This is a genomic window from Bacillus sp. sid0103 (assembly GCF_019219025.1).
The window spans coordinates 1-57,671 of sequence record NZ_JAHUWN010000028.1 but is presented as its reverse complement, the minus strand read 5'-3'; the positions used below and the strand labels follow the sequence as shown (position 1 = coordinate 57,671).

Below are 57,671 nucleotides of genomic sequence, written 5' to 3'. Positions count from 1 at the left end.
AATCGTCAGGCTGGAAAAAATCAATACTCCAAGAAGACGGACCATAACTAGAGTTGAAAAATGAGTGAGGTATAATCCCCACTCATTTTTTTACGCTCTGTTTAGTGTGCCTGTTGATTTCCGCTCCAATCAACATAAGGGCAAAATTATCAATGAGCTTTATCAAAACCTTCTTTTATGATGGAATTTTGTTTAAGAAAAAAATGGCGATTGTTCCTGCACCTGTATGGGATCCTATGGCTGATCCTATTGATGTAATCATAACTTCAATAGGATGGAATTCTTCTTCAATCATCGCTTTCATTTCTGCCGCAGTTTCATCACAATCCGCTTGGCTGATTCCAATTACTTGCTTTTCCATATCCGAGCCGCGTTCCTTCATGATATCGATGATTCGTCTCATCACTTTTTTCTTACCGCGTATTTTTTCAATGGGGACGAGTTTCCCATCTTCAACATTTAGGATGGGTTTGATATTCAATAACCCCCCAAGGAAGGCTGATGCTTTTGAAACACGGCCGCCCTTTGCTAAATAGTCTAAATCTTCAACCGTAAAGAGATGTTCCATATGTTGACTTCTAAACATTACGTCTTCTAAAATCTCTTCTTTGCCAGTATTTTTTAAAGCCAGAGCCGCTGCTTCTTTCACGATAAGCCCAGATCCTAACGATGCACATTTTGTATCAACAATTGTTAAATTAAAACTTGGATATTTTTCCTTCACTTGGTCAAGAATCATAACAGCAGTGGAATATGTACCAGATAATTCTGAAGAAAATGCTATGTATATCCCGTCTTCATCTTTTTCAGCCATTTCGGTAAAAACTTCTTCGAACAAGAGCGGGGAGACCTGAGATGTCTTTGGAACAATTCCGCTTCGGATTGTCTCATAAACGGAGTTTGAATCAATTGTTTTTACATCTTCATATTCTTTTCCATTGATTTCAACTTTTAATGGAAATAATGTGACTTGATGCTCTTCATAAAAACCTTTTGGTAAATCGCATGCGCTATCAGCCAGTATTCGTACCTGCATGTAGCTCACCTGCTTTCAAACAATTTATAGTTTCAGTTTATCGGTTTCACAATAAAAATACAATTATCTACCACAGAAAACATAATGAAGGATTCATATTCTCTTAAAAAAGGGGTAATAGAAATGATTTGGCTCCAGACAAAGAAATTAGGAGTGGTCGCAGCGGGTTCATTTTTAGGTGCGCTGGCTATGAATTTATTTTTGATTCCGGCCAATATTTATTCAAGTGGATTCACAGGAATAGCCCAACTACTATCAAAGGTGTTAAGTGACTATACTCCAATTCATGTTTCTCTAGGTTTTTTATTATTATTGCTGAATATACCTGTCGCTATTTTAGGCTGGAAAAAGGTGGGGAAATCCTTTACAGTTTACAGCTTTATAAGTGTTGCCCTGTCCTCGTTATTTTTAACATTAATACCAATTAAACAAGTTTCGAATGATATCCTTCTAAATGCTGTTTTTGGTGGTGTTATCCAAGCCGTTGGCGTCGGGATTACATTAAAATGGGGTGCTTCCACGGGCGGAGTGGATATCATTGCAATGGTTTTATCGAGAATGAAGGACAAACCTATTGGACCTTACATGTTGGTAATAAATGGAGTGATAATTTTAACGGCAGGATTTTTGTATGGCTGGGAAAAAGCCCTTTATACGCTTGTTACTTTATATACTTCGACCAGAGTGATTGACGCCATTCATACTAGGCATGCAAAACTCACTGCAATGATTATTACCAAAAAGGCTGATGTAATGAAAAAAGCCATACAAGAAAAGCTTGTAAGAGGAATCACGATTCTCCCTGCAAAAGGTGCATTCTCAAACGAAGCAAGAGAAATGTTGATGGTTGTTATTACCCGCTATGAACTCTTTGATTTAGAAAGAATCCTTAAGGAAGTGGACCCAAATGCCTTTACGAATATTATCCAAACTACCAATATCTATGGCTTTTTTAGAAAAGAGTAAACAAGAAAAGCGGAGCGCCCTTAAAGCGCTACCGCTTTTCTGTTAAGAAAGTTGATCAAGCTCTTGTTGCATTTGTTGGAGCTGCGCTTGCTCTGCAACAGTGGAATTTGCATAAGCAGAACTTAATGCATTTTTAGCTTTCGCTGTAGCAGAATCAAGTTCAGCAGGGTTGGCCGATTTCGCCATCTCGACAAATCTTCGTGCTTCTTGGAACAATTGGTTTCCCATTTTATATTCCTCCAAGCGAGGATTCTTGCACATTGGCCATCTTCTGAGCTTCAGCTTCAGCGTAGGTCATGTGATAGGGAATACGTTCGGCATGTTTACTGACCGTATCCACTCCTTGCTGGACAAAGCGTTTTGATTTGTTTCGTTTACCCATTCGAATCCCTCCAATATGCTCAAGGCTCATTTTGAAACAGCATTGCTGCCTCAGAACATAGTATGTACCAAAATGGGGTCGTTCATTTAGGTAAACAATGGCGAATAGGCGTTAAAATTTTATGTTTAACAAATCTGCCAAATATTGTCCCACTCCATCATCTTCGTTGCTTAAAGTAATGTCATTTGCAATAATTTTCACTTGATCAATAGCATTTCCCATGGCAATCCCATGACCTGCATATTCAAGCATTTCGAGGTCATTATCTTCGTCCCCAAATGCAATCACTCTTTCAGCAGGGATACCGTAATAATCAGATGCCTTTTTCAAACCAACAGCTTTATTTAAGCCAGCTTTTATAATCTCAATCACGTGCCAAGGTGCTGCCCAACTGCGATGATCAATAACTTCGGCATGGACCGCAGATAAATGATCCCGTATTATCTTTAATTGATCTTCCTCTGTATGTATTAACAAGCTTGTTGGTGATTCCTTTAAATATTTTGCTAAATCCCCCGTAGTGATTGTAGGATTTCCAAAATTAAAAATGTCTAAAAGCTTTTCATCATGATAGTGGAAATACACATCATCGATTACTTCTGCGATGATATTATGAAAATGAAAGCTTCTGCAGGCTTCTACAATATCTTTTGCCACCTTGATATCAAGTGGTTGGTGATAACCCCAGTCGGGCTTTCCAGGATAATGCGTAAACGCTCCATTGAAATTGACAATCGGTGTGTCTAAATTCAATTCATGATAATACATCTCACAGGAACGAAATGGTCTGCCCGTTGCAATCATTACGATATGACCTTGTTCCCTTACCTTTTTAATAATCTCTTTCGTTTTTATAGATATCGTTTTATCATCTTTCAATAAAGTTCCATCTAAATCTAATGCAATTAAGTGTCTCTCTGTCATAATAGCTCCTTCTCAAGAAAATTTCATCACTAATAATGATTGTTGCTTTAGGAAAAAATTAATATACATGTTACACTGCGAATATAAATAGTACATACTTGTAGGAACTTTATTATTTCTATATTCACTATGTTAACAATTTTATATCAAAACTGTAAAAAAATTCACACCCAAGAGTATAAAAAAACTATATACTTTTTTTAACCAAGTCTCAATCTAGAAAAGAAGGTAAAGATATTTGCTATAATAAATTGGCATAAAGATATTGAAGGAGTGGAACAAAAATGAATGAAGAACTAAAAGAAAATATATTAGGTGCTCTAGAGTTAGTTATTGACCCTGAATTAGGCGTTGATATCGTAAACTTAGGATTAGTATACGATACCGAAATGGATGAGGATGGCAACGTAACGATTACGATGACATTAACTTCAATGGGCTGCCCGCTTGCAGGTACGATTGTGGATCAAGTCAAACGAGCACTGGCTGATATTCCAGAAATTAAAGAGGTAGAAGTTAATATTGTTTTCAATCCCCCTTGGAATAAAGAAATGATGTCCCGCTATGCGAAAATTGCCTTAGGAATTCGCTAAAATTTATTTGGACTTATCAAAAAAACAGCAGATTTTTTCTGCTGTTTTTTTTGCTTCACAATTCGTACATAAATATACGACAGGAATGTGAGCTAGTTCACTTTTTTTAAATATAAACACCATTATAATACAGATTAATAAGGCTAGTTGAGTAAATGAGCCGCTATTAGGAGGCGTATCAATATGGCTATTAGCCGAGACTTTAATAAAGATCCATTTATTGTTATTTGGGAACTCACAAGAGCTTGCCAATTAAAATGCCTGCACTGCCGTGCGGATGCACAATATAAAAGGGACCCACGTGAACTATCGTTTGAAGAGGGAATAAATTTAATTGATCAAATATATGAAATGAACAATCCGATGCTTGTTTTTACTGGCGGAGACCCTCTAATGAGAGACGATGTTTTTGAAATTGCAAAATATGCAGTAAAAAAGGGTGTACGGGTGTCCATGACACCAAGCGCAACACCTAATGTAACAAAAGAAGCGATTGAAAAGGCAAAAGAAGTAGGTCTATCTCGTTGGGCATTTAGTATTGATGGTCCTAAAGCGGAAATTCATGATCATTTTAGGGGAACAGCTGGATCATTTGACCTTACGATGGAAAAAATAAAATATTTGCATGAAGTTGGATTACCTATTCAGATAAATACGGTTATTTCCCGTTACAATATTGACTATCTTGATGAAATGGCAAAAATGGTAGAGGATTTAGGCTGTGTGTTATGGAGTGTCTTTTTCCTAGTTCCAACAGGAAGAGGACAAGAATCAGATATGATTTCTCCTGTTCAACATGAAAAAGTATTCAGATGGTTATATGATTTAAGCAAGCGCGTTTCTTTTGATATCAAAACAACAGAAGCAATGCACTACCGACGTGTTGTGATTCAACAAAAAATGCGTGAAGCGAAGGAAACAACAGATGAAATCGAGTATTTAAGTGCATTAACAGAAAAAGGGTTAACAGGCTCTATTGACGGTCTGGGACGTGCTCCAAAAGGTGTTAATGATGGAAATGGGTTTGTGTTCATCTCCCATATTGGGGATGTATATCCAAGTGGGCTTTTACCAGTTAAAGCAGGTAATATCCGAGAAACGCCATTAGCAGAAATTTATCGTGAATCACCGATATTCAAATCTCTTCGTAATCCAGATCTTTTTAAAGGAAAATGTGGCGTCTGTGAATTCCGCCATGTTTGCGGGGGATCAAGGTCAAGAGCTTATGCAATGACTGGAGATTATCTAGAAAGTGAGCCATTCTGCGTGTATATTCCCAAATCATTAAGAGAGAAGCAAGTACAGGAGAAGTAAGAAAAATAGTACAAGGCTGTCCCATTTTCGTGAGACCGCCTTGTTTGTAGTGAAAATGGAAATAAAATAGGATGGCTTCCCATCCTATTCAATGCTGCAATAGACTGCAGAACAATTTTCACAATCGATTTCATTTTTTAAGTATTGTAAATCCAAAATAGTTATTTTCCCTTTTTTAACGGAAATGATGTTATCCTTTTTTAGTTCGCTTAGGATTCGGTTGGTACTTTCACGTGATGTACCGCAGAAATTAGCCAGTTCTTGGTTTGTTAACGGCAGATCAATTAGGATTTCATTATCTTTTTGAATGCCATAACTATTTGACATACGGATAAGAGTGGAAAATAGGGCACCGCGTTTCCCATTTAAGACCAGGTCGCGAAATTTTGTTTGCGTTTTACGGAAATGGTCACTCATCCATTTCATGAATTCAAATGCAAGCTTACTATTTTGAAATATCTCACTTTCAATGACATCTTTTTTTATGGCGACAACTTCTCCTTCCTCAAGAACCATCGCACTTAATAGATATCTTGGATTATCTGTAAAAAGGGTTAATTCCCCGCAAATATCATTTTCTCCACAAATTCTTAATGAAAGTTCACGGCCATCTGATGTGATTTTACTAATTTGAACTTTTCCGGAAATGATAATGTAAAGTTCCTCGGCAACCATTCCTTCTTGAAATAGAAAACTCCCTTTTTCACTTTTAAATTTCCGGTCTGCAAATCTAAGCAATTCTTTTATTTCAATTGAATGAGTTGGTTTCATTGTCATCGGATTCACCCTCTACGTGTCATCTTTACTACTATCTTCCTGATGAACATGAATTGTTTGTTAGTAATATTTTATCTCATCAATAGCCAATAAAAAGAAGTAAACAATGACAATATAGTGAAAACTTTCGGAGGAAAAAATACTATTTTATAATCGACAATTTGATTATTGTCAACTTGAAAATCTTTCTCCAAACAATTATTTATAGACTGGAGAACATCTGCTAAGATAAGACTTATAGTAATAAATATGGTAATAGTGAATAAAGTAACAGTCTATCTAATGAATAACTGATACACTTAAAAAAGGTTCCATAAAATAATGGAGTTGAGAAAATGGAAAAAACCATTATTAAAGATAAATTAAATAGACCGTTGCATGACTTGAGGATATCCGTAATTGACCGCTGCAATTTCCGCTGTCAGTACTGTATGCCAGCAGATCAATTTGGTCCGGATTTTGAATTTCTGCCAAAAAGCGCCTTGCTGTCATATGAAGAGATTGAGCGTCTGGCGAAAATATTTGTCAGTTTGGGTGTGGAGAAAATCCGCTTAACTGGGGGAGAACCTCTTCTTAGGAAAGATTTACCTATTCTTGTTCAGAAATTGTCTGTTATAGAGGGGGTACTTGATCTTGGGTTAACGACCAATGGTGTACTCCTGCCGAAATATGCAAAAAAGTTAAAGGAAGCTGGTCTCAAACGCGTTAACGTTAGTCTTGATACGTTAAACGATGAACTGTTTGGGGAAATTAACGGGCGCGGAGTAGGCACAGGTCCCGTATTAGAGGGCATTGAAGCAGCCAAACAAGCTGGGCTTGGGGTCAAAATTAATATGGTTGTAAAGAAAGGTCTAAACGATACAGAAATTATTCCAATGGCAGATTATTGCAAAGAAAAGGGATTAGAGTTGCGTTATATTGAATTTATGGATGTTGGCGCTACAAACGGCTGGAAAATGGATGATGTCGTTACAAAAAAACAGATTTATTATTTATTAAAGGAACAATTTGAACTCGAGCCAGTTGACCCTGCCTATTACGGGGAAGTGGCAAAACTGTACCGATATAAAGATAAAGATGTGAACGTGGGCTTTATTACATCTGTATCCGAATCGTTTTGCACAAGCTGTACCCGGTCACGGTTATCGGCGAATGGTCAGATATTTACTTGTTTATTTAATGGAAATGGGCATGATATTCGGAACTTTATGAGAAATGGCGCCACTGATGAAGAAATCCGTGAGCGGGTGAGTGGCATTTGGAATGGCCGAGATGATCGATATTCAGACGAAAGAACGGCAGAAACGTATAAAAATCGTAAAAAAATAGAAATGTCTTATATTGGCGGTTAACCTCTCTTCATAAGAAGAGAGGCTTTTTGCACAAAAAAACAGCCTTTGAGGCTGTTTTAATCATTATATATACCTTGGAAATAGGATATTGTTTTCAAGATGTACATGCATAAAGGTTAATCCTTCTAATGCCTCAAGACGAGCATACACTAAACGATACGTACCACAGGCATCGAGAGGAAGTGTAAAGTCATCTGTTACTGCACGGATTTTTCTTAAAATTTCTCCTGCATGATCATGCTCTTTTTCTAATTCAACAATCATCGCAATAGCTTCTTCACGGTTCTCGATGGTTCCATCAGCAAGTTGCTTAATTAATGGAAAAACAATCGCTTCTTCTTTTGCCATATGCTCCAGCAATTCTTTTTTGAATTCATAAAAGAGTTCGTTAACCTTTAATAATTCTGGGTGATGTTCTCCATGGACACGAGATACTTTTGTTACATAGGGACTAAGCTTTGTTAGTTCCTCATCAGATACACGGTGGTAGTTGGAGATGACATGATTAATAATCGTAGCTGAATCAGAGTTCGTCCAAACTTCCACATCTTTTTCGGCGTTTTCGTATGTTTCAAAGACTCCTTGTAATTCTTTTAATAAAGTATCGAGGTTAAGATTATTTTGAGCCACTGCTTCTGTTAATGAAATGTTTCCTCCACAACAAAAATCTATTCGGTTCTTTTTAAACACATCACTTGTTTTTGGTAATTCGTTAACAATATCTTTAACTAATGAATTAGCGTTAATAGTGAAACTCATCGTATAAATCCTCCTTAATAAAAATCAAGTTAGTAAATCTAACCTAATCATAATTTAAATAAGAAAAAAATTTGGTGACCTACATCACACGTTCAATATGATTTTCATTTTTATTGCTACATTCTTTTAATTTGTGATATTTGATATGTTAGTAAGTTTTTAATAAGCTTATAATGGAAATTAATCATTGATAAATCGTACCTATCAATAAATGAAAGATACTTGTTTTAAGGCAGGAGTTGATTACTTTGTTCGAAAGAAGAAGGCCGATACCAATTAGAGAAGCGGTCGAAAAAATTATGGCCTATCAATTACAGGGGGTTACCGAACATATTTCAATTAATGAAAGCTATGGTCGTTTTTTATCCGAGGATTTAATTGCAACCAGTGATGTTCCTCATTTTGATCGGGCACCTTACGACGGCTTTGCAGTCAGGTCGATTGATACACGGGATGCCTCGCCATCCAATATTGTTGAATTTGAAGTAGTCGATCATATTGGTGCTGGATTGGTTTCAAAAAAAGTAATTGGAGCTTTCCAGGCAGTTAGAATTATGACTGGTGCGATGATGCCTGAGGGAACAGATGCAGTTGTAATGTTCGAACTTGCGCAGGCTTATGAAAAGAACGGGATTCCCTTTATGTCAATTAAACGCAGCTTTAACAAAGGGGATAATGTTTCGTTTAGAGGCGAGGATACTAAGGAAGGCAAAGTTTTGGTGAAGAAAGGGACGTTAATAAATCCTGGGATACAAGCCATGCTTGCGACGTTTGGATATGAACGGGTGGCTGTGGCGAAAAAACCACTTGTGGGTTTGTTTGCTACAGGGACGGAACTATTGGAAGTAAACGAGGCCCTTGTTCCAGGGAAAATCCGCAACAGTAATTCTCATATGATTGCAGCTCAAATAGAAAGAGCTGGGGGAATTGTACTCTATTTAGGAAAGCTTCCGGATGAGTTCGACACTTGCTTTGAAGCAGTGAAAAACGCGTTAAACAAGGTTGATTTGTTAATTACGACCGGCGGGGTTTCTGTTGGAGATTTTGATTACCTGCCCGCAATTTATAAAAAGCTAGGTGCGGAGGTTTTCTTTAATAAAGTTGCCATGCGACCGGGAAGTGTAACGACAGTGGCCCAGTATAATAGAAAACTTCTGTTTGGGCTTTCGGGAAATCCATCGGCATGTTATGTCGGGTTTGAATTGTTTGCCCGCCCAATTATTCGAAGAATGCTTTTTTCCGAAAAACCGCATCTTCGGAAAGAAAAAGCCCTTTTAGAAGTAGATTTTCCTAAAGCTAATCCGTTTACAAGGTTTGTTCGAAGTTCTACGTTTTTTGATGCAGGAAGATTAAAGGCAACACCGAGTGGACTTGATAAGTCTAACATTATTATGAGCCTTTCTGGGGCTAATTCGTTGATGATACTCCCAGGTGGAACGAGGGGCTATTTAGCTGGCAGTGAGGTTGATGTCCTACTCCTTGAAGATCAAGTCGGTAGTGAGTGGCCTTGGTAACGCCTGTTATCTTTCAGGTGGTTGGTTATCAAAATAGCGGAAAGACAACCATTACTTCAAATTTGATTAAAACGTTGGCAGCAAAAGGAGTAAAAACCGTTACCATCAAACATCACGGTCATGGCGGCAGGCCAGAAAAACCACCACTGAAAGATACAGACAAACATTTACATGCTGGGGCACTTGCTTCAATTATTGAAGGAAATGGAAGTATACTTCTCCAGGCAGAGAACCATTATTATTCACTTGACGACCAGATTGAACTGATGAAATTTTTTCAGCCCGATGTGATTATAATCGAAGGTTACAAGTTCGAGTCTTTTCCAAAGTTGCTAATAGTAAGAAGTGAAGACGACCTCCCTTTATTAAATAAAGTTTCTAATATAGCTGCTATTGTTTACTGGAAAGACAAACTGTATTTGAAAATCACATCTGAAACAAATGTTCCATGCTTTCACATTGATGATAAAATGGGAATCAGCTGGACTTTGGAGTTCCTTCTTAAGCTTGTTTATAAAAATGATCCGAAACGATAAAAACTCGTCACAAAAGAAGGCATTTGACCTTCTTTTTTCATAGGAATATGTGATATGTTTCACTTACTTTTCAACTTTGCGGGCTTATATTTAAGCTAGTCAAGGAAAAGGAGTGAAAAGGATGAAGTTATTTTTACCAAAACAACATGGTGCATGGGCAATGCTAATCATCCCTTATTGGCTGGGTGTCATTGATGGGGGATTTATGTGGAAGCATATCCCTTTTTTCATTGGCTGGCTCTTATTGTACTTGGGAACCTATCCGCTCCTCCTATTATTTAAACGAAAAAAAATCCGTTATTATACAAAATGGACGCTATTCTATATGATTCCGGCACTAATGCTATTTCTGATTCCACTGATGGAAAGACCGTCAATTATTTACTTTGGACTGCTGATGCTCCCGTTTTTTATGATTAATGCATATTATACTTCAAAGAATCAAGATCGGGCGTTTATGAATGATCTAAGTGCTGTTTTTGCCTTTTCAATGGCCGGATTAGCAAGTAGTTATTTAACACATGGTCTGATCGACATTCAGACATTTGTTTTCATATTTTTAACTTCAGTCCTATTTTTTGTAGGCTGTACATTTTATGTCAAAACAATGATAAGGGAAAAAAAGAACAAGCAATTTAAGTGGATTTCATGGTGCTACCATATCGTGTTAGTATTGTTTTGCTTTGGAGCTGGGGTTTGGATTGTTGCATTAGCATTTATTCCTAGTTTACTTAGAGCAATTATATTATATGGAAAACCCTTATCACCAAAACAAATTGGTATTTACGAAATCATCAATTCTGCCCTATTCTTTACGATAGCAGCTTATCAAATCGTCTTATTAACATAAAAAATCGGTCTAATGACCGATTTTTTTCTTTATTGTTAGGCTGTGTTAAACTTGCCTGTTGATTTCCCGCTCCAGGCGCTTTGCTTTCCGTGGGCGGTCCTGGGAGCCTCCTCGTCGCTGCGCTCCTGCGGGGTCTCCCCTGCCCCGTCCTCCCGCAGGAGTCTTCGCGCCTGGACGTAGATCAGCAGGGTGCCAAACTTAACAATAAGCTTTAACACAGCCTATTGTTAAGTTATTCTCTAGGCTATTTAATCCACTTTACAAATTTCCACAGGACAGTCCTCACAATCGATTTCTTTCTTTAAATAGTCTAAATCATGGATCGTAATCATGCCCTTATCAATAGATAGAACTCCACACTTACGTAAATCGCTTAACAAGCGATTGACAACTTCTCGTGAAGTACCGCAAAAATTAGCTAACTCTTGATTAGTTAGTGGTAACTCGATTAATATTCCATTATTTGTTTTAATTCCGTAACTATTGGAAAATCGAATTAGTGTGGAGTACAAAGCACCTTTTTTACCGTGAAGTACCAAATCACGAAACTTAGTTTGAGTTTTTCGGTATTGTTGGCTCATCCATTGTATGAATTCGAATGAAAGCGACAAATTTTGCGAAAGTTTTTCCTCAAGCGTTTCTTTCATAATGACGCCTACTTCACCACTCTCAATTACACGGGCACTTAATAAATATCTAGAAGAAGGGGAGAATAAGTTTAATTCACCGACAAAATCACCATGTGAACACATTCTAAGTGTAAGCTCTCTTCCATCAGGAATAATCTTGCTGATTTGCAAAATTCCGCTTTGAACAATGTACATTTCATCAGCAATAGATCCTTCCTGGAATAAAAAAGTACCTTTTTCAACTTTTTTTATATGGTGAACGGTATCAAAAAGATGGGACATTGTTACTGGTATTTCTTTTACTGACTGCATACTCATAACCACCTTTAAAGGTACGAAAATTTGATTGAAAAAAATTGGACAGTCAAGGTTGGATTTACAAGATAATACTATAATTATATTGTTTACAAAGATTAATTAGCAATAAATGAACAATAAGTTCATACAATCGTCATAACTTCGATTTGAAAGTTGGTATATTTCTTAGGAAATAATGTCGATTAGTAAATGAATTTGTAAGAAATGCCAATAATGACAGAGCGTGAAAAGGAAATAATAACATTGTGAAGAAAAGGAGGGAAAAGAATGGGACAAAATCGTCAGTTTAAATCAGGGAGTAAAGCACCTAATAATGGTGTATATATTGAAGTAGGAGATACGGGAAGCAACGTGAATAATCCTAAAAAGATTAGGCTAAAGGCGGGGGATACGTTCCCCGAGACATCTAATGATGAACGAGTTTGGACATATCAACGAAAACCATAACCATATACAGAAAAGGTCATCCATTGGGTGGCTTTTTCTTTTGTATACCCTGTAACTTTAAAGACGGCCAGTGCATTGTGAAATTTCCTTTTTGAACAGGATTGTTTTATAATAAAGATAAAGGTCAAAATTGGTCAAAGAGGGTGTTTGAAAGATGGATATGAACCGAATGACAGAACGTTTACAGAAAGGATTGATGGATGCTCAATCATTAGCTGTAACAAAAAATCATCAAGAGATTGATGAAGCACATTTATTTATTTCGTTAATGGGACAAGAAGATAGCCTCATTTCAGCCATATTAGAAAGAACGGGTGTATCTTCTGAAAGAACAATAAGGGAACTACTGGAATCCCTGGCTAAAATACCCGTGGTCACCGGTAGTGGAGCGGAACAAGGAAAGCTATATATTACAGCTAAACTGCAAAAATTACTTGTTAAGGCAGAAGAGTATGCGAAGAAATTTTCGGATGAGTATTTATCAGTCGAGCATATTCTATTAGCTGCAGTTTATTCTGATGACTCAGAAGTGAGAAAGATATTACGACTGGTTGAGAAACAACCAGAGGATGTTTTACAAGCTATTAAAGATATAAGGGGGAACCAAAGGGTGACATCACAAAATCCCGAAGCAGGCTACGATGCCCTAAAAAAATATGGACGGGATCTTGTAGCAGAGGTTAGAGCAGGAAAAATGGATCCTGTTATTGGACGTGATTCTGAAATTCGAAATGTCATTCGAATTTTATCAAGAAAAACAAAGAATAATCCCGTGTTAATCGGGGAACCGGGTGTGGGGAAAACAGCTATTGTTGAGGGGCTGGCACAAAGAATTGTTAGAAAAGATGTTCCAGAAGGTTTAAAAGATAAAACCATTTTTTCATTAGATATGAGTGCGTTAATTGCTGGTGCCAAATTTAGAGGTGAGTTTGAAGAACGACTAAAGGCAGTTTTAAATGAGGTTAAAAAGAGTGAAGGAAGGATTTTATTATTTATTGATGAAATTCATACAATAGTAGGCGCTGGGAAAACAGAAGGTGCGATGGATGCAGGGAATATGTTAAAACCAATGCTTGCACGAGGTGAACTTCATTGTATTGGTGCAACGACACTTGATGAACATCGAAAATATATCGAGAAAGATCCTGCACTTGAACGTAGATTTCAGCAAGTACTCGTCCGAGAACCAAATGTTGAAGATACCATTTCAATTTTAAGAGGCTTAAAAGAGAGATATGAAGTTCACCATGGTGTTAAAATTCATGATCATGCTTTAGTAGCGGCAGCAACATTATCTGATCGTTATATCACTGATCGATTCTTGCCAGATAAAGCAATTGATCTCGTCGACGAAGCATGTGCACTAATCCGTACTGAAATCGATTCTATGCCAACAGAATTAGATGAAGTAACACGCAGGGTTATGCAGCTAGAAATTGAGGAAGCTGCACTAAGTAAGGAGACGGATGAAGGAAGCAGGTTACGATTGGAAGCACTGCTAAAAGAGCTTGCTGAACTTAAAGAAACGGCCAATGAAATGAAAGCAAAATGGCTCCATGAGAAACATAGTATTCAAATCTTGCAGGAGAAAAGAGAGCAATTAGAGAAACTTCGCTGGGAACTTCAACAAGCAGAGGATAAATACGATTTAAACCGTGCTGCAGAACTTCGACATGGTCAAATTCCGTTAGCAGAAAAAGAGCTGAAAGAACTCGAAACAGCTACCGCTAAGGATGAAAGATTACTGCGCGAAGAAGTAACGGGGGAAGAAATATCCAACATCGTATCCAGGTGGACGGGTATACCGTTATCGAAACTAGTCGAAGGTGAACGCGAGAAGTTGCTAAAATTGGAATCGATCCTGCATGAAAGAGTAATCGGCCAGAATGAAGCTGTAAATCTAGTGGCAGATGCAGTTCTAAGGGCTCGCGCTGGAATTAAAGACCCTAACCGACCGATTGGATCGTTTTTATTTTTGGGGCCAACTGGTGTTGGGAAAACAGAGTTAGCAAAAGCATTGGCGGAATCTTTATTTGACAGTGAAGAACATATCATCCGTATTGATATGTCAGAATATATGGAAAAGCATGCTGTTTCCCGGTTAATTGGTGCCCCTCCTGGATATGTTGGCTATGAAGAGGGCGGACAATTAACCGAAGCAGTTAGGAGAAAACCATATTCGGTAATCTTAATGGACGAAATAGAAAAAGCACATCCTGAGGTCTTTAATATTCTTCTACAGGCCCTTGATGACGGAAGAATTACAGATTCACAAGGGCGCGTAGTCGACTTTAAAAATACGGTTATTATTATGACATCCAATATTGGTTCCCAATTTTTACTTGAACGAAGTGAGACAGAAATTGAAATCGCTGATACCGTTCGGGAAAAAGTGATGAGTCAATTAAGGGCTCATTTCCGTCCAGAATTTTTAAATCGAATAGACGAGACGATCCTCTTTAAGCCATTATCATTAGATGAGATAAAGAATATTGTTGCAAAAATGATGAGAGAATTGCAAAATCGTTTAAAACATCAACAAATAGATATTATCATCCATGAGGATGCAAAAGAATTTATTGCTGCAAATGGATTCGATCCTATTTATGGAGCTAGACCTTTAAAACGATTTATCCAAAGAAATATTGAGACCAAACTTGCCCGTGAAATTATTGCTGGCAAACTACACGATCAATCAAAAGTAGAGATAGGTATTAACAATGGGGAAATTTCTTTAGTTGTCAATTGATGAACCCAATAAAAAAGGTCATCCGCTAGGATGACCTTTTTTTAATGTTTTGAGACGGGCTCGTTTGGAATCAATGCAGTGATAACGTAAATCAAAATCGTTACCCCAACTGCAGCAATAGTACCAGTAACGAAATCATATTCAGCACCTGAAGTCATTGAGCTCACTACATATGTAAGCATTTGCACTAATAGAAATGACCAGAAAAGGGTCCAAAAAAATCGCATCATTCTTCACCTCTAACAACCTATTTTACATCTTTATTAATATTATCATATGATTCTGAAATGATAAAGTGAAACTTCGACCAATGGTAAGTTGTAGCATGGGGTTAATTAGTGGTTTTATTTTAATTGCAGACTTGTTTGATTTCCAATTGACCCATCCAAAAATAGGCAAAATCCCTTTCATCTTTGATATGGCGGCATACAATACTGTGAGGAAATATGGAAAAGGAGATTTATCGATGGAGAATCGCAATTTTCAGATGGATACCCAATGGAATATTATTCATTACCCAGAAAAGCCTACAGGATTTGGGATCTTAATCATTGGAGATGAAAGGCATTTTGTTGATGACTGTAAATGCTTTTGGACACAAAATGAAGGTAAATTAGCCATTATCAACAAATTGAAAGAAAAAGGGTACACCATTTTTTCCTCAAATCTTTATGGGCGAAACTGGGGGAGCGACAATGCTGTTGAACTTGCTCAGCGGTTATATCAGCATGTAATACGAAGCGAAATTCTTAATAACAAAATTCATATTTTGGCTGAAGGTATGGGGGCACTGGTGGCATTAAAATTAATGGACAAAATGAAAGACAGGGTTAGATCGGTCATTTTGCTAAATCCGATTCTATCCTTAAAAAATCATCTTGAACAAGAAAAGGAACATAAATTTTTTTATAAAAAGTTACTGAGAGAATTAGCATTAGCGCATCAAATGGATCAGAAGGTACTGGAAAATACAATTATTAGTATGGAAGAATCGATAAATCATCCATTTGATTGTTCCGTTAAAATAATCCATGTTCTATCCGGAGGAAAATCGTATAACCAATCTAAATTGTTTCACAAACTTTTTAGTGGTTTAGAAATAAATCCAACGTTTATTCTTCCAGAAAAGAAACAACAACTAGGAAACATAATGATAAAGTTTTTTAACAGCCATGAATCTGTGTTGTAAGATTCATCCTCCCCACAAGAAATAATTCCTTCGTGACGCGCATAGGATTCATTAAGGTTAGTGTGGGGAGGAAGATTAATGGACAAGGCAAATCTATTTGGTTTGTATGACTTTGTAAATTTTCATATTTGCAAAAGTTTGTTAAATAAAGGGGTAGAAGTTATTGGCGTTCATTTAGAAGAACCGGATAATCAATCATTTCTAGAAGAAAAAAGATTTGAGGTGGGCCGGAATGCCAATTTGTTAGAGCAATCAATATTCGAATGGGAAATTCTTCAAGAGAAAGAAGAGAATGATACCTGTCTAATCATATCAATCTTTGACCTTTTTATGAGCAAAAAAGAACATATCTTACAGGATAAAAAAGTAACCAAGCGGATTATTGAATATTTGGTGGACAGTAAGAACGTAAACAATACTGTTTTTATTCTTCCTATTCAAATGCTTACAAAGACATTTAAGGGTCAAGAAATAGAGGAATTCTTAAGTTTAATAAAAGGGTTAGGAAAAAATACGCAGTTTATTTACCTGCCTGCAGTTTATGGTCCATGGCAATCGTCTGCTTTTTTGTTTCAAAAAGTTATGGTTTCAAAATACCAAGAAATAAATATAACAAATGACGAGCGCGAATGGACAGATGATGCCCTATTTATTAATGATGCATTGGAATCGATTTTAGAAATTATTGAAAAAGGAAAGTCAGGCAGTTATTTGCTTGAAAGTGGAAGGAACAATTATTGGTCAAGCTGTGCTGATTATCTAAATATTCCTGAACATCTTGTCAGTAAAAATAGGGCTGAATCATTACTTTTAAATTCTGACATTAAAACAATTGCGGTTAAAAAAGTAACCCCAATGATGAAATCAATTCAAGAACAATTGGAACAAGTGCAACGATTGTATGCAAATCGTTTGTAAAAGGTCGTGATTTTTGTATAGAATATGTTGGAAGTGGGATGATGAAATAAAGGAATTCTTTTAGTTAAGGCTATTTTCGCATAGATTGTTGTTTTTCGTATAAGTTCATCAACCCGTTTAACTAGTTCTTTCGTGGCAACTTTTTCGTAAGAACATATGTGAAAATTGCCTAGAAACAAAGTTTACGAAAAGAGCCTTAGCTAATGACATACGAAGGAGTATATATGAACAGTCAAGATAAAACGTTAGAATTTATGCAGATCGCGATGAAATACTTACCTGAAGCTAAAGAACAATTAGACAAGGCTGGCGTGGAACTATCGATGGAGTTAATCGAGCCGTTTATGAATCTTTTTACAAAGGTCATGCAAGAAGCATATGAACTTGGGGTAGCTGAAGGGAAAAAAGAAATCTAAAAAGAAATAAGCTCTCGATTCGAGAGCTTATTTCTTTTTTAATATTTGTCCTAATACTGATTGTACGACGGGTTTTAAACTACCTACTGATTCAATAATCTTATCAATTGAACTTAAAATCTCTTCATAATCAATTGAGGATGAATTGGTAGAAGATTCTTGGGAATGATAATCCTTTCGGTGTTGTTCGCCACGTGTACCAAACATGAAATCATTAAAACGCTCAAGATTCTTCTGGTGATTTTGACTATTGTCTCCCATGATTAATATGGCTCCTTTCAGATTACTCCATAGGATAGAATATGATTAAACGAATAAAAGGTATGTACATTAGCGGAGGAATAAAAATGAAGAAGAAACAGTTGCTTAAAATGGGTTCCATTTGATAAAATTAGTACCAAGTCATAAGAATTGATATTAAACAATAGGATATAGAGAATCTTTCCATAAATAAAGGAGATGGAACGTGTGAAAGCAGGGATTGTAGGTATCGGTAGATATTTACCAGAAAAAATTGTTACCAATAAGGATTTAGAAAAGATCATGGATACATCCGATGAATGGATTCGTACAATGACAGGAATCGAAGAAAGAAGAATTGCTGCGGATGACGTCAATACTTCGGATATGGCTTTTGAAGCAGCCCAAAAAGCTATAAAAGATGCAGGTATTACTGCTGATGAAATCGATTTAATTTTGGTAGCAACGGTTACTCCAGATACTCCTTTTCCATCGGTTGCCTGCAGAATTCAAGAAAGGCTGGGAGCAACCAAGGCAGCTGCAATGGATGTCAGTGCAGCCTGTGCAGGTTTTATGTATGGGATTGTGACCGGGAAGCAATTCATTGAAACAGAAGTTTATAAATATGTCTTAGTGGTTGGTGTGGAAAAACTTTCGAAAATTACTGACTGGTCTGACCGTAATACTGCGGTATTATTTGGGGATGGGGCTGGAGCCACAGTTATCGGTCCAGTGTCAGAAAATCGAGGGATTCTTTCCTTTGAACTTGGTGCTGATGGGACTGGATCTAAACACTTGTTCCAGGATGAATATATAATAATGAATGGTCGCGAAGTGTTTAAATTTGCTGTAAGGCAAATGGGTGAGAGCTGTATAAATGTTCTCGAAAAAGCAGGATTATCTAAAGACGATGTCGATTTCTTAATTCCTCATCAGGCTAATATTCGTATTATGGAAGCATCAAGACAAAGATTAGAATTGCCTGTTGAAAAAATGTCAAAAACCATTCATAAATATGGTAATACATCTGCTGCATCAATTCCAATTTCGATTGTGGAAGATTTAGAAGAGGGAAGAATTAAAGATGATGACATCATCGTCATGGTAGGTTTTGGCGGAGGCCTAACCTGGGGTGCGATTGCCATCAAATGGGGAAAATAAAGGATACATTTTTGAAAAAGTTAAGAAATGAAGGAGATAGATATTATGGAAAATCGCAGGGTTGTAGTGACAGGCATCGGTGCCGTAACGCCGCTTGGAAATGATGCCGAAACAACATGGAAAAACATATTAGAAGGGAAATCTGGAATTGGTCCTTTGACGAGGGTCAATGCAGATGAATATCCAGCAAAAGTTGCCGCAGAATCAACGGATTTTGATCCTGAAGCTTTTATGGATAGAAAAGATGCCCGTAAAATGGACCGGTTTACACAATTTGCAGTGGCATCTGCATTAATGGCAGTGAAAGATGCGAATTTAACGATTAACGAAGATAACTCCCATCGTGTTGGAGTATGGATTGGTTCAGGAATTGGTGGTATGGAAACCTTTGAACAGCAATTTGAAATATTTCAGAACAGAGGCTACAAGCGGGTAAGCCCATTTTTTGTACCGATGTTAATTCCTGATATGGCTACTGGACAAGTTTCCATTACATTAGGTGCGAGGGGCTTCAATTCATGTACGGTAACTGCCTGCGCAACAGGGACAAATTCCATTGGTGATGCCTTTAAAGTAATACAACGTGGCGATGCAGATGCAATGATAACGGGTGGAGCGGAAGCACCGATTACAAAAATGTCTGTCGCAGGCTTTTGTGCAAATACCGCCCTTTCCACAAATCCAGACCCTAAGACGGCTAGCAGACCGTTCGATAAAAACCGTGATGGATTTGTCATTGGTGAAGGTGCAGGGATTATTGTGTTAGAAGAACTTGAACATGCCTTAGCACGTGGTGCAAAAATTTACGCAGAAATTGTCGGCTATGGGGCAACGGGTGATGCCTATCATATTACTGCACCAGCACCTGGTGGTGAAGGTGGTGCTCGTGCTATGAAAATGGCCATCAATGATGGAGGGCTAAAACCTGAGGAAATTGATTATGTTAACGCCCATGGTACGAGCACAGAATATAATGATAAGTTTGAAACCCTAGCCGTTAAAGAAGTATTCGGTGAGCACGCCTATAAATTAGCCATCAGCTCAACAAAATCTATGACAGGGCATCTTCTAGGTGCCGCTGGCGGGGTAGAAGCGATTTTTACAGTTTTAGCGATCAGAGACAGTATGCTTCCACCAACCATTAATTATGAAACACCAGATCCTGAATGCGACTTAGATTATGTAGCAAATAAAGCACGTCCAATGGAAATTAAAGCAGCGATGAGTAATTCATTAGGCTTTGGCGGGCACAACGCAACGATAGTATTCAAAAAATACGAATGAGTCTTTTGATCGACCAGACTAATGTCTGGTCGTTTTTTTTTTTTTGCCATTTTAATCATTTTTATCTATGAACCACTTTTTATTACCTTCATAAACTGTTCAGAGGGTTAAAGTTAATGGGGTGAAGTTATGGGAATCATTCGAACGGATCAATGGTTAATGAATGAGTTTGAAAGGCCGGTTAAGATGTGTGAAAAACTTGAACCATTTTTTAAAAAGCAAACTTCAAAGGAAATATACAATCAATTAGTGAATTTTGGGATGTACCGACCGTCTCGATCCGCTTGGATTATGTATGATCGAATGAAGGAACAAAATGCGTGGGATCAAGTAGAACAACTCTTTCATCAATATAAAGAAAAATGGAATGGCCCTGATATACCTGTTTTTCTCTTTCCTGTAGCACAAGCGGGCGGATTCTTTTTCAGAGAAGGTAAGAGTAAAGCGGGAGTTTCGTTCCCAGATAAAATGTTTCTTTTTCTCTCGCATTGTGAAGATTTGAAGGAAATAGAGGCACTATTGGTCCATGAATACCATCACGTCTGCCGGCTTTCTCTGTTAAATAAAAGAATGGAAGACTATACCTTGCTTGATTCCATTATCATTGAAGGTCTAGCAGAATATGCTGTTTTAAAAAATTGCGGTTCGGAATATTTAGCTTCATGGTGCCGTATGTATAGTGAAAAGGAGCTCATTATGTTTTGGGATAAATATATAAAAAAACAACTAGCCAAGAAAAAAAATGAAAGAGTACACGATGAATTACTGTATGGGAAGGGAAGGTTGCCTAATTTACTCGGATATGCAATGGGATATAGTATTGTTAAACATTATTACGAATCCCATCATTATTCTACGAAACTATCTTTTTCGAATCCCGCAAAAAAATACCTAGATATCTATAATAATTACCTCGAAAAAAGCCAATAAAATTAGGGTTTTAAAAAGAAAAAATTTAGTAAATATTTTTAATTTTTTAAAAAAATATTGCTTTTGTAACAATTCCGTAATAGAATTTTTATTAAATAGTTTGAATAAACAGAATAATTTAAAAAGTTAGAGGGTGTACTATGAGCACAAAAAAAACGCTGCACAAAGAGGCACCACTGCTAGAAGTCAAAAATTTAGAGACTGCATTTGATATTGAGGGAACTGATTATAATGCAGTTGAAAATGTTTCATTTAATGTTAAGCCTAGGCAAATTGTTGGTATTGTTGGGGAGTCTGGTTGTGGCAAATCAGTCATGAGTCTCTCCATTATGAAGTTACTGCCTAAAGGAAGCGGTAAAATTAAGGCAGGAGAGGTTATATTTGATGGAGTAAATCTTGAGAAAATGTCAGAATCTCAAATCAATAGAATTCGCGGAAAAGACGTCTCGATGATTTTTCAAGAGCCGATGACTTCATTAAATCCGGTCTTTACCATTGGCTATCAACTACAAGAGGTCCTTTTTAATCATTTAAAAATTACTAAGAAAGAGGCTAGGCAAAGGTCGATCGCCCTATTAAAAAGTGTTGGCATTTCAAGACCTGATAAAATAATTGATGAGTATCCACATCAACTATCTGGAGGAATGAGACAGCGGGTTATGATTGCGATTGCCATCGCATGTCAGCCTAAATTATTAATTGCGGATGAACCAACAACTGCGCTTGACGTTACGGTTCAAGCTCAAATATTAGAACTTCTAAAAGAAATTCAAGCTGTAAATGACATGTCCGTTATTTTAATCACACATGATTTAGGTGTAATAGCTGAAATGTGTGATGAAGTAATGGTGATGTACGCTGGAAGGATTGTGGAAAGAACTGATGTTGATACTCTTTTCCACAATCCAAAACATCCATATACTAGTTTACTTTTAGGTGCAATCCCGAAAATGGATGGACAAGAAGAACGGTTAAGTGCTATTAAGGGAATCGTGCCATCACTTATAAATATGCCGAAAACAGGCTGTCGTTTTGCAAATCGATGTCCTAAATCAATGCCCGAGTGCACTACAATTACCCCATTACTTGAAGATGTAGAACATGGCCATGAAGTTGCCTGCTTGCTCTATGAAACAAGTAAACCGAAAGAAGGGGTGAGTTAATGAGTACTGTTTCAATACATAAACAGGGAGGGCAATCTCCCTTGCAATCTGAAAATCTATTAGAGATTAAAAATCTTAAAACCTATTACCCAGTTAAGGGCGGATTTTTAAAGCGTACGATTGGGAATGTAAAAGCAGTAGATAATATCTCATTTGAGATTAAAAGAGGAGAAACACTTGGACTGGTTGGTGAATCCGGCTGTGGTAAATCAACTGCAGGGAGAACCATTCTTCGACTATTAAAGCCAACCGAAGGCCAGATTTTCTTTAACGGGAAAGACATTACTAAAGTAACAGGCAGATCACTGCGAGAGATTCGAAAAGATATGCAAATGGTGTTTCAGGATCCGTACGCTTCTTTGAATCCGATGCAAATGGTCGGAGATATTATTGCAGAACCTATTTATACCTTTTCTAAAAAAACGAAGGCTGAATTAAAACAGGAAGTCATGGATTTATTAAATAAAGTAGGTTTACCGCCAGATGCTTATTATAAGTATGCACATGAGTTTTCTGGGGGGCAGCGCCAAAGAATTGGAATTGCTAGAGCGCTTGCACTAAAGCCGAAACTAATTATTGCTGATGAACCAGTTTCAGCACTAGACGTTTCCGTTCAATCACAGGTTTTAAACCTGTTAAAAGACTTACAGGAAGAATTTAACCTTACTTTTCTTTTTATTGCCCACGACTTAAGTGTTGTTAAACACATGAGTGATCGAATTGGTGTCATGTACTTAGGGAATATGGTTGAGGTTGCGGATAAAGACAGCTTATACACGGAGCCTCTCCATCCATATACTCAAGCATTAATTTCTGCAATTCCATCGCCTGATCCAAGGATAAAAAAGGAGCGGATTATCCTAAAAGGGGATGTGCCAAGTCCAATCAATCCACCAACGGGTTGCTCATTCCATCCGCGCTGCCCTATGGCAATGGAGGAATGTTCTAAAAGTAAGCCGGTACTAAAGGAGGTGAAGCCCTCTCATCGAGTAGCTTGCCACCTTTATTAAATAAGTGGGAAAAATAAAAATCATAGGGGGGTAAACAAATGAAGAAGAGAAGTATGCTTCTGTTAGCAGCATTAATGCTAGTCCTATCCGCTTTTTTAGCGGCTTGCAGCGGCGGAGAAAAAGCAGGAACATCGAACAATGAAAATGATGGAAAGTCTGGTGAAACATCCGAAAAACCACAAGATGGCGGAACACTAGTTTATGCATTGGATTCTGCACCTGAGGGTAAGTTTAACTACACTTTCTATGGAAATGCAACGGATCAATATGTAATTGATTTTTTTGATGAAAACCTAATTGATTATGACGAAAACTTAAAAGCACAGCCGCATATCGCTTCATGGAAAACGACGGACAATAAAGTGTTTGATTTTGAAATTAAACAAGGCGTCAAGTGGCATAATGGCGATGAATTATCAGTTAAAGACTGGGAATTCGCACTGAAAGTTATTGCTGATAAGGATTATGATGGTCCACGTTTTGATAACGTAAGAAATATCGTGGGCGCACAAGATTATCATGATGGAAAAGCGAAAGAAATCGCTGGTATAAAAGTTATTGACGATTACCACATTCAAATTACATTTGATAAAGCTCGTGTAAACAACCTGGATAATCTTTGGACATACCCTATGAACCGTACTGAATTTAAAGGCATGGCAGTGAAAGATATGATGGGATCTGAACAAGTTCGGACAAAGCCTGTTGGTTTAGGACCATTTAAAGTAACGAAAGTTATCCCAGGTGAATCCATTGAAATGGAACGCTTTGATGATTACTTTGGCGGCAAACCACATATCGAAAAAGTTGTTATTAAAGTTATCGATCCATCTCTTTCTGTTGGAGAACTTAAAAACGGAACGCTTGATATGACATCTTTCCATCCGAGTATTATTGATCAAGTGAAAGCACTTGATAATGTAAATGCAGTAACATATCCTGGCGTAAGCTATTACTATGTTGGTTTCAGATTAGGTACTTGGGATGGCGAGAAAAACGTCATGAACGAACCTAAATACCAAGAGAAAAAGCTTCGTGAAGCAATGTATTATGCAATTAATCGTGAAGAATGGGTTAAGGCGTTTTTCTTTGGAGTTGGTAAACCAGTAAACCGTCCAATCCCTACAAATCATTGGATCGCGGCACCTAATGACGAATTAGAGCAATACAAGTATGATCCTGAAAAAGCTAAAGCATTATTAGATGAAGCAGGATACAAAGATGTAGATGGCGATGGCTTCCGTGAAGATCCAAATGGTAAGAAATTTGTTGTAAACTTTAGCCACTATGCCACTGATAACCCTACATTTGAATCCCGTGCCAAGGCAATGACTCAATATTGGGAAGCGGTTGGCTTAAAAACGAAATTAACTATGACGGATGTAAACCTTTATTACGAAATGCTTGATAAAGCTGATAAATCAATGGAAGTATTCTTCGGTGGTTGGTCAACTGGTTCAGACCCAGATCCGACACCACTTTGGGGATCAAAAGCAGTTTGGAACTATCCACGCTGGGTAAATGCTGAAAGCGATAAATTGCTAGATCAAGCACTTGATATCAAAGTAGTTGGAACAGATAACGAGAAACGTAAGGACCTATATGTCCAATGGCAAAAACTATTCATGCAAGATCTGCCTGCACTACCAATTGCGGAGCTAGAGGAAACAATGGCTGTAAGCAAACGAGTTCAGAACGTTAAATTTGACGTTTCTGGTATGAATCGTCCAAATGAATGGTGGATTAAGCAATAGGTACGGTTTTATTAAGTTGTAATAAGAATTATACAAGAGCTTAAAAATACCAACTTAATCTTTCAAATGGGAGAAGGCTTACTTCTCCCATTTGAACAAGTTGAGTGTTGGTTCTACACAACTTGTTGTTACCAAAGCTTATTAGACAAGGAGAATGCACATGTTGAAATATGCATTTCGAAGAATATTGGGAATGATTCCAATGTTACTCCTTACCTCCATTGTTGTATTCACCTTGGCAAAATTAATGCCGGGCGATTCGTTAAGTGGAGAAATTGATCCAAGAAATACTAATCCAGAGTATATCGCGGAAATGAGGGAGAAATTGGGTTATAACGACCCGCTGCCTCAGCAGTATTTCCGTTGGATTAGTGGTTTCGTGGAGGGGGATTTTGGGAAATCAACACGTTTTAAAATAGAGGTATCTGAGGTTATTGGAGAACGACTCCCTAACACCATACTTTTAGGTTTTTCATCTATATTAATAACCTATATCCTCGCATTTTTAATGGGGTCCTATGCAGGGCGAAAGCCATATACCTTAACAGATAACCTAATTGGAGGATTAAATTACATAGGTTTGGCCATACCATCTTTTATTGCTGGGGTATTCGCCATCTTTTTCTTTTCATTTACACTTGGATGGTTTCCTTCAAATGGCTCAGTAGATATTGGTGTAACAGATGGAACATTTGAATGGTGGTTAAGCCGGTTCCATCATGTATTTTTACCAGCAGTTGTTCTTGGATTATTAAGTACAGCAAGTTATACCCAATTTTTACGGAATGATATTATTGAAAACAGCCGTAAGGATTATGTTCGTACAGCCCGTGCAAAAGGCACTCCCGAAAGAAAGATATACAATGTTCATATTTTAAGAAACTCCATTATTCCACTTATAACCTTTTTAGGCTTTGATATCGTTGCCATCATAAGTGGCGCCATCATCACCGAGACCATTTTTACTTATCCTGGTCTTGGACAACTATTCCTGCAATCTGTCGGGACGCGGGATTATCCAGTACTTTTGACGTTGACGATGTTATTCTCTTTCTTAACACTAATAGGCAACTTAATTGCTGATGTTTTATATGGTGTTGTAGATCCGAGAATTAGGCTAGATTAGGGGGCGAGAATAAATGCAAATAGTAACACAAAATGAGAGAGAAGTTTTAGTAACACCCCCGAAAAAAAGTTTATCTCCTTTTGCAATTGCCCGAAAAAAGTTTATGAAAAATAAATTGGCAATGACAAGTCTTATCTTCTTACTGGTTGTTACTATAGTTTCGATCCTTGCACCTTATATTACCACTGCGGATATTACCAGAATTAACATAGGCCAAATGTCGTTAGAACCATCTAGTAAACATTGGCTGGGTACGGACAAGTCAGGACGCGATGTCTTTACAAGATTACTTTATGGCGGGCGCATATCGTTGTTAGTAGGGATAAGTTGTACATTATTTGTTATTTTAATTGGCACGTTAATCGGCTCTATTTCAGGATATTTTGGCGGTGCTGTTGATAGCTTATTAATGAGATTTACTGATTTTATCTTAAACTTTCCTTTTCTTGTATTTGTCATTGTCTTAAATGCCATTCTTTTTGGAAAAGTAAACGGGTTATGGGTCTTAATTGGAACGATTAGCTTACTAAGTTGGGGGGGGATTGCACGAATTGTCCGTAGTAAGATTCTTGCAGAAAAAGAAAATGAATATATTACTGCAGCCATTTCTATTGGTTGTTCACCAACAAAAGTAATCGTTAAACATTTACTTCCAAATATACTATCTACAATTATTGTTCAAGCGACGATTACCTTTGCTACAATGATTGTTGCTGAAACAGGCTTAAGTTTTCTTGGCTTTGGAGTGCCTCAAGAAATTCCGAGTTGGGGAAATATGTTGAATTCCGCCAACGAACCCGATGTTCTCCAATTTAAACTATGGATCTGGGTCCCGCCTGCATTAATAATCACAATTACCATCTTATCGATTAACTTTATCGGAGAAGGCCTCAAGGATGCCTTTAATCCAAAATCAAAACGATAAAAATCTGCCATTAACATGGTAGATTTTTTTTTGCTTTGGCTATGTTAAAACTTATTGTTGATTTTGGCACCCTGTTGATTGCAGTGGAAGGCGCGAAGACTCCTGCGGGAGTCTCCCCGGACCGCCAGCGAACCGTAAGCGCCTGGAGCGGAAATCAACATAATAAAAGGAAGTGGAAAAATAAACGAAGTTCATAAATGGAATTGGAGCAAAATATATATAAAGGAATAATTTAACTAAGGTCTGCCCATACTGATTTACAAACAGTTTCTTGAAGTGAGGGGTTGTACAATGTTGTATCTTCATGATGTATGGGTAAATTGGTTTGAAGGGGAAGAAAACGGATATAATGTTTGTCACTTTCATGAATGGCGTAAGGATGATGGGGTAGAACTGTTGGACCAAGTGCCATTAGTGAAAGTTGAACCGATTTTGTTTAACTACATTGAAAATGATTTGTCAGAGTTGCCTCAACAGCTTCTAGATGATATTTATCAGAAGGCATATTTGAGAAAAAACCATGAAAGAGTTCAACTTGACTATTGCTTTGTCGTAACAGATGGAATAGGTATTTTGGCAATTGACACAATTGGCTATAATATCCCAATTCGTAAAAGTAGGTTGATTCCAAGACAAGAGCAGTTGGTTTATGAAATGATTGGTCAACATGAGGCGAATAAATACCACTTTTATGAGCAGCCAAAGTTGAAGGACTATCACATTCTTTCACCTGAACCGGAATTGATGAGGGGTTTAACTAGAAAAGAACGTCAATTAAAACAACTGTTATTTATGGCCCTTGACCAATTACTTTCATCGAGTAATGAAGCAGAAGTAAGGTATTGGTATACTGAATGGTGTCCAGAGAATTATTCAACGATTCAAGAATTAAATTTTGAAGCAGCTTGGGAACAGTTATTTGAGGAAACAAAGGATGGCTGGTCGAAGAGACATGAAACATTTTGTGAAAATCTTATAAAAGGACAGCCGTTTTTTGAGAAACTTTGGGAAATGGAACACGGTCCAAAAGTAAATTAAAAGCCTGACTCAAAAGATATGAACAACATATCTTTTGGGTACAGGCTTTTTTTATTACCTTTTTCTTCTGCCAAGGCCCATCGCTTTTTCCATTTTTTTAAGGGTTTTATTAGCCACTAGATTTGCTTTTTCGGCACCCTCATCTAATATACGGTCAAGCTCTGATGATTCAAGTAATTCATAGTACCTATCTTGAATTGGTTTAAAGACATTAACAACAACATCGGCCAGGTCGCTTTTAAAATCACCATACCCTTTTCCTTCATACATTGCTTCAATTTCAGGTATTGACATTCCGCCCAAGATCGAATAAATCGACAATAAGTTTGATATACCAGGCTTGTTTTCTTTATCGAATTTAACAATCCCTTCGGAATCGGTAACAGCACTTTTAATCTTTTTGACAATTTGCTTTGGATCATCCAAGGGTGTGATATTTGCTTTTAGATTTGGATCGGATTTGCTCATTTTCTTCGTTGGTTCTTGCAGTGACATAATTCTAGCACCAACCTTAGGAATACTAATTTCAGGTATGGTTAATATGTCACTGTATTTTTTATTAAATCGCTCAGCTAAGTCACGAGTTAATTCCATATGTTGCTTTTGATCTTCTCCTACAGGGACTAGATCCGTGTTATATAGAAGAATATCAGCTGCCATAAGGGGAGGATAGGTTAATAAACTAGCCTGAACTGCCTCTTTTCCCGTCGATTTATCCTTAAATTGAGTCATTCTTTCTAATTCTCCTATATAAGCTACACATTGCATCAACCAACCTGCTTGAGCATGGGCTGGAACCTCTGACTGAACAAACAAAGTAGCTTTGCTAGGATCAATTCCGACTGCAAGATACAATGCAGCTAGGCTTCGGATATTTTTCCGTAATGTTATAGGATCTTGTGGAACTGTAATGGCATGCTGGTCAACAATACAAAAAAAGCAATTGTATTCGTTTTGCATTTCCACAAATTGTTTCATTGCTCCGATATAATTGCCAAGTGTTATCGTTCCGCTTGGCTGAATACCAGAAAAAATCGTTTTCATAATTAACTTCCTCCTAAAAAATATATAAAAAAAACCATTCATCCCCCAAAAACGAATAGGGACGAATGGTTCGCGGTACCACCCTAAATTACTCCAATAAGAGTCACTCAATGCCCAAAATCATCTCAAAGAAAATTTGGACCCCTTTTAACGCAAGGTTACGTCTAATCCTACTTTATAATACACAATAATATCAGTTCAGACAGAGGCTCAAAAGTCCATTCCGTATTTATTCGTGTTTGTTTTCACCATCCACAAACTCTCTGAAACGAAGGAAAATACGTACTATTCTTTATCATTGCCTTTTAAGTAACTATACAATTGACCTTATTATAATGAAACGAATAATTAATTTCAAGTCAGTTAAAAATAATATATGACCAGTGCAATTGCCATAAACAGTCCAATAATAAGCCCGTAAAAGACCAATGGTTTATGATTGAATGTGACAAGTTCTGATAGAGGGGGAATTTCATCAAATCGTCTTTTATTTTGCCCTCTTTGAAAGGCAAAACTAAATGAACGCGAAATGACATCATAGAAACCTGAATGGATAGTATAAACGAGTAAAGAGGTTAACAATAGTACTGCTGAAAAATAAAAAGATATGTTGATATAGCTTAATAAGGAAACTTTGTGATAGGCAATGAAAGAAATAGAAATTATCGCAAGTTGCGATAACGACAATATTAAGAGTCTTTTCTTAAGTAGATAAGTCACTAAATAACCTCCAAAAGATTGATTTATTAGGGATTCACCTAATTATACTATACAAAAATTCGGGAAAAGTCTAAATTATATCACAGTAAAATGTAATGGTAACGTAAAGATTGTTGCGAATCTGTAAATAAAATTCAAAAAAATAATGTACAATTAGTTGAAAATATGTATAATAGAGAATGTAGTAATTTTTCAGAATAATAGAAAAGGGAGGTCTACTAGTGAAGAAATCAAAACTTTCACTACTTTTAGTACTATCACTAGTTCTTAGCATGTTCCTAGCAGCATGTTCAGGCGGAAACAAGAATGAAGGCAAGGAAAATGAAGGCAAAAATAACACTGGAACTAAAGAAACTGCATTAGCAGATGAGCAAGTTCTGAATGTTCTTGAGTCTGCAGAAATTCCTTCTATGGACAGCGTAATGTCTCAAGACGTATTGAGCTTCACAATGTTAAATGCTACAAACGAAGGTTTATATCGTTTAGATCCAGACCAAAAAGTTATTCCTGGAGTTGCTGAAGCAGCACCAACTTATAATGATGATAAATCTGTTATTACAATTAAATTAAAACAAGATACAAAATGGTCTAATGGTGACCCTGTAACTGCACATGACTTTGTGTATGCATGGCAACGTGCAATTGATCCGAAAGTTGCTGCTCCATACGGTGCATACTTCATGGAAGGCAAAATCAAAAATGCATCTGAAATTGTTGCTGGTAAAGCAAAACTTGAAGATTTAGGTATTAAGGCTCTAGATGATTATACTGTGGAAATCACATTAGTAAGACCGCTTCCATACATCGAATCTTACTTAACTTTCCCATTGTTCTTCCCACAAAACAAAAAGTTTGTTGAAGCGGAAGGCGCTAACTATGCGAAAGATGCTACACACCTACTATACAATGGTCCATTTAAAATGACTAAGTGGGATGGTCCTACTGGTACTGAGTGGGTATTAGAAAAGAATGCTGATTATGTAAATGCAAAGGACGTTACTTTAGAGAAAATTAACTTTAACGTTTCTAAAGATCCACAAGCATCTGCAAACGCATATACTGCTGGTGAAGCTGATATCACACCGAAGCTTGCACAAGCTGCAATCCTTTCTCAATTTGAAGGACAAAAAGATTTACTTCGCTATCAAGAGCCATCTATCTGGTGGTTAAAAATGAACGAAAAGAACCCAGCTTTAAAGAATGTTAATATCCGTAAAGCAATTGCTCTATCTGTAGACAAAAAAGCGCTAGTAGATGATGTATTAGCAAACGGATCAATCGCTGCTGATTTCCTTGTACCAAAAGGTTTCTCATTCTTAGATGGTAAGGATTTCCGTGATACTGCAGGAACTTACTTAAGCTCTAACAAAGAAGAAGCTAAAAAGCTTTGGGAACAAGGTCTTAAAGAAACTGGCCTTAAAGAAGTTAAATTTACTTATGTAGGTCAAGATACTGAAACTTCAAAAGTAACTGACGCATTCATTAAAGATCAGTTAGAGAAAAACTTACCTGGATTAAAAATTACAATCGAAGCAGTTCCTTTCAAAATTCGTATCGCTCGTGAAGATGCTGAAGATTATGATTTATTAATGGGTGGTTGGGGACCTGACTACGCTGACCCAATGACATACATGGATCTATGGGTTACTGGCGGCGGACAAAACCACATGAGCTATGGCAATCCTGAATTTGATAAGTTAATCAAATCAGCTAGTGAAGAACTTGTAGCTAAGCCACAAGATCGTTGGAAAGCTCTACAAGATGCAGAAAAAATCTTGTTAGAAGATGATGCGGCAATCGCACCACTTTACCAACGTTCAGTTAACTTACTAATCAATCCTAAAGTTCAAGGTTTTGCTCACCATGCATTTGGTCCTGACTATAGTTACCAGTGGATTAAAATCACAAAATAGTAACTATAACTAATCAAATAAGAAGAGAGTATATTTACCAATATACTCTCTTTTTACCTGTATGAGAATTGTCGTAAGATGTCGAAAATTCAATTAATTAGGAGGTGTAGGCATGGTCAAATATATACTAAAACGTGTTGGCTATATGATTATTACACTTTTTATCGTAACATCGCTTACCTTTTTCCTCATGAAGCTAATTCCAGGTAGTCCTTTTAATAACTTCGAAAAGCTTTCTGAAGTTCAGCGAAATATTTTGCTGGATAAATATGGCTTGAATGACCCACTGCCTGTTCAATATTTTAACTATATGGTGAGCTTGGCAAAAGGGGATTTAGGAGTTTCCTTCCAATTTGATAATACCCCTGTGACAGAACTTATTGCTAATCGTCTTGGACCTTCTGCACAATTAGGTTTTCAAGCTATGCTTGTAGGTTCAATTTTAGGTATCTTATTAGGTGTAGTTGCTGCTCTAAAGCAAAACACTTGGATAGATTACGGTTCTACTTTTATCGCAGTAGTTGGTAAATCTATCCCATCATTTATTTTTGCTGGATTAATGCAATATTATATTTCGGTGAAATTAGGTTGGCTACCAGTAATGTTATGGAAAGGACCTGAGTATACGATCCTTCCTACTATTGCACTTGCGATGTTTCCAATCTCAATTGCAGCGCGTTTTATGCGTACTGAAATGGTTGAGGTTTTAGGGTCTGATTATATTACTTTGGCGAGAGCTAAAGGTGCGAGCCGCTGGCAGATTAGCTTTAAGCATGCCTTGAGAAATGCCTTAATTCCTGTTGTAACTGTTTTAGGGCCATTGGCGGTTAGCTTAATGACAGGGTCACTTGTTATTGAGCAAATTTTTGGAATCCCAGGAATCGGTGAGCAGTTCGTTAAATCGATTAATATGAATGATTATCCCGTTATTATGGGAACTAATATATTATTTGCTGTATTATTTATCGTAGTTATCTTGATTGTTGATATTCTTTATGGAATCATCGACCCACGTATTCGTGTATCGGGGGGGAAAACTAAATGAGCAACAAAGATATAACTATTTCAAAGGATATGTTTGCTCCTGTCCATATTGATCCATCAAAAAGTGAAAAAATTTCTAAACCAAGTTTAAATTTCTGGCAGGATTCATGGCTAAGAGTCCGGAAAAATAAAGGTGCTGTAATCAGTATGATAATCTTGGTTATTATGATTATCATGGCATTTGTTGGACCAATGATTACGCCATATTCCTACGATACACAAAACACTAAACATAATAATTTGCCACCTCGAATACAAGGTTTAGAAGATGTTCACTGGCTTCCGTTTGATGGTACCTTGTCAAGAAGAGATGGTACCGAATATAACGCTTATGAAGTTCGTAAGGTGGATGCCTATTATTGGTTTGGTACAGATGGTTTAGGCCGAGACCAATTTGCACGTGTTTGGAAAGGTACACAAGTATCGTTATTTATCGCTTTTATGGCTGCGTTAATTGACATGGCTATTGGGGTTGCATATGGAGCCATCTCAGGTTATCTAGGTGGACGTATAGATAGTGTAATGCAGAGGGTCATTGAGGTAATAGTTGGTATACCGAACCTGATTGTTGTTGTTTTAATGATTCTCGTGTTAAAACCAGGTATTATCCCAATTATTATTGCCTTAACCATTACCGGATGGACAAGTATGGCCCGTGTGGTACGTGCGCAAGTATTGAAATTTAAAGGTCAAGAATTTGTTTTGGCAGCTAAAACCTTAGGTGCATCAAATTCTTCTATTATTTTTAAACACATGATTCCAAATATGTTTGGTGTAATTATTATTAATACGATGTTTTCCATCCCGAATGCAATTTTCTTTGAAGCATTTCTAAGTTTTATCGGGTTAGGATTACAGGAACCTCATGCATCTTTAGGAACATTAGTAAATGCAGGATTTAAATCAATGATTGCTTTTCCGTATCAAATGATTATTCCTTCGATTATGATTGCATTAATCATGGTATGCTTTAACCTTGTTGCAGACGGATTACGTGATGCGTTGGATCCCAAAATGCGTGATTAGAAGGCAGGTGGATGTAAATGGAGAAAATTTTAGAAGTAAAAGATTTAAATATTTCGTTTCATACGTTTTCGGGTGAAGTTAAAGCTATTCGTGGCGTAAGTTTTGATTTATATAATGGTGAAACCCTAGCCATTGTGGGTGAATCTGGTTCCGGTAAATCTGTAACTACCAAATCAATCATGCGTTTACTTCCTGAACACAATTCAGAAATTAAAAGTGGCCAGATTCTATTTGAAGGCAAAGATCTAACAAAATTAAAAGATAAAGAAATGCAAAAAATCCGTGGAAAAGATATATCTATGATTTTCCAGGATCCGATGACTTCTTTAAATCCAACAATGAAAATTGGCAACCAGATTATGGAACCGCTTATAAAACACCAAAACATGAGCAGACACGCTGCAAAGGAAAGAGCAATTGAATTATTAAAGCTAGTTGGTATTCCTAAGGCAGAGTTACGTGTGGATCAATATCCTCATCAGTTCTCCGGTGGTATGAGGCAAAGGGTTGTTATCGCTATTGCTTTGGCATGTAACCCGAAAGTTCTAATTGCTGATGAACCGACAACTGCGCTTGACGTAACCATTCAAGCACAAATTCTTGAATTAATGAAAGATTTGCAAAAGAAAATTGATACATCAATTATCTTTATTACGCATGATCTTGGTGTAGTTGCTAATGTAGCCGACCGTGTTGCTGTTATGTACGGAGGAAAAATAGTTGAAATTGGGACTGCTGATGAGATTTTCTATAATCCAAAGCATCCATATACATGGGGATTAATCAGTTCAATGCCTGATATGGATACCCAAGATGATGAACTATTCTCTATTCCAGGAACACCACCAGATTTATTAGATCCACCAAAAGGGGACGCGTTCGCGCCACGTAACCCATTTGTTATGAAGATTGATTTAGAGCAAGAACCACCTTTCTTCAAAGTGTCTGATACACATTATGCGGCAACTTGGCTGCTGCATCCGGATGCACCAAAAGTTGAACCACCAGCTGCAGTTCTAAGACGACAAAATCAATTTTCTGGAAATGCCGATTTAGTCAAAGTCGGAAATGCTGGTCAAGATCAATTCCCTGGAAAAAAGGGGGGGAAATAAATGGCTCAAAGAGAGAAATTACTTGAGATTAAAAACCTAAAGCAATATTTTAATGAGGGTAAAGCAAACGAAGTAAAAGCTGTTGATAATGTTTCATTTGATATCTATAAGGGTGAAGTAATGGGACTCGTTGGTGAGTCTGGCTGTGGTAAATCCACAACAGGACGTACGATTATCCGTTTGTATGATGCCACTGGTGGAGAAGTTTTGTACGATGGAGTAAACGTTCATGGTAAGAAATCAAAGAAACAATTAAAAGATTTTAACCGAAAAATGCAAATGATCTTCCAAGACCCTTATGCATCTTTAAATCCTAGATTAAAAATAGCGGATGTTATTGCCGAGGGAATTGATATTCATGGTTTAGCAAATTCTAGGCAAGATCGGATGGAGCAAGTGTACCAGCTCTTAGAAACCGTTGGTTTGAACAGAGAGCATGCAAACCGCTATCCACATGAATTTAGTGGTGGTCAGCGTCAACGGATCGGAATAGCACGTGCTCTTGCTGTTCAACCAGAATTTATCATTGCCGATGAACCGATATCTGCATTGGATGTTTCTATCCAAGCTCAGGTTGTAAACTTAATGAGAAAACTACAAAAAGATAAAAACTTAACCTATCTTTTTATAGCTCATGACCTTTCAATGGTAAAATACATTAGTGATCGTATTGGTGTTATGTACTTTGGTAAAATGGTTGAACTTGCACCAGCGGATGAACTTTATAAAAATCCACTTCATCCGTACACACAATCACTTTTATCAGCGATTCCTGCTCCAGATCCGATTAGTGAACGGACGCGAAAACGGAAATCCTATGACCCAGCAAGTCATAACTACGAGCCTAATGAACCAGTGGAGTTTAGAGAAGTAACTCCTGGACACTTTGTGCTTTGTTCAGAGAAAGAATTCAAACAATTCCAATCACAATCTAAATAGCATTAAAAAAAACGATCTCGCTTAGAGATCGTTTTTTTATAAAACAACACCATGAAAATACCGTTTTTTTCTTATTTACGATTACCGCCAACTGTTTTCCATCCAGTCTGGTATTTGGCACTTTCATCTACAAATTCACTTCGATTTTTACCACCGAACACCTTTTCACCGAAACTGTTTGTAATAACACCCATTAAGGCAGTAATTCCTACAATTAATAAAGCAACAATAGTTAAATCCATTATGTATGCTCCCATGGTTATAACCCCTCCAATTATCAGCTGCTTAGAATATTTGTAGTGCAAATATAAATATCCCTTACACTTCATTGTAAAAGAACTTTCCAACGATTTAAAGAGGAAAGTGACTAACAATCAATAAGTTTTCAAAACAAAATGAATGCGTTTTCATTACGAATTTTTAATTGAGAATAATATTAGACTTATCTTTATAAATCATTCAGTAACTAAATGTTAGAATTTAATATTTTTATGAAGACCCTCCTTTATTCATATAGCGTTGACGAACATTATTGGAGATGAATAATTACGAAAGTGAATTTTCAAGATAAAATTATTAAAAATATGAAACTTTTAAGGGAAATATTCGTCTAATATAGTATAAAAGAAATTATTCAATGTTTTGGTCTAACAATATTTTTTGGAAAAAAGGATACCTTTTTAAGAAACAGTGGTGTATAATCAATGATATAAATTACTAATTTATAATTATTATCGAAATTGGTGCATCCTGATTATGACCAAATCGCTTTATTCAATATACCTGATTTATAAATAGTCTCAAATAAAAGAGGAGTGTGAAGATCGAATGGTAACACTATACACTTCACCAAGTTGTACATCATGCAGAAAAGCAAAATCATGGTTAGAAGAACATGAAATCCCATACACTGAGAGAAATATTTTTTCTGAACCATTAACCATGGAAGAAATTAAAGAAATTCTCCGAATGACAGAAGATGGTACAGATGAAATTATTTCTACAAGATCAAAAACATTTCAAAAATTAGATGTAAACCTTGATGCAATGCCGCTTCAGGATCTATTTGGTTTAATAAAGGAAAATCCAGGACTTTTACGCAGGCCGATTATCATTGATGAAAAACGTTTACAGGTTGGCTATAATGAGGATGAAATTAGACGATTCCTGCCAAGAAGAGTAAGAACGTTCCAGCTGCGTGAAGCCCAGCGAATGGTTAATTAAATAAATAGGCCTTCTATATAGGAGGTCTTTTTTTGTATATAAAAAATAAAATGAATTATTTGTAGTTTCCTTCTTACTTTGATAAAATAAAAGGAATATCGTAACGCTGGTATTATGTTTAGGCATTATCACGGTTTTTTAGATTTTAGCCCTTTTTATTTCCCTTATTAGTGCTTTTGTCATAAAATAAAAGTACACGAGTATTTACTTTTTCGCCCTTTGAAGAATCTTTTGGATTTAAGTAAATGCTATGGCAGTATCTGCTTGGGGGTATTTTGTCCCTTCAATCTGGAAAACGGAAGGGAGATGTTTAGATGGAGATTGAACGCATTAATGAAAATACAGTAAAATTTTACATTTCTTATGGTGATATAGAAGAAAGAGGCTTTGACCGAGAAGAGATTTGGTACAATCGGGAACGAAGTGAAGAACTCTTTTGGGAAATGATGGATGAAGTTCATGATGAGGAAGAGTTTGTTATTGAAGGTCCTCTCTGGATTCAAGTCCAAGCACTTGATAAAGGATTGGAAATTCTTGTAACCAAAGCACAACTAACAAAAGATGGTCAAAAGTTTGAACTGCCTATTCCTAATGAAAAAATAAAAGACTATCCAGGTGAAGATAAATTTGATGAGATTCTTGATCATCATTTTAATCCCAATCATTCTGATGAAGAGGTTATTTTACTTGAAGAAGAAACATTAGAATTCCTTATTGGTTTTAAAGATTTCGAGGACGTCATTAGTTTATCAAATCGTTCAGGTTTAGATGATTTAGTCACAAAACTTTATCATTTTGAGGGTAAGTATTATCTATTTACTGAATTTCCTGAAGACTTATTTGAAGAAGACCAAATTGATGATATATTAAGTATTTTGCTTGAGTACGGTTATGAAACACAGCTTACGATTCACCGTATTCAAGAATACGGTAAAGAAATAATTTCAGCTAATGTTTTTGCTGAATTACGAAAACATTTTCGCTGATTAATGTACCGATTTCATAATTGAAATCGGTATTTTAGTATGAGTTATTTTTGAAAAAATATCTGGCAGGTGAGGACACTGAAAAACACAGTAAGGGTTATTTTGTTTTTATTGGTTTTATCCGTACTATGGTTTTTCTTTAAGGATCAATTAGCAAGTGGAATATTTGGTTTCCTGAGTGTACTAGTTACGCTGTCAGTCATTTTCATTGGCTTTGTAATATTCCTTGAAAACCGTCATCCAACTCAAACTATTACTTGGTTAGTTGTCCTAGGTAGCTTTCCATTAGTTGGTTTTATTTTTTACCTCCTTTTTGGAAGAAATTATCGCAAAGAGAAAATGTTTAGAAAAAAATATTTCCTAGATAAACAAGCTTTTTTGACCGTAGAAGGGGAGGAAGACCCAAGGAATGATGAAAAGCTTACTTTAATGAGAGAACATCAAGGGAAATTATTTAACTTGGCTCAAAAGCTAGGGAATAGTCCTATTTCCTTCGATACAGCCACAAAAATATTAACCAACGGAGAGGAAACTTTTTCTAATATTATTGAGCAGTTAAAAAAGGCACGGCATCATATCCACCTTGAATATTATATTGTTCGGCATGATCATATTGGCCAGGAAATTAAAAGCATACTAATTGAGAAAGCACGTCAAGGTGTTAAAGTACGGTTTTTATATGACGCAGTGGGATCTTGGCAACTTTCAAAGAACTATATTAATGAACTTAAAAATGAGGGGATTGAAATGGTCACTTTTGGGCCTGTAAAACTCCCTTTTTTAAATAATAAATTTAATTTCCGCAATCATCGAAAAATGATCATAATTGATGGAACTATAGGTTTTGTCGGAGGTCTTAATATTGGAGATGAATATCTGGGGAGAAATAAGCATATCGGATTTTGGCGTGATACTCATTTAATGCTCCGTGGAGAAGCAGTAAGGACGCTGCAGCTTATATTTTTACAAGATTGGTATTATATGACAAACCACAGTTTTTTAACAGCTGAATACCTATCCCCACAGAATGATGATGAAAGTCATGGAGGGGTGCAGCTTATTGCTGGAGGGCCTGATAATGAGTGGAGTGTAATCAAAAATATTTTTTTCTCGATGATTGCAAGCGCCGAAAAATCAGTTTGGATTGCTTCTCCTTATTTTATTCCGGATGAAGATATATTTTCCGCGTTAAAAGTAGCTGCACTTAGTGGTATTGATGTACGGCTTCTAGTACCTAACAAACCGGATAAACGGATTGTCTTTCATGCATCAAGATCATACTTTCCTGAACTATTAGAGGCGGGGGTTAAGGTTTATGAATTCGAGCGGGGCTTTATGCACAGTAAGATTGTCATTGTTGATCATGAACTAGCCTCGATCGGGACATCGAATATGGACATGAGAAGTTTCCATTTAAACTTCGAAGTAAATGCATTCTTGTTCCGAACCAAAAGTACACAAAAGCTTGTTGAAGAATATTTAAATGACCTTGAATCTTCCAAACAGTTGGATAAAGCAAGCTTTCAAGAAAGACATCTGGGGTTTAAGGTACTTGAATCAACAGCAAGGCTGCTCTCGCCCTTACTTTAGCCAAAGATAAGAACTCGTCGAAAAATGACGAGTTTTTTTATTTGGTTAAAAGGTATTCATGCGCATTATGACGAATTAACATTGAGAAAGGAGGAGAGTATTAATTGTTAACTGCACAAACAAAAAAGGGTGTAACTATCTGTCTTGGACTTGATTACCAAAAAGAAGCTCTATTAGAACTTCGCAGCAAAGAAGAGTTTTTTTGCCCAATCTGTGGGGAAAGTCTTTTGTTAAAATTAGGGGATCAACGTATATTTCATTTTGCCCATCAACGAGGAGGGAATTGCCGAGAATTTTTTGAAAATGAAACTATTTATCACATGGAGGGTAAACTTCAGCTCTATCATTGGCTGATCAAACAAAAAATACCTTCCATTTTAGAGTACTTTGACAGGGAAATTCAGCAACGACCTGATATAATGTTCAAGTTTAATGGAAAGAAATATGCGTTAGAGTATCAGTGTTCAACGATTCCAGAAAGCCTATTTATTAAGCGGACCCAAACGTATCTCGAGAATGGTTACCAGCCTTTATGGATATTATCCAGCAACAAAATACGCCTTAACAAAAATAATATTGTTGCTTTGTCAAACTTTCAATTTCAATTCATACGAACAACTTCTTCAGGGAAACTTTATATACCCACCTATTGCCCCGAAAAACAACAATTTCATTTTGTTCTGGCTATTACTCCTTACTCCATAAAAAATGCCTTCGCACATCATTCATTTTACCCTATTAAGAAAATGGGCTTGACTGATCTATTGGACCCAATGATAAATCATCAGTTTAATCTATCAAGGTGGATCAAGGAAATAGAAAGCTTTACCCTAAATTGGACTCTTCATCCATGTAAACAACATAAAACCTTTCTCAATGAAATTTATAACAATAACCTTAATCTCTTCTTATTGCCACCAGAAATTGGCCTTCCAAACCCTCATTCGCTAGTTATCCAAACATCACCGATTATTTGGCAAACCTATTTATTTATTGATGTTATTGCCAACAAAAATATTAATGATTTGATAACCTTACAAGAATTAACTACCCAGTTAAATAGAAGAATCCGTAGAAAAGAAGTTGTGATCAGAAATTTACCACTGCTTGAAAATGCAAATCCAATAGCAGCCATTCTTGAGTACCTTTTATTGCTAGAACAATTTGGTATTGTGGAAAAAAAGGAAGATGCAATATTCCAATTAAAACGGAAAATATTTATTCCGAGTTCAAATCGAGAAAAAGAGGAAGCGAAGTTTTTATTTTTTCAAAAATATAACCAAATCCACTCGAATAGATAAATGAAAACAATTAGAAGGGCATACTATATAGAGGTGTAAATAGTTTTCGTATTGGCAATTGCTAAAAGGAAATTGGAAAGATAAGGAGAATATTAAGTAATGATACTTTTTTTCGAAGGAATGTAGAATGGAGGATGAAAGATGGCAAATGAAACGGCAGTAAAATCACTACCGGCAAGAAGTGCAATCCCTGAGCAAGATACATGGAAACTTGAAGATATTTTTGTGAATGACCAAGAGTGGGAAAAAGAGTTTCAGGAAGTGAAAAGTCTAATCCCAGGAATTAAGGAATTTGAAGGAAAATTGGGGGAAAGTGCCGAGACTCTATATAAAGCGCTTCAGTTCCAAGATAAACTGTTAGAACGGATTGGAAAGCTTTATACATATTCACATATGCGTTATGACCAAGATACAACGAACTCATTTTATCAAGGCTTGGATGATAGAATGAAAAATATGTATTCGCAAGCAGCCAGCCAATTGGCCTTTATTGTACCTGAAATTCTTTCTTTAAATGAGGGCCAAGTAGCTGGTTTCTTAAATGATAAATCGGAATTAAAGTTATATGAGCATGCTCTCGCTGAAATTAATCTGCAAAGACCTCATGTCCTAACAGCCGAACAGGAAGCATTACTTGCGGAAGCCAGCGAAGTGATGGATGCTTCTAGTAATACGTTCGGAATGCTGAATAATGCAGACCTTGAATTTCCATCTATTAAAGATGAAAATGGGGCAGATGTTGAAATTACTCATGGCCGTTATATTCGTTTCTTAGAAAGTGAAGACCCAAGGGTAAGAAGAGATGCGTTTAAGGCAGTATATAAAACGTATGGTAATTTTAAAAATACATTTGCAAGTACTCTAAGTGGTAATGTTAAGAAGGATAACTTTAATGCAAGAGTAAGAAAGTATGATTCAGCGAGACATGCCGCCCTTTCTGCTAATAATATCCCAGAAAGCGTGTACGATAACCTTGTAAATACCGTTACCGATAATCTTCATTTAGTACATCGTTATGTGAAGCTTCGTAAAAAAGTCCTGGGTCTTGACGAACTTCATATGTATGATTTATTTACCCCTCTTGTTAAAGATGTGAAAATGGAAATCGAATACGAAAAGGCGAAGGATCTAGTCATTAAAGGGTTATCACCATTAGGCGAGGAATATGCCAAAATATTAGCAGAGGGCTTTGAAAATCGCTGGGTTGATGTCCATGAAAATAAAGGAAAGCGGAGCGGTGCTTACTCTTCAGGCGCATACGGTACCCATCCATATATCCTGATGAACTGGCAGGATAATGTAAATAATTTATTTACACTTGCTCATGAGTTTGGTCATTCCGTCCACAGTTACTATACTCGGAAATCACAGCCGTATCCATACGGAAATTATTCCATTTTCGTTGCAGAAGTGGCTTCTACCTGTAATGAAGCACTCTTAAACGACTATTTATTAAAAACCATTGATGATGAACAAAAAAGAATTTACTTGCTCAATCATTATTTAGAAGGCTTTAGAGGTACGGTGTTCCGTCAAACGATGTTTGCTGAGTTTGAACACATGATTCATCAAAAAGCACAAAACAACGAGGCCTTAACTGCAGATGCATTAACAGAAAGTTATTATGCATTAAATAAAAAATATTTTGGTGAAGAAGACATTGTCATAGATGAGGAAATCGGATTAGAATGGGCGAGAATACCGCATTTTTATTACAATTATTATGTATACCAGTATGCAACTGGGTTTAGTGCTGCGACTGCACTAAGCAAACAAATTTTAGAAGAGGGCGAGCCAGCCGTGAAAAGGTACATTGAATTCCTAAGTGCAGGAAGCTCAGATTATCCGATTGAAGTGCTGAAAAAGGCTGGAGTGGATATGACAAGTGCAGAGCCAATTAAAAATGCTTGTAAGGTATTTGAAGAAAAACTGAATGAATTAGAGCAATTGTTATCACAAGCATAATGAAAGGGGATGGGGCCTTAAGGGCTCCATCCCTTTAAAATCCTTTAAAACGTTTTCTGCCATTGAGGTAAAAAATGAAGATAAATATGGCTGCAAATAATATAGGTGTACTAAGCAAAAGCGGAAAAATCTTTAAAAGTGCAAGGATTTGAAGAAAAAAAGCAATGAAAATAAACAGAAGCATAATCAGGATAGGGAATTTTTTCATAAATGACAGGCCACCCTCGTGAATGTGTTTTAAATCCTAGTACTTCTATGTCTATTGTCCATGCCGTGATTTTATGATATTTGACAATTATGTGAAATAAAGCACAAACTTATTGCCACACATTGAAAGTGCATGCTATATTATATATGTGAAGTTGATCACAACAAACATATACCCCTTTGTTTGACCGTGAAAAATTTCTCCCATCCCCTTTGTTCGTATAAATAGTAAAATGCCTTGCAGTGTAAAAACTGCAAGGCATTTTTCAATTTTCCAGAAAAAAGAAAACATGCCGTTTAACAACATGCTTCTACTCTTCAATATATCTCCAAAAGGTTCCATATTTAGCAGGGATCTGTTCCACCACTTGCTTTAAAAGTAATTTTTTCATTTCACGTTCAATTTGTGAAATAGACATATTATAAACAACCGCAATTTCTTTTGAGGCGACAAATTTAAAAAACTTCATAAACGATTCTAATGGAGGGGGAGGAGATTTGATTGGTTTTTCCGAAAGCATTTCCTCCAAGATATGGACATATACCTCATATGGATAAGAACCAGTTATCTTTATTCCTTCATCCTCAACATTTTCATTAAAAAATACTAAGGTAGGAATCTCCCGTACATCCATTTCAGAAGTTATTTTTAGATCACATTGAAAGGCTTTTGCAGCACTTTCAGAATGAATATCATACATGAATTCCTCTACATCCAAGCCTAAACTCCTAGCACAATCTTTTAACACCTCTAAATTTGACACATTCAGTTTTTCTAGAAATAATCCCTCTTGGATTCTCCGCAGAAAACGGAGCCCAGCCCGCCTCCCCTGTAATTCAGCTGCTTTTAGAGCTATGGAAACAGTATAGGGTGAATCCACAGGATTCTCTAGCCAAAGGCTTCCATCACATGACATACCTGACCTGCTAGCAGTTTTCTCCCACACTTGTGCGATATTCTCAAAATTCTTTTTCTTCGTTATATTTAAATCGGCTAATCGTCCACTTAAAATATGCTTAATAGAAAAATAACGTCCATATTCAATTTGCAATTTCTTTAAAATTGGCTCTAACGCCCAGCATTCAGGACATAAAGGGTCAATAAACATGTAAATCTCAATCGGCTTTTTATCACTGCAATGCCGTTTAGCGCTTGAAGATTTTGAACTATTCACTTTCTTCACCTGTGATCCCGCCAGCGTCTGGCGTGTTAATCATGTGTTGGGCCGTAAGATAAAGGCGTGAATAAAATTCATCCCTTACTGGACCCTCTAATCCTATTTTGTCCATTGCTTGTGACATGCAAGATAGCCACGCTTTGGCGCGTGTTGGTGTAACAGGAAATGGCAAATGACGAGCACGCATCATAGGGTGACCATGTTCTTCCGTATACAATGCAGGACCGCCTAAATATTGAGTTAAGAATTGCTTTTGTTTCCGAGCAATTTCTGAAAATTGATTTGGGAATATTGGAGCTAGATCAGGATGTTGCGCAACAAGGCCATAAAATGTGTCCACAAGACGGTGTAATGTTTCTTCACCAATGGATTCAAATGGTGAAAGCTTTCTTTCAATCATGTTGCCAACTCCCTTAATGTATTATGTAGATTTATTTTATCAATGCGTATTTCATATCTCAAATGAATTGCTTTAAATTTGTAAATTTGTTACTTAAACACATTAATAATGTATGCCAAGTGAGCAATTCTTAATAGAAAAAGCAGGAATTAGCATGTTGGAAATAATATCTTCAAATAAATCTACTTTGAAATACCTTTACGATTCATTTTGATTCGTTTGCTTGTATTTTCGGTGATAGAATCGGTGAATTTTATTTTCCGTTTTACGTGCAGGAATCTTGAATCGCTCAAGCAGTTCGTAAAATATTTTCTTTCCATCCTGATAGTTTTCAACCTCATATTCTAATTCATAATCTTCTGTATTTAGATAAATACTATGGTCCAATACTAGCAATCCATTTTCATATTTGAATTCAGCGCGCTCCGTTAGTAAGGCACCAAAATATTCAATATCGGAAAAAGAAATCTCGTATTCTTCTATAAGAGGTTGGATGATCCCTTTTGGAAGCGTGCCATAATGGATTGCCATTTTTGCTTCCTCTTTACTAATCGGCTGATTTGTTTCAAGAAGCCCGACTGCGGCCGGCTGTTTTAATGTCATTTCGTAGGTTAAGCCCTTTTGGCGGATCCTTAGAGCAGACTTATTCTTCTTTAAAGAAAAATTTGGAGTATCAAAGTAATGGTTCTCCTGTCTAAAAATTTGATTGGTGTCCACCTTAAAAGACTCAATGAGTCGTTCATATTCTTTTTTTGTTAGCATATTTTTAAATTCAATTTCAATATTTTGTGTCATATTTTCATCATCCTTTCAAAAGGGAATCACCTTTATTATCCCATTTCTAAGCTAAACATCAATCCTTGGGAGAAATCGCTGAATTATGCTAAAATAGGTAAGTGGATAATGGAGGTAAAGAGATGAAGAAAAAAATTAAAATCGAAAAAGCATACATAAAAAATGAGCAATTAATGTTAGAAACAAATGAAAGCATTGATGATTTGTTTCCTACTGAACAGATTCTTGTGGATTCAGACGACTATTCATTTATTTATTTAATGGAAGATAAAGATGATTATACATATATCGTTTTACATCAACAAATCTGGCCACTCTTGAAAACGGCAGAGGAAAATAAATTATCTGTTTGGGTTACTTTTAACGAAGGGCAAAAAGAACTAATTAACTTCCATGAAGAATTTAATTATGTATTAACAAATATTAAAGGTAATAGTAATTATGGGAAAGAAATGGTTACGAAAGTAGAGAGTATTTTCTTAACATAATTTGTTTTGAGGTGAAATTATGAAGCATTGGGACCAATTTCTATCCCCATATAAACAAGCTGTTGCAGAATTAAAAGTAAAATTAAAGGGAATGAGGGGGCAATTCGACTTTGATGCTACTCATTCACCCATTGAATTTGTTACAGGAAGAGTAAAACCAATCGTAAGTATACTTGACAAGGCAAATCAAAAAGGAATTCCACTTGAAAGATTAGAAGAGGAGATGCAGGATATCGCTGGATTGCGGATTATGTGTCAGTTTGTTGATGATATCCATACAGTTGTCAATTTATTACACAATCGAAATGATTTTGAAATTGTAGAGGATAGGGACTATATATCACATAAAAAGACTAGCGGATACCGGTCTTACCATGTAGTTATTTCTTATCCTGTTCAAACTATTCATGGGGAAAAGAAAATTTTAGCTGAAATCCAAATCCGAACACTTGCAATGAATTTTTGGGCGACAATTGAACATACATTGAGCTATAAGTACAAGGGGGTTTTCCCAAGTGATATTCAAATGAGACTGAAGAGAGCGGCAGAAGCAGCGTTTCGATTAGATGAGGAAATGTCATTGATTCGGGGTGAAATTCAGGAAGCCCAGGCCTTTTTTACGAGAAAGAAAGAATTGAAACAAGAAGAGAAGGATTGATTACATAACCATCTAATTTATAAGCCATTCAGCACAAGGAGCCGAAAATTATGAAATTTGCGATTACTTCAAAAGGAGATCAAAAGTCCAATATATTAATGCATAAAATGAGGACCTATTTACTTGATTTTGATCTTATTTACGATGAAGACCAGCCTGATATTGTTGTATCGATAGGTGGTGACGGCACACTACTTTATGCATTTCATCGCTATAGCAGCCGTTTAGATAAAACTGCTTTTGTTGGAATACATACGGGGCATCTTGGGTTTTATGCAGATTGGATTCCGGATGAAATTGAAAAACTAGTGATTGCGATTGCTAAAACACCTTATCAAGTAGTTGAATACCCGCTATTAGAGGTCATAATCCGTTATTCTCATGCAGGGAAGGAATCTAGGTATCTCGCCTTAAATGAATCCACCGTAAAAAGTGTCGAGGGGACGCTTGTGATGGATGCGGAGATTCGCGGACAACATTTCGAACGGTTCCGTGGTGACGGTTTATGTGTGTCAACTCCATCAGGTAGTACTGCCTATAATAAGGCCCTTGGCGGGGCGATCATCCATCCATCGATTTCGGCCCTTCAAATTGCTGAAATGGCATCGATTAATAATAAAGTTTTTAGAACAATTGGCTCGCCGTTAATTCTTCCAGCCCATCATACTTGTATGCTTAAACCAGTTAATCGGTCGGATTTTCAAGTGACCATTGACCACCTGACCTTGCTTCATAAAGATGTAAAATCGATTCAATTTAGGGTACCAGACGAAAAAATCCGGTTTGCTCGCTTCCGGCCGTTTCCGTTTTGGAAAAGAGTTCATGATTCGTTTATATCAGATTAAGAGGCAGGTATCGTTGTAATGTTGCTGAGATTTCAAATGAAGTGGGTCATTGGGGAAAGCGATGCTGGAAAACTTGTAAGGGAATTTTTAAAAGAAGAAGAAATTTCTCGGACGGCATTAACAGATATCAAGTTCAAGGGCGGTCATATCCAAGTAAATGGAGAAGAAGTAAACGTCCGCTATCGGTTAGCTATGAGCGATGAAATAACTGTTATTTTTCCTAGCGAAAGTCCTGCTGAGGGCTTACTGGGCGAAGACATTCCATTAGCGATTCTATATGAAGATGAGTATTTGCTGGTAGTAAATAAACCGGCAGGTATGAACACGATTCCGTCTCGAGAACATCCTTCTGGCAGCTTGGCGAATGGGCTGGTTGGCTATTATCAGCGCAGTGGTCTGCAAGCTACTTCGCACATTGTCACTCGCCTTGACAGGGATACTTCCGGAATTGTATTAATTGCTAAACATCGTCATGTACATCATTTGTTTAGTATGATGCAGCGTAGTGGTCAAGTTAAGCGGACATATGAGGCATTTTCGGAGGGCAGGATACCCTTAGACAATGGTACGATAATAGCGCCAATTGGACGTAAAGACGACAGTATTATTGAAAGAGAAGTTCGAGCGGATGGGCAATATGCGTGTACCCATTATCAAGTGCTTGCAAGGCATCGGTCATTTACTTATTTAGAACTTGTCCTTGAAACTGGACGAACCCATCAAATTAGAGTCCATTTGTCATATTTGAAACATCCATTGCTTGGTGATGATTTGTATGGAGGAGGTCTATCGTTCATTGAACGACAGGCCCTTCATTGTAGCAAGATAAAATTTCTTCACCCCTTTTTAAAAAAAGAAATGATGTTTACCGCACCACTACCTAGAGATATGGGTGATTTATTAAAGGCTGACCTACTTTAAATTAAGAGGCAGCCTTTAGTTTTTCGTGATTTAGGTTATTTGAAATTACCTCTTCAATCAAATTGTTTAAATTTTTCCTCAACATATGGCATAGTAGATTTAACTGAAACTAATTCCATTTCAGGATATCTTAAGGCTGTAAGTTTCCCGCCAAAAACTGCACCTGTATCAATATTATAAGTATTATTTATGAACCTGGGCTCTTGAACGGGAGTATGTCCATATATAATACATGGTTCACCATGATACTCTTTCGCCCAGTCTCTTCTAATCGGTGATCCATCCGGATGCTTTTTACCTGTAATATCACCATAAAGAACAAATTCCTTAACTTTTCCATGGGATTGTCCGATAAATTCTTCTTTAATTCCTGCATGGGCGATAACCAGCTTCTTGTTGTCTAATACTAAATAGAGTGGTGCTTTTTCATATAGTTCGATAAATTTTTTTCGAATGGATTGCTGGTCTTTCTTATATAATGATTCATATTCCGCAACGGTTGTTTCAAGCCCATGTGCAATCTGAACTTTGTTGCCAAGGAAGAAACGGTAAAGCTTATTACAATGATTTCCGGGTGTGTAATAAGCTTTTTTTTCTACCATCACCAACTTCCATACGATATCGATTACATCAAGTGAGGCAGGCCCACGGTCTGTTAAATCACCAAGAAATCCAAGCACTCTGGTTTCATGTCTCGGTAATCCGTTCTCCCATTTATAGCCCAGCTTCATTGTGAGTTCCTTTAATTCAGCTAAACAGCCATGTATATCACCGATTACATCAATTTTCATTGGCTCAACTCCTTATTTACTCATATTTTTAGTAGTAGTGTTTGTTTTTATAAACGGATTTCGTACTTTTAATAATGAAAGGAGTATATTTTTATGGAGCAGCATGTTTCTATTATTTCTTTATTAATTGTTGTTACGATGGCATTTTTAACTCCCATTCTTTTACACCGGTTTAAATTGAATTATATTCCGGTAGTCGTCGCTGAAATCATAATGGGACTTTTCATAGGAAAAAGTGGTTTCGATCTGGTTCATGGAGATATTTGGCTCTCAACCTTATCAACCCTCGGTTTTATTTTTCTCATGTTTTTAAGCGGGCTTGAAATTGACTTTAAGGCCTTTTCTGGAGGGAATAAGCGTAAGGTCCTTCCAAATGGAAAAAAGGAGCCCAACTCATTTGTAGTGGCATCATTAGTGTTTGCAGGTATTTTTATCTTCTCACTTGGTTTATCGATTTTGTTTGTCATGGCAGGTTTCATTGATAATGCTTTTTTAATGACATTAATCATTTCGACCATATCCTTGGGAGTAGTAGTACCAACCTTAAAAGAGGCCCATTTGATGAAAACGGTCATTGGTCAAATTATCTTATTAGTTGCAGTTATTGCAGATTTAGTGACGATGATCTTACTTGCTGTCTTTGTTTCGCTAAATGAATCCGGTCATGGAAATACATGGCTGTTACTTATTTTGTTCGCAGCAGGGATCGTACTTTATTTCATTGGCAAAAGATTTAAAAATCGTACGTTTATGGAATCACTATCAACGGGGACCGTCCAAATTGGAACACGGGCTGTTTTCACACTTATCATCGTTTTGGTTGGTTTGTCTGAAACAGTAGGTGCAGAAAATATCTTAGGTGCATTCTTAGCAGGTGTTCTTGTTTCGTTGTTATCACCTAACCAAGAGCTTGTACATAAATTAGATTCTTTCGGTTATGGATTTTTGATTCCGATCTTTTTTGTAATGGTAGGTGTAAATCTTGATATTTGGTCTCTATTCAGCGAAAAAAAACTTTTGTTATTAATACCACTTTTACTAGCAGGACTGCTTTTTTCTAAACTTATACCAGTATATCTATTGAAAAGTTGGTATGATATAAAAACCGTCATTGCCTCCGGATTTTTGCTTACATCTACTCTTTCCCTTGTCATAGCGGCAGCGACAATTGGCGAAAGACTAGGAATCATAACAGCGGAGATGAGTGGAACACTAATACTAGTGGCAGTACTTACTTCTATTTTTACACCAATTGTTTTTAAAAAGCTATTTCCTAAAGAAGTAGTTGCTAATAAAAAGGTCAATGTTGCCTTCTTAGGTGCCAATCAGACTACTTTGCCAGTTTCTCGAGAATTAAAGTCAGGACTATATGATCCAATACTCTATCATACGCCAATGGAGAAATCAGAAAAGCAAATTGCCCATTCACTATTTGAAATAGTTGAAATTCCAGATTATTCGTTGGCAACGTTGGAAAATACAGAAGTTTTTCAGTCAGAGATTGTCGTGATTTCAACTGGTGAAGAGAAGATCAATGCAGAATTGGCGATTGCTGCGAAAGAAAAGGGGAAATCTAGGATCATTGCACGGATTGAAAGCCCAGATTTAGAGGAACATTTACGGGCACATAATATTGAAGTGTTTTCTACTTTTATGTCAACAAAAGTATTACTCCGGTCGCTGATTGAATCACCAACCGTGATAAATATACTCACAAATCAAGAAACAGGACTTTATGAAATTGTCATGAAGAATAGCCAATTTGATGGGATGTCCCTACGAAAATTTCCTTTTACAGGCGATATTATTTTTGTACGGATTTTTCGGGGCAAGGATTCCATCGTCCCACATGGAGATACAGAATTGGAGATGAATGATCGTTTGATTGTAACTGGCTCAATAGAGTATGTAGATGAGTTAAAACGCGAGCTGGAATTCTGTGAAATCTGTTAGTGGATTATTGATTTGTTGTTGAACTTTCCATTTATCGCAAATTAGTGTAAAATTAGTACCAAGTACTAATATCATGTGTAACTGTAGGAGGACTTTTTCGATATGAATCTTTCTTTAACTGGAAAAACATACGTAGTAATGGGTGTTGCCAATAAACGTAGTATTGCTTGGGGGATTGCCCGCTCGCTTCACAATGCAGGAGCAAGATTAATTTTTACTTATGCAGGTGAAAGGCTAGAAAGCAGTGTCCGTGAACTGGCTGGTTCTTTAGAAGCTGAAGGAACAATTGTATTACCTTGTGATGTAACAAGCGATGAAGAAGTGGCCAAGTGTTTTGCTGAAATCAAAGAAACTGTGGGATCCATTCATGGAGTAGCGCACTGCATTGCATTTGCAAATAAAGAAGAACTAAGCGGAGAGTATTTAAATACAACTAGAGAGGGCTTCTTGCTCGCTCACAATATTAGTTCGTATTCCTTAACTGCCGTGGCGAAAGAGGCACGGGGATTAATGACTGAAGGAGGAAGCATTGTTACGTTAACATACTTAGGTGGTGAACGTGCAATCCAGAACTATAATGTTATGGGTGTGGCCAAAGCTTCTCTAGACGCTAGTGTACGGTACTTAGCCGCAGATCTTGGTAAAGAAAACATTCGTGTCAATTCAATTTCTGCAGGTCCAATCCGAACATTATCTGCAAAAGGAATAAGTGATTTTAATTCAATCCTAAAAGAAATAGAGGAAAGAGCACCATTACGTAGAGCAACCACTCCAGAAGAAGTTGGCGACACAGCTGTATTCCTATTCAGTGATCTTTCACGAGGAATTACTGGAGAAAACATTCACGTTGATTCTGGATATCATATACTATAAAGCGGAAGCGCCCGTATAGCGTCGTAAGGACTGGAGCGCTTCGACTGAGATAATTTTTACTTGAAGAGCGAAGTCCACTAGACGCTAGGCGCTAGACAGCTATCAAGGTTCAAAATTTATATTATATTTCGGATAAAAGGAAGGCCCGTATTTATTGCGGGTCTTTTATTAATGTAGAAACTTTTCTCTTAAAGTTGCATTTTTCAGTGACCTGTATGGGCTTCTAGCATAAATATAATGTGAAGGATTACGTTAATGGAGGTGCCCTAAACATGTCGAAAAAAATGAGCAAGGGACCCTTGCTCTATATCCACCAGCCGTTTTCAAGACCCCCTGCCACGAACATGCAGGAAACATACACAATCAAACAAGAACTAATCGAACAGGAGGAAGAAAATCCCAGTGAGGAAGAAGGTAAAAAGAAACTCTCGCTTGCAAAACAGGAACTAGTCCCAGAACAGATAAAAAAAGGCGTAAAGAAAGAAGAAAATTCGTCACCAACACGACACATGAAATCACTGGCATCACCGACACAGTTTCAGGATAAGAAGCGTACATCACTTAATCGGGTAAAGCCTTTTAAACAAATGAATTTAGGAGAAAGGTTAGATTATTTACTTAATTATCCAAAGGCCCTTCCACCTGCTCCTTGTGTTTTTGTCACCGAGGAAAATAGCTACCAAGGTTATCTAATGGAATACGATGGTCAAAATGTGACGATTCGATTTCATGATCAAACAACGAAAAGCGTGCCAGTTCATGCCCTTAAAAATGTGATGTTGATTGGAATTAGGAAATAGCTAAAAAATAAAAAAAGCCAGCCGTTTTACCGACTGGCTATAATATTAATTACAAATTCCTAAGTTAACATCTGCAATACATTGCACTGCACAGAAGCACTTTAAGTCAACGGTAATGCAGTCGTTACTTGCACGGAATCGTTCAACCTGACATACTTTATCAAGATTGATGCAGCATTTATCTCCGCCAGAAACCAAGTTAACTGGACAGAAGGTACCACCCTCGCGGCGTCCTGGAACTAACACACGAAGTGTAGCACAGCAGTTGTCAAATACATCTTCGACGCGGAAGTAGATAGATACACATGCATTGTTTTCGTTACTAAAGAATGCATGGAATGGAGAACCATCCGCAGTACTTAGTACAAATACGCGAGTATCGACAGGATCTCTCCGCGCTGGTGACACCAATGACCCTAGAGGCTCATTGAAACAACTGGAACACTCTGGGCAATCGTTTTCTTCTACTGCATTGTCTTGGATATCTTTAATGGCACGAACGACTTCGCAAACGCAATTCCCTTTACGAAAATCATGATCATTCCCACAACCCATTATTTTTCCTCCTTAATCCGATATATATCTTACATTATTAACATATTTAATGGAGCACTTTTGGGACACGGACAATAGCCTTATTTAAGGAAATTAGGCTAATAAAATGCTTTGAAAGGAAGAAAGGAAGAAAGGACCGTACAACATGAAAATAACCTTTTTAAACCTGCTTCTTCTAACGCTGGCGAGCTTTAGGCTGACAAGGTTACTTGTTTTTGATAAAATAACCGAATTTATTCGGGTTCCTTTTTTTAATGAGATAATAGAAGAAATGGAGGATGGAGAAATCGAGGTTTATTACCTTCCGAAAGAAAAGGGGGTCAAAAAATTTTTCGGAGAACTTCTTAGCTGTTATTGGTGTACGGGGATATGGGCTTCCACTGGTATTGTTAGTCTTTCACTTCTATACCCAGACTTTTCATTCCCAATTATCTTAATTTTAGGGGTAGCAGGATTTGCTTCCATTTTGGAGTCCATTGTGCAGTATTTTATCGAAAAATAGTGGTGTCCGCTGAGACAAGGCTTAAAGGTTGTTCATATTCTGTTAGTAGAAGACTAAGTATTGACAGCAAGGGAGAGAAGAAAATGGGACAAAAGAAAAGGAGAACTCAATCCACTGAGAATACTCAATCAACACAATCATCCCAGTCAACTTACATGTATCAACCATCGAAATCCATAAAGCAAAAAGGATCAGGTTGTGGCTGCGGTAAAAAAACTTCAAGATAAGTGAAAAGAAACTGTCAGAATAGTTGCTGGCAGTTTTTTTTATGCCTGCTTTAGCCAAAGATAATTTCCAAGCTCTTACTCATAATTTTTATCAATGTCGAAAAAACTACATAGTAGTGGTATTTATAAAATGGAACAAGGGATGGGATTCATATGAGAGCAATTCATCGCTGGGTAATATTTGCTTGTTTATTCTTTCTTTCCTCCTGTAATCAAAACATACAGGTTAAGGATAGTCATTTAACTCTTATGAAAACAACGAATCCTAGCCCGCTTGTAACACAAAAGAATAAAAGTAAAGATCATGTAAAAAAGATTGAGCAGGATGTAAGCTCGTTTCCAGAATTATATGATGTGGCCGTAGTTAAAGGGAAAAAAGATACACTAGTTGTATATAAGGTTAAGCATCTGCATCGATTTAGAATGAAAAAAATTGAGAAAGACCTCAACAAAATGCTTGAAGAAAAATATCCAGATGAGAACTTTACGATCTCTAGTGACTATAAAATTTTCCTAGAAACAGTAAGACTCGAAGAGAGAATGAAATCCTCTAAATTTACACATCAGAAAGCTGAAAAACGGTTTAACCAAATTGTTAAAATGACGAAAGATATGAAGTAAGAAAGGAAGAATAAAGATGGCAACGAGTAAGCAAAAAAACATGACGCCCCAACAGCGCAAATATCAACAACTTCAACAAAAGCATGAAATAAAACGGCCTGTTTTGAAGAACTGTATTAAGGCATTTTTTGTTGGCGGAATTATTTGTGTGATCGGTCAAGCCATCAGTTATTTTTATATTTATTTTTTTGATTTTACCGAACAGAGTGTAGGAAATCCAACAGTGGCAACAATGGTCTTCCTATCTATGTTATTAACTGGATTTGGAGTTTACGATCGTCTTGGGCAGTTTGCCGGAGCAGGAAGTGCTGTACCCGTGACTGGCTTTGGAAATGCTGTAATATCAGCGGCAATTGAGCATCGAACAGAAGGGTTTGTTTTAGGAGTAGGTGGAAATATGTTTAAGCTTGCTGGGTCAGTTATTCTTTTCGGTGTATTCTCGGCCTTTGTGGTTGCGCTGGTTAAAACACTGCTGGTGATTTGGGGGGTATTGTAATTGTTAAAAGGGCACCAATCTTGGATTTTTACAAATCGACCAATGATCACCTCTACTGGTGTGACTGGTGGACCATTTGAAGCCAATTGTAATTTAGCAGAGGATTTTGATTTATTATATGAAGATTTATGGATGGGAAAGGAAACTTATGAAAAAGCGCATCGGTTATTATTAGAAGAAGCTATTAAAACAGCATTAAAAAAAAGAAATATTGATAAAGAACAGATCCAATTTTTATTTGCTGGAGATTTAATTAATCAAATAACACCAACAAGTTTTGCCGCAAGGACCATGCAGATTCCCTATTTCGGTCTTTTCGGGGCATGCTCAACTTCAATGGAAGGGTTGGCGCTAGCCTCATTTGTTGTTAATTACCAGGGAGCAAAGTACGTCTTAACGGGCGCATCAAGTCATAATGCAGCAGTTGAGAAGCAGTTTCGCTACCCAACTGAATATGGAGGTCAAAAGCCGCCGACTGCGCAATGGACAGTAACAGGGGCAGGAGTGGCACTAATTCAGCCTAATGAACCCGGTCAGGTGCACCCAGTGACAACTTCAGCAACCATTGGAAAAGTGATCGATATGGGATTAACGGATCCATTTAATATGGGCGGGGCGATGGCACCAGCCGCAGCAGATACAATCATGGCCCATTTCCGTGATCTTCAATTAGACCCCTCTTATTATGATTTGATTGTTACTGGGGACCTAGGCAGGGTCGGTCATGATACAGCGTTTGAGTTAATTAACAAAAGTGGTCTTGAATTAGAACGAAAACAATTCCAGGATTGCGGGTTATTAATGTATAAGGATGATCAGCCAGTACAATCTGGGGGAAGTGGTGCAGGCTGCTCTGCAACTGCCTTGTATGGACATCTATTGAACCAATTGAAAAAGGGTACATATAACCGGATCTTAGTAGTTGCAACAGGCGCATTGCTGTCCCCGCTCAGCTTTCAGCAAAACGAATCGATCCCATGTATTGCACATGCTGTTGCCATAGAAATGAATGGAGATAAGGGGTGATCATATGTTAGCTATGTTTTTTTGGGCATTTGTGATTGGCGGGCTAATCTGTGTAGTTGGGCAGCTATTGTTTGATGTCGCTAAGCTTACCCCTGGCCATACATTAAGTTTGCTCGTTGTTATTGGCGCTGTATTGGACGGTTTCGGTCTTTATGAACCATTAGTTGACTTTGCTGGGGCAGGAGCTACCATTCCCATTACCAGTTTTGGCAATTCCTTAGTACATGGAGCGATGCAGGATGCCGAGAAACATGGACTGATTGGCGTATTGACAGGGATGTTTCAGGTAACAAGTTCTGGAGTCTCAGCAGCGATTATTTTCGGATTTATTGGTGCATTAATTTTTAAACCTAAGGGATAAACTTCACATTTTTGAATGCAATTTACTGAAATAGATGTCTCGCCTACACACAGTACAAAGTAATTTCATATGTTATTAATGAGATTACAGAAGTGAGGTGACATTCTATGTTTGGATATGGCGGCTGCTGCGGCTACGGCGGTGGGTACGGCGGTGGGTTTGGCTACGGTTCAACTTTTGTATTAATCGTCGTATTATTCATCCTTTTAATCATTGTTGGTGCAAGCTTCTATTAAAAAATAGTGCTTGCTTAAGGGAAGGGGTTGGCCAGATTAAATGGCCAGCCCTTTCATCTTAATTCCTGAAAAGTGCCTAGGGGCGTGTACGCTTTCCATTTTATTCACCAATTTACCAATCCTTCATACAATAAAAGTAGTTTATGAAGGAGCGTGATCTTTAAATATGGATAATGGATTTTTTAAAAACATTGAAAAGAAAACGGGCGTTAATATGAAAGACATCTTTGAATTAGCTAATTCATTACAAAATGCGAATTTTAAAGATGAAAAAACAGTCCGTAATGTGATCCGTAGAGTTTCTCAAATTGCCAATAAACCGGTGAGTAAGGAAATGGAGGATCAAATTGTTAAATCCATCGTTAACGATGGTAAGCAGCTTGACCTCAATACGATTTCCAATATGATCAATAAAAAATAAAAAGAAGAAGACCCCTTTCCTAAATTATGAACTGTAACCCGAATAATGGACACTAATTAAAAAGTGCCCCTTTATTCGGGTTTTTCTATGTCCCCAGAAAGAAAACCCGTTTATAATAAAAGAATTATTGTGGACGGAGGATTTACATGAGTA

The 57,671-nt window shown here is 37.0% G+C and carries 64 protein-coding genes and 1 other annotated feature (1 of these 65 running past the window's edge); of the genes, 47 read left to right on the top strand and 17 right to left on the bottom strand.

Going from position 1 to position 57,671, the window contains the following annotated elements; all coding sequences use genetic code 11:
* Positions 1-51 carry the end of a DUF3941 domain-containing protein gene (locus KW850_RS25355; protein WP_218350538.1) on the top strand. The gene continues 81 nt to the left of window position 1, outside the view, so 51 of the gene's 132 nt are visible here — the last part of the coding sequence; its start codon lies off the left edge, out of view; its stop codon occupies positions 49-51.
* Between the two features lie 124 nt (positions 52-175).
* On the opposite strand, the gene KW850_RS25350 is transcribed toward KW850_RS25355, so the two are convergent.
* A complete protein-coding gene (locus tag KW850_RS25350) occupies positions 176-1,036 on the bottom strand; it encodes a DegV family protein (protein WP_218350537.1) in 861 nt (286 codons plus the stop codon).
* A gap of 123 nt (positions 1,037-1,159) precedes the next feature.
* On the opposite strand from KW850_RS25350, the gene KW850_RS25345 reads away from it, so the two are divergent.
* Entirely contained in the window at positions 1,160-2,002 is an 843-nt protein-coding gene (locus tag KW850_RS25345; RefSeq protein WP_218350536.1) for a YitT family protein, read from the top strand.
* A 42-nt stretch (positions 2,003-2,044) separates the two neighbouring features.
* Here KW850_RS25345 and KW850_RS25340 read toward each other — a convergent pair whose 3' ends face one another.
* The 3 genes from KW850_RS25340 to KW850_RS25330 all read right to left on the bottom strand — a co-directional run bounded on the left by KW850_RS25340 (position 2,045) and on the right by KW850_RS25330 (position 3,308).
* Positions 2,045-2,230: a DUF3813 domain-containing protein gene (locus KW850_RS25340; protein ID WP_218350535.1), complete on the bottom strand. Its 186-nt coding sequence runs from the start codon at positions 2,228-2,230 to the stop codon at positions 2,045-2,047.
* A gap of 1 nt (position 2,231) precedes the next feature.
* Positions 2,232-2,384 (bottom strand): hypothetical protein, encoded by a 153-nt coding sequence (locus KW850_RS25335; protein ID WP_166258563.1) that lies wholly within the window; start codon positions 2,382-2,384, stop codon positions 2,232-2,234.
* Between the two features lie 111 nt (positions 2,385-2,495).
* Entirely contained in the window at positions 2,496-3,308 is an 813-nt protein-coding gene (locus tag KW850_RS25330) for a Cof-type HAD-IIB family hydrolase (protein WP_256358444.1), read from the bottom strand.
* 284 nt (positions 3,309-3,592) lie between these two features.
* Between KW850_RS25330 and KW850_RS25325 the strand changes: the two genes are divergently transcribed.
* Both KW850_RS25325 and KW850_RS25320 read left to right on the top strand, forming a co-directional pair.
* Positions 3,593-3,901 carry a metal-sulfur cluster assembly factor gene (locus KW850_RS25325; RefSeq protein ID WP_218350534.1) on the top strand — a complete coding sequence of 103 codons (309 nt, stop codon included), beginning with the start codon at positions 3,593-3,595 and terminating at the stop codon, positions 3,899-3,901.
* 183 nt (positions 3,902-4,084) lie between these two features.
* Positions 4,085-5,215: a TIGR04053 family radical SAM/SPASM domain-containing protein gene (locus tag KW850_RS25320; protein ID WP_218350533.1), complete on the top strand. Its 1,131-nt coding sequence runs from the start codon at positions 4,085-4,087 to the stop codon at positions 5,213-5,215.
* 84 nt (positions 5,216-5,299) lie between these two features.
* Here the strand turns inward: KW850_RS25320 and KW850_RS25315 are convergent, their stop codons facing one another.
* On the bottom strand, positions 5,300-5,992 hold the full coding sequence (locus KW850_RS25315) for a Crp/Fnr family transcriptional regulator (protein ID WP_218350532.1): 693 nt from the start codon (positions 5,990-5,992) through the stop codon (positions 5,300-5,302).
* 335 nt (positions 5,993-6,327) lie between these two features.
* On the opposite strand from KW850_RS25315, the gene moaA reads away from it, so the two are divergent.
* Positions 6,328-7,344: a GTP 3',8-cyclase MoaA gene (gene moaA / locus KW850_RS25310; RefSeq protein ID WP_218350531.1), complete on the top strand. Its 1,017-nt coding sequence runs from the start codon at positions 6,328-6,330 to the stop codon at positions 7,342-7,344.
* A 63-nt stretch (positions 7,345-7,407) separates the two neighbouring features.
* Here the strand turns inward: moaA and ric are convergent, their stop codons facing one another.
* Positions 7,408-8,103: an iron-sulfur cluster repair di-iron protein gene (gene ric, locus KW850_RS25305; protein ID WP_218350530.1), complete on the bottom strand. Its 696-nt coding sequence runs from the start codon at positions 8,101-8,103 to the stop codon at positions 7,408-7,410.
* Between the two features lie 248 nt (positions 8,104-8,351).
* Here ric and KW850_RS25300 point away from each other — a divergent pair, with 248 nt between their 5' ends.
* The 3 genes from KW850_RS25300 to KW850_RS25290 all read left to right on the top strand — a co-directional run bounded on the left by KW850_RS25300 (position 8,352) and on the right by KW850_RS25290 (position 11,003).
* Positions 8,352-9,617, top strand: coding sequence for a molybdopterin molybdotransferase MoeA (locus tag KW850_RS25300; protein WP_218350529.1), 1,266 nt, complete (start codon positions 8,352-8,354; stop codon positions 9,615-9,617).
* On the top strand, positions 9,605-10,153 hold the full coding sequence (gene mobB / locus KW850_RS25295) for a molybdopterin-guanine dinucleotide biosynthesis protein B (protein ID WP_218350528.1): 549 nt from the start codon (positions 9,605-9,607) through the stop codon (positions 10,151-10,153). Before KW850_RS25300 ends, mobB begins: the two co-directional genes overlap by 13 nt.
* A gap of 121 nt (positions 10,154-10,274) precedes the next feature.
* Complete coding sequence (locus KW850_RS25290; protein WP_218350527.1) at positions 10,275-11,003, top strand: YwiC-like family protein; 729 nt, start codon at positions 10,275-10,277, stop codon at positions 11,001-11,003.
* A gap of 248 nt (positions 11,004-11,251) precedes the next feature.
* Here KW850_RS25290 and KW850_RS25285 read toward each other — a convergent pair whose 3' ends face one another.
* The gene (locus KW850_RS25285) at positions 11,252-11,944 is read right to left on the bottom strand and encodes a Crp/Fnr family transcriptional regulator (protein WP_218350526.1); all 693 of its coding nucleotides are present in this window, start codon (positions 11,942-11,944) and stop codon (positions 11,252-11,254) included.
* A gap of 273 nt (positions 11,945-12,217) precedes the next feature.
* On the opposite strand from KW850_RS25285, the gene KW850_RS25280 reads away from it, so the two are divergent.
* Both KW850_RS25280 and clpB read left to right on the top strand, forming a co-directional pair.
* Positions 12,218-12,397, top strand: a complete 180-nt coding sequence (locus tag KW850_RS25280) for a YjzC family protein (protein WP_218350525.1) — start codon at positions 12,218-12,220, stop codon at positions 12,395-12,397.
* A gap of 154 nt (positions 12,398-12,551) precedes the next feature.
* Entirely contained in the window at positions 12,552-15,146 is a 2,595-nt protein-coding gene (clpB, locus tag KW850_RS25275; protein ID WP_218350524.1) for an ATP-dependent chaperone ClpB, read from the top strand.
* A gap of 41 nt (positions 15,147-15,187) precedes the next feature.
* Here clpB and KW850_RS25270 read toward each other — a convergent pair whose 3' ends face one another.
* Positions 15,188-15,373, bottom strand: coding sequence for a YjzD family protein (locus tag KW850_RS25270; protein ID WP_218350567.1), 186 nt, complete (start codon positions 15,371-15,373; stop codon positions 15,188-15,190).
* Positions 15,374-15,612: 239 nt separating this feature from the next.
* Here KW850_RS25270 and KW850_RS25265 point away from each other — a divergent pair, with 239 nt between their 5' ends.
* The 3 genes from KW850_RS25265 (at position 15,613) to KW850_RS25255 (ending at position 17,669) form a co-directional block, all read left to right on the top strand.
* Positions 15,613-16,335 (top strand): alpha/beta fold hydrolase, encoded by a 723-nt coding sequence (locus KW850_RS25265; RefSeq protein WP_218350566.1) that lies wholly within the window; start codon positions 15,613-15,615, stop codon positions 16,333-16,335.
* A gap of 78 nt (positions 16,336-16,413) precedes the next feature.
* Positions 16,414-17,253: a hypothetical protein gene (locus tag KW850_RS25260; protein ID WP_218350523.1), complete on the top strand. Its 840-nt coding sequence runs from the start codon at positions 16,414-16,416 to the stop codon at positions 17,251-17,253.
* A gap of 224 nt (positions 17,254-17,477) precedes the next feature.
* Positions 17,478-17,669 carry a ComZ family protein gene (locus tag KW850_RS25255; RefSeq protein WP_218350522.1) on the top strand — a complete coding sequence of 64 codons (192 nt, stop codon included), beginning with the start codon at positions 17,478-17,480 and terminating at the stop codon, positions 17,667-17,669.
* Positions 17,670-17,696: 27 nt separating this feature from the next.
* On the opposite strand, the gene KW850_RS25250 is transcribed toward KW850_RS25255, so the two are convergent.
* Positions 17,697-17,930, bottom strand: a complete 234-nt coding sequence (locus tag KW850_RS25250) for a hypothetical protein (protein WP_218350521.1) — start codon at positions 17,928-17,930, stop codon at positions 17,697-17,699.
* A 207-nt stretch (positions 17,931-18,137) separates the two neighbouring features.
* Here KW850_RS25250 and KW850_RS25245 point away from each other — a divergent pair, with 207 nt between their 5' ends.
* The 10 genes from KW850_RS25245 (at position 18,138) to KW850_RS25200 (ending at position 28,300) form a co-directional block, all read left to right on the top strand.
* Positions 18,138-19,070, top strand: coding sequence for a beta-ketoacyl-ACP synthase III (locus tag KW850_RS25245; RefSeq protein WP_218350520.1), 933 nt, complete (start codon positions 18,138-18,140; stop codon positions 19,068-19,070).
* 45 nt (positions 19,071-19,115) lie between these two features.
* Complete coding sequence (fabF, locus tag KW850_RS25240) at positions 19,116-20,354, top strand: beta-ketoacyl-ACP synthase II (RefSeq protein WP_218350519.1); 1,239 nt, start codon at positions 19,116-19,118, stop codon at positions 20,352-20,354.
* Between the two features lie 129 nt (positions 20,355-20,483).
* On the top strand, positions 20,484-21,284 hold the full coding sequence (locus KW850_RS25235; RefSeq protein ID WP_218350518.1) for a DUF2268 domain-containing putative Zn-dependent protease: 801 nt from the start codon (positions 20,484-20,486) through the stop codon (positions 21,282-21,284).
* Positions 21,285-21,424: 140 nt separating this feature from the next.
* Positions 21,425-22,447 carry an ABC transporter ATP-binding protein gene (locus tag KW850_RS25230; protein ID WP_218350517.1) on the top strand — a complete coding sequence of 341 codons (1,023 nt, stop codon included), beginning with the start codon at positions 21,425-21,427 and terminating at the stop codon, positions 22,445-22,447.
* Positions 22,447-23,457, top strand: a complete 1,011-nt coding sequence (locus tag KW850_RS25225; protein ID WP_218350516.1) for an ABC transporter ATP-binding protein — start codon at positions 22,447-22,449, stop codon at positions 23,455-23,457. Before KW850_RS25230 ends, KW850_RS25225 begins: the two co-directional genes overlap by 1 nt.
* 38 nt (positions 23,458-23,495) lie before the next feature.
* Positions 23,496-25,211 carry an oligopeptide ABC transporter substrate-binding protein gene (gene opp4A, locus KW850_RS25220; RefSeq protein ID WP_218350515.1) on the top strand — a complete coding sequence of 572 codons (1,716 nt, stop codon included), beginning with the start codon at positions 23,496-23,498 and terminating at the stop codon, positions 25,209-25,211.
* Positions 25,212-25,371: 160 nt separating this feature from the next.
* Positions 25,372-26,337 (top strand): oligopeptide ABC transporter permease, encoded by a 966-nt coding sequence (opp4B, locus tag KW850_RS25215; RefSeq protein ID WP_218350514.1) that lies wholly within the window; start codon positions 25,372-25,374, stop codon positions 26,335-26,337.
* Between the two features lie 13 nt (positions 26,338-26,350).
* Positions 26,351-27,262 carry an oligopeptide ABC transporter permease gene (gene opp4C, locus KW850_RS25210; protein WP_218350513.1) on the top strand — a complete coding sequence of 304 codons (912 nt, stop codon included), beginning with the start codon at positions 26,351-26,353 and terminating at the stop codon, positions 27,260-27,262.
* Positions 27,263-27,297: 35 nt separating this feature from the next.
* On the top strand, positions 27,298-27,459 hold the full coding sequence (locus KW850_RS25205; RefSeq protein ID WP_218350512.1) for a hypothetical protein: 162 nt from the start codon (positions 27,298-27,300) through the stop codon (positions 27,457-27,459).
* A 94-nt stretch (positions 27,460-27,553) separates the two neighbouring features.
* Positions 27,554-28,300: a YjbA family protein gene (locus KW850_RS25200; protein WP_218350511.1), complete on the top strand. Its 747-nt coding sequence runs from the start codon at positions 27,554-27,556 to the stop codon at positions 28,298-28,300.
* 54 nt (positions 28,301-28,354) lie between these two features.
* On the opposite strand, the gene trpS is transcribed toward KW850_RS25200, so the two are convergent.
* Entirely contained in the window at positions 28,355-29,347 is a 993-nt protein-coding gene (gene trpS / locus KW850_RS25195; RefSeq protein ID WP_218350565.1) for a tryptophan--tRNA ligase, read from the bottom strand.
* 51 nt (positions 29,348-29,398) lie between these two features.
* Positions 29,399-29,652: a binding site (T-box leader), on the bottom strand.
* Between the two features lie 55 nt (positions 29,653-29,707).
* On the bottom strand, positions 29,708-30,064 hold the full coding sequence (locus KW850_RS25190) for a DUF3899 domain-containing protein (protein ID WP_218350510.1): 357 nt from the start codon (positions 30,062-30,064) through the stop codon (positions 29,708-29,710).
* 221 nt (positions 30,065-30,285) lie between these two features.
* Here KW850_RS25190 and KW850_RS25185 point away from each other — a divergent pair, with 221 nt between their 5' ends.
* The 5 genes from KW850_RS25185 (at position 30,286) to KW850_RS25165 (ending at position 36,098) form a co-directional block, all read left to right on the top strand.
* Positions 30,286-31,977: a peptide ABC transporter substrate-binding protein gene (locus KW850_RS25185; protein ID WP_218350509.1), complete on the top strand. Its 1,692-nt coding sequence runs from the start codon at positions 30,286-30,288 to the stop codon at positions 31,975-31,977.
* Positions 31,978-32,089: 112 nt separating this feature from the next.
* Positions 32,090-33,022 (top strand): oligopeptide ABC transporter permease, encoded by a 933-nt coding sequence (opp3b, locus tag KW850_RS25180; protein ID WP_218350508.1) that lies wholly within the window; start codon positions 32,090-32,092, stop codon positions 33,020-33,022.
* A complete protein-coding gene (gene opp3C / locus KW850_RS25175; RefSeq protein WP_218350507.1) occupies positions 33,019-34,047 on the top strand; it encodes an oligopeptide ABC transporter permease in 1,029 nt (342 codons plus the stop codon). The genes opp3b and opp3C overlap by 4 nt, the downstream gene beginning before the upstream one ends.
* Positions 34,048-34,064: 17 nt before the next feature.
* Complete coding sequence (locus tag KW850_RS25170) at positions 34,065-35,159, top strand: ABC transporter ATP-binding protein (protein WP_218350506.1); 1,095 nt, start codon at positions 34,065-34,067, stop codon at positions 35,157-35,159.
* Positions 35,160-36,098, top strand: a complete 939-nt coding sequence (locus tag KW850_RS25165; RefSeq protein WP_218350505.1) for an ABC transporter ATP-binding protein — start codon at positions 35,160-35,162, stop codon at positions 36,096-36,098. It abuts the gene before it with no gap.
* A 71-nt stretch (positions 36,099-36,169) separates the two neighbouring features.
* On the opposite strand, the gene KW850_RS25160 is transcribed toward KW850_RS25165, so the two are convergent.
* Entirely contained in the window at positions 36,170-36,355 is a 186-nt protein-coding gene (locus tag KW850_RS25160) for a hypothetical protein (RefSeq protein ID WP_218350504.1), read from the bottom strand.
* Positions 36,356-36,926: 571 nt separating this feature from the next.
* On the opposite strand from KW850_RS25160, the gene spxA reads away from it, so the two are divergent.
* From spxA to pepF, 5 genes are all read left to right on the top strand, one after another.
* On the top strand, positions 36,927-37,322 hold the full coding sequence (gene spxA, locus KW850_RS25155) for a transcriptional regulator SpxA (RefSeq protein ID WP_026566143.1): 396 nt from the start codon (positions 36,927-36,929) through the stop codon (positions 37,320-37,322).
* 314 nt (positions 37,323-37,636) lie between these two features.
* Positions 37,637-38,308: an adaptor protein MecA gene (gene mecA / locus KW850_RS25150; protein ID WP_218350503.1), complete on the top strand. Its 672-nt coding sequence runs from the start codon at positions 37,637-37,639 to the stop codon at positions 38,306-38,308.
* A 78-nt stretch (positions 38,309-38,386) separates the two neighbouring features.
* On the top strand, positions 38,387-39,898 hold the full coding sequence (cls, locus tag KW850_RS25145) for a cardiolipin synthase (protein WP_218350564.1): 1,512 nt from the start codon (positions 38,387-38,389) through the stop codon (positions 39,896-39,898).
* A gap of 104 nt (positions 39,899-40,002) precedes the next feature.
* On the top strand, positions 40,003-41,199 hold the full coding sequence (locus tag KW850_RS25140; protein ID WP_218350502.1) for a competence protein CoiA: 1,197 nt from the start codon (positions 40,003-40,005) through the stop codon (positions 41,197-41,199).
* A 141-nt stretch (positions 41,200-41,340) separates the two neighbouring features.
* Positions 41,341-43,164: an oligoendopeptidase F gene (pepF, locus tag KW850_RS25135; protein WP_218350501.1), complete on the top strand. Its 1,824-nt coding sequence runs from the start codon at positions 41,341-41,343 to the stop codon at positions 43,162-43,164.
* Positions 43,165-43,682: 518 nt separating this feature from the next.
* Here the strand turns inward: pepF and KW850_RS25130 are convergent.
* From KW850_RS25130 to KW850_RS25120, 3 genes are all read right to left on the bottom strand, one after another.
* The gene (locus KW850_RS25130; RefSeq protein ID WP_308128849.1) at positions 43,683-44,555 is read right to left on the bottom strand and encodes a ClpXP adapter SpxH family protein; all 873 of its coding nucleotides are present in this window, start codon (positions 44,553-44,555) and stop codon (positions 43,683-43,685) included.
* Positions 44,539-44,949, bottom strand: a complete 411-nt coding sequence (locus KW850_RS25125) for a globin domain-containing protein (RefSeq protein ID WP_218350500.1) — start codon at positions 44,947-44,949, stop codon at positions 44,539-44,541. Before KW850_RS25125 ends, KW850_RS25130 begins: the two co-directional genes overlap by 17 nt.
* Positions 44,950-45,147: 198 nt before the next feature.
* Entirely contained in the window at positions 45,148-45,744 is a 597-nt protein-coding gene (locus tag KW850_RS25120; protein WP_218350499.1) for a CYTH domain-containing protein, read from the bottom strand.
* A 122-nt stretch (positions 45,745-45,866) separates the two neighbouring features.
* On the opposite strand from KW850_RS25120, the gene KW850_RS25115 reads away from it, so the two are divergent.
* The 4 genes from KW850_RS25115 to KW850_RS25100 are packed head-to-tail and all read left to right on the top strand — an operon-like array spanning position 45,867 to position 48,656.
* Positions 45,867-46,232: a UPF0738 family protein gene (locus KW850_RS25115; protein WP_218350498.1), complete on the top strand. Its 366-nt coding sequence runs from the start codon at positions 45,867-45,869 to the stop codon at positions 46,230-46,232.
* Positions 46,233-46,251: 19 nt separating this feature from the next.
* Entirely contained in the window at positions 46,252-46,890 is a 639-nt protein-coding gene (gene yjbM, locus KW850_RS25110) for a GTP diphosphokinase (RefSeq protein WP_218350497.1), read from the top strand.
* 50 nt (positions 46,891-46,940) lie between these two features.
* Entirely contained in the window at positions 46,941-47,735 is a 795-nt protein-coding gene (locus KW850_RS25105; protein WP_218350496.1) for an NAD kinase, read from the top strand.
* 18 nt (positions 47,736-47,753) lie between these two features.
* A complete protein-coding gene (locus tag KW850_RS25100; RefSeq protein ID WP_218350495.1) occupies positions 47,754-48,656 on the top strand; it encodes an RluA family pseudouridine synthase in 903 nt (300 codons plus the stop codon).
* 53 nt (positions 48,657-48,709) lie between these two features.
* Here the strand turns inward: KW850_RS25100 and prpE are convergent, their stop codons facing one another.
* Positions 48,710-49,447, bottom strand: a complete 738-nt coding sequence (prpE, locus tag KW850_RS25095) for a bis(5'-nucleosyl)-tetraphosphatase PrpE (RefSeq protein WP_218350494.1) — start codon at positions 49,445-49,447, stop codon at positions 48,710-48,712.
* 93 nt (positions 49,448-49,540) lie between these two features.
* Between prpE and KW850_RS25090 the strand changes: the two genes are divergently transcribed.
* From KW850_RS25090 to KW850_RS25080, 3 genes are all read left to right on the top strand, one after another.
* A complete protein-coding gene (locus KW850_RS25090) occupies positions 49,541-51,400 on the top strand; it encodes a monovalent cation:proton antiporter family protein (protein WP_218350493.1) in 1,860 nt (619 codons plus the stop codon).
* Between the two features lie 102 nt (positions 51,401-51,502).
* The gene (gene fabI, locus KW850_RS25085; protein WP_218350492.1) at positions 51,503-52,273 is read left to right on the top strand and encodes an enoyl-ACP reductase FabI; all 771 of its coding nucleotides are present in this window, start codon (positions 51,503-51,505) and stop codon (positions 52,271-52,273) included.
* Between the two features lie 272 nt (positions 52,274-52,545).
* Positions 52,546-53,073, top strand: a complete 528-nt coding sequence (locus KW850_RS25080) for a CotO family spore coat protein (RefSeq protein ID WP_218350491.1) — start codon at positions 52,546-52,548, stop codon at positions 53,071-53,073.
* A 45-nt stretch (positions 53,074-53,118) separates the two neighbouring features.
* Here the strand turns inward: KW850_RS25080 and KW850_RS25075 are convergent, their stop codons facing one another.
* Positions 53,119-53,628, bottom strand: a complete 510-nt coding sequence (locus tag KW850_RS25075; RefSeq protein WP_218350490.1) for a CotY/CotZ family spore coat protein — start codon at positions 53,626-53,628, stop codon at positions 53,119-53,121.
* Positions 53,629-53,773: 145 nt separating this feature from the next.
* On the opposite strand from KW850_RS25075, the gene KW850_RS25070 reads away from it, so the two are divergent.
* The 7 genes from KW850_RS25070 (at position 53,774) to spoVIF (ending at position 57,518) form a co-directional block, all read left to right on the top strand.
* Positions 53,774-54,130 carry a DUF1360 domain-containing protein gene (locus KW850_RS25070; RefSeq protein ID WP_218350489.1) on the top strand — a complete coding sequence of 119 codons (357 nt, stop codon included), beginning with the start codon at positions 53,774-53,776 and terminating at the stop codon, positions 54,128-54,130.
* A gap of 380 nt (positions 54,131-54,510) precedes the next feature.
* Positions 54,511-54,978, top strand: coding sequence for a sporulation protein (locus KW850_RS25065; protein ID WP_218350488.1), 468 nt, complete (start codon positions 54,511-54,513; stop codon positions 54,976-54,978).
* Between the two features lie 16 nt (positions 54,979-54,994).
* Positions 54,995-55,474, top strand: a complete 480-nt coding sequence (gene spoVAC, locus KW850_RS25060; protein ID WP_218350487.1) for a stage V sporulation protein AC — start codon at positions 54,995-54,997, stop codon at positions 55,472-55,474.
* Complete coding sequence (spoVAD, locus tag KW850_RS25055; protein ID WP_218350486.1) at positions 55,475-56,500, top strand: stage V sporulation protein AD; 1,026 nt, start codon at positions 55,475-55,477, stop codon at positions 56,498-56,500.
* A 4-nt stretch (positions 56,501-56,504) separates the two neighbouring features.
* Positions 56,505-56,861, top strand: coding sequence for a stage V sporulation protein AE (gene spoVAE / locus KW850_RS25050; RefSeq protein WP_218350485.1), 357 nt, complete (start codon positions 56,505-56,507; stop codon positions 56,859-56,861).
* A gap of 107 nt (positions 56,862-56,968) precedes the next feature.
* Positions 56,969-57,097, top strand: a complete 129-nt coding sequence (locus KW850_RS25045; RefSeq protein ID WP_218350484.1) for a YjcZ family sporulation protein — start codon at positions 56,969-56,971, stop codon at positions 57,095-57,097.
* Between the two features lie 166 nt (positions 57,098-57,263).
* Positions 57,264-57,518, top strand: a complete 255-nt coding sequence (gene spoVIF, locus KW850_RS25040; RefSeq protein WP_218350483.1) for a sporulation-specific transcription regulator SpoVIF — start codon at positions 57,264-57,266, stop codon at positions 57,516-57,518.
* The last annotated feature ends 153 nt before the right edge of the window (positions 57,519-57,671 follow it).

Coding starts and splice junctions, on each gene's coding strand:
- KW850_RS25350 (WP_218350537.1), bottom strand. CDS start 1,036: ATGCAGGTACGAATACTGGCTGATAGCGCATGCGATTTACCAAAAGGT.
- KW850_RS25345 (WP_218350536.1), top strand. CDS start 1,160: ATGATTTGGCTCCAGACAAAGAAATTAGGAGTGGTCGCAGCGGGTTCA.
- KW850_RS25340 (WP_218350535.1), bottom strand. CDS start 2,230: ATGGGAAACCAATTGTTCCAAGAAGCACGAAGATTTGTCGAGATGGCG.
- KW850_RS25335 (WP_166258563.1), bottom strand. CDS start 2,384: ATGGGTAAACGAAACAAATCAAAACGCTTTGTCCAGCAAGGAGTGGAT.
- KW850_RS25330 (WP_256358444.1), bottom strand. CDS start 3,308: ATGACAGAGAGACACTTAATTGCATTAGATTTAGATGGAACTTTATTG.
- KW850_RS25325 (WP_218350534.1), top strand. CDS start 3,593: ATGAATGAAGAACTAAAAGAAAATATATTAGGTGCTCTAGAGTTAGTT.
- KW850_RS25320 (WP_218350533.1), top strand. CDS start 4,085: ATGGCTATTAGCCGAGACTTTAATAAAGATCCATTTATTGTTATTTGG.
- KW850_RS25315 (WP_218350532.1), bottom strand. CDS start 5,992: ATGACAATGAAACCAACTCATTCAATTGAAATAAAAGAATTGCTTAGA.
- moaA (WP_218350531.1), top strand. CDS start 6,328: ATGGAAAAAACCATTATTAAAGATAAATTAAATAGACCGTTGCATGAC.
- ric (WP_218350530.1), bottom strand. CDS start 8,103: ATGAGTTTCACTATTAACGCTAATTCATTAGTTAAAGATATTGTTAAC.
- KW850_RS25290 (WP_218350527.1), top strand. CDS start 10,275: ATGAAGTTATTTTTACCAAAACAACATGGTGCATGGGCAATGCTAATC.
- KW850_RS25285 (WP_218350526.1), bottom strand. CDS start 11,944: ATGCAGTCAGTAAAAGAAATACCAGTAACAATGTCCCATCTTTTTGAT.
- KW850_RS25280 (WP_218350525.1), top strand. CDS start 12,218: ATGGGACAAAATCGTCAGTTTAAATCAGGGAGTAAAGCACCTAATAAT.
- clpB (WP_218350524.1), top strand. CDS start 12,552: ATGGATATGAACCGAATGACAGAACGTTTACAGAAAGGATTGATGGAT.
- KW850_RS25270 (WP_218350567.1), bottom strand. CDS start 15,373: ATGCGATTTTTTTGGACCCTTTTCTGGTCATTTCTATTAGTGCAAATG.
- KW850_RS25265 (WP_218350566.1), top strand. CDS start 15,613: ATGGAGAATCGCAATTTTCAGATGGATACCCAATGGAATATTATTCAT.
- KW850_RS25260 (WP_218350523.1), top strand. CDS start 16,414: ATGGACAAGGCAAATCTATTTGGTTTGTATGACTTTGTAAATTTTCAT.
- KW850_RS25255 (WP_218350522.1), top strand. CDS start 17,478: ATGAACAGTCAAGATAAAACGTTAGAATTTATGCAGATCGCGATGAAA.
- KW850_RS25250 (WP_218350521.1), bottom strand. CDS start 17,930: ATGGGAGACAATAGTCAAAATCACCAGAAGAATCTTGAGCGTTTTAAT.
- fabF (WP_218350519.1), top strand. CDS start 19,116: ATGGAAAATCGCAGGGTTGTAGTGACAGGCATCGGTGCCGTAACGCCG.
- KW850_RS25235 (WP_218350518.1), top strand. CDS start 20,484: ATGGGAATCATTCGAACGGATCAATGGTTAATGAATGAGTTTGAAAGG.
- KW850_RS25230 (WP_218350517.1), top strand. CDS start 21,425: ATGAGCACAAAAAAAACGCTGCACAAAGAGGCACCACTGCTAGAAGTC.
- KW850_RS25225 (WP_218350516.1), top strand. CDS start 22,447: ATGAGTACTGTTTCAATACATAAACAGGGAGGGCAATCTCCCTTGCAA.
- opp4A (WP_218350515.1), top strand. CDS start 23,496: ATGAAGAAGAGAAGTATGCTTCTGTTAGCAGCATTAATGCTAGTCCTA.
- opp4B (WP_218350514.1), top strand. CDS start 25,372: ATGTTGAAATATGCATTTCGAAGAATATTGGGAATGATTCCAATGTTA.
- opp4C (WP_218350513.1), top strand. CDS start 26,351: ATGCAAATAGTAACACAAAATGAGAGAGAAGTTTTAGTAACACCCCCG.
- KW850_RS25200 (WP_218350511.1), top strand. CDS start 27,554: ATGTTGTATCTTCATGATGTATGGGTAAATTGGTTTGAAGGGGAAGAA.
- opp3b (WP_218350508.1), top strand. CDS start 32,090: ATGGTCAAATATATACTAAAACGTGTTGGCTATATGATTATTACACTT.
- opp3C (WP_218350507.1), top strand. CDS start 33,019: ATGAGCAACAAAGATATAACTATTTCAAAGGATATGTTTGCTCCTGTC.
- KW850_RS25170 (WP_218350506.1), top strand. CDS start 34,065: ATGGAGAAAATTTTAGAAGTAAAAGATTTAAATATTTCGTTTCATACG.
- KW850_RS25165 (WP_218350505.1), top strand. CDS start 35,160: ATGGCTCAAAGAGAGAAATTACTTGAGATTAAAAACCTAAAGCAATAT.
- KW850_RS25160 (WP_218350504.1), bottom strand. CDS start 36,355: ATGGGAGCATACATAATGGATTTAACTATTGTTGCTTTATTAATTGTA.
- spxA (WP_026566143.1), top strand. CDS start 36,927: ATGGTAACACTATACACTTCACCAAGTTGTACATCATGCAGAAAAGCA.
- mecA (WP_218350503.1), top strand. CDS start 37,637: ATGGAGATTGAACGCATTAATGAAAATACAGTAAAATTTTACATTTCT.
- pepF (WP_218350501.1), top strand. CDS start 41,341: ATGGCAAATGAAACGGCAGTAAAATCACTACCGGCAAGAAGTGCAATC.
- KW850_RS25125 (WP_218350500.1), bottom strand. CDS start 44,949: ATGATTGAAAGAAAGCTTTCACCATTTGAATCCATTGGTGAAGAAACA.
- KW850_RS25120 (WP_218350499.1), bottom strand. CDS start 45,744: ATGACACAAAATATTGAAATTGAATTTAAAAATATGCTAACAAAAAAA.
- KW850_RS25115 (WP_218350498.1), top strand. CDS start 45,867: ATGAAGAAAAAAATTAAAATCGAAAAAGCATACATAAAAAATGAGCAA.
- yjbM (WP_218350497.1), top strand. CDS start 46,252: ATGAAGCATTGGGACCAATTTCTATCCCCATATAAACAAGCTGTTGCA.
- KW850_RS25105 (WP_218350496.1), top strand. CDS start 46,941: ATGAAATTTGCGATTACTTCAAAAGGAGATCAAAAGTCCAATATATTA.
- KW850_RS25100 (WP_218350495.1), top strand. CDS start 47,754: ATGTTGCTGAGATTTCAAATGAAGTGGGTCATTGGGGAAAGCGATGCT.
- prpE (WP_218350494.1), bottom strand. CDS start 49,447: ATGAAAATTGATGTAATCGGTGATATACATGGCTGTTTAGCTGAATTA.
- KW850_RS25090 (WP_218350493.1), top strand. CDS start 49,541: ATGGAGCAGCATGTTTCTATTATTTCTTTATTAATTGTTGTTACGATG.
- fabI (WP_218350492.1), top strand. CDS start 51,503: ATGAATCTTTCTTTAACTGGAAAAACATACGTAGTAATGGGTGTTGCC.
- KW850_RS25080 (WP_218350491.1), top strand. CDS start 52,546: ATGTCGAAAAAAATGAGCAAGGGACCCTTGCTCTATATCCACCAGCCG.
- KW850_RS25075 (WP_218350490.1), bottom strand. CDS start 53,628: ATGGGTTGTGGGAATGATCATGATTTTCGTAAAGGGAATTGCGTTTGC.
- KW850_RS25070 (WP_218350489.1), top strand. CDS start 53,774: ATGAAAATAACCTTTTTAAACCTGCTTCTTCTAACGCTGGCGAGCTTT.
- KW850_RS25065 (WP_218350488.1), top strand. CDS start 54,511: ATGAGAGCAATTCATCGCTGGGTAATATTTGCTTGTTTATTCTTTCTT.
- spoVAC (WP_218350487.1), top strand. CDS start 54,995: ATGGCAACGAGTAAGCAAAAAAACATGACGCCCCAACAGCGCAAATAT.
- spoVAE (WP_218350485.1), top strand. CDS start 56,505: ATGTTAGCTATGTTTTTTTGGGCATTTGTGATTGGCGGGCTAATCTGT.
- KW850_RS25045 (WP_218350484.1), top strand. CDS start 56,969: ATGTTTGGATATGGCGGCTGCTGCGGCTACGGCGGTGGGTACGGCGGT.
- spoVIF (WP_218350483.1), top strand. CDS start 57,264: ATGGATAATGGATTTTTTAAAAACATTGAAAAGAAAACGGGCGTTAAT.